This is a genomic window from Streptomyces sp. CC208A (assembly GCF_030010625.1).
In the GTDB taxonomy this organism is placed as follows: Bacteria; Actinomycetota; Actinomycetes; order Streptomycetales; family Streptomycetaceae; genus Streptomyces.
Map to the genome: position 1 here is coordinate 1 of NZ_JASCXN010000046.1, position 45,779 is coordinate 45,779.

Genomic DNA, 45,779 nt, shown 5'->3' on the forward strand with positions numbered 1-45,779 from the left:
ACCAGTCCTGTGGAGGGCGCCGACAAGCTAGAGTTACACACCGCTACACTTCAATGACTTATTGTTGCCAGTCGCGGGACTTGCCGTACATGCTTACTCTTGATGCCGCCGCAGCCGAGATCAGTAGCCTGGAGCAGCGCCAGCGTGATGCTCTTGAGGCATGCGTGATCGCCGCCATGGCGCTTTGTGCGGCCGAGGGTGAGGTACGGGATCGCACGCGGCTGGTGATGGAGTGCTACGGCCGGTACATGCGAGCCTGGGGCGAGTGGGAGCCGGCGGTTCCGTTCGGCGTGTTCCTCGAAAGCCTGAGAACGGATCCCGTGGGCGATCTACTTCCGGAGCCGGCGGGCCGGTCGCCGTACTGGAGCCTGCGGCTACTGGAGGGCGACGGAAGTGCCACGCCGGCCCTGACCCGTCTGGCCATGGAGGCTTCCGATCATGCGCTCAATGTGCCGGGGTTGAGCTCAGACGTACGGCATCTACACAGCGTGCTGCGCGCGCTGGGGAAACTGCCCGCGGGAGCGCGGCTGTCCCGTATCACCGCGGAGGCAGTGCAGCACGCGGTCTTCCGTGCGCTACAGCAGGCTGGGTTCGCCGCCTACACCGAGGGACGCGAGGTGTTGGTAACGCAGCCGGTGTTGCAGCGCCGTGCTCTGTCCCGCCACGTGCATCTCACGGAACTCGGCGCCTATACGGTGATCCCTCCTGTGCGCCAGTTCGCTGGATGGTGGGCGCCATGCCCGGTGTGCAACTGGACGATGCGGGCAACGCCAAAGGGCCGTCGCAGAGCGGAACTTGCCTGCGAGGACGAGCGGCACCGGCAGCGTGGTGCGCGGTTTTCGATGGTGCAGGAGGACGGCGAGTGGCGCCTGAAGCCCCTGGGGGAGCTCCGGCAGACTCCTGAGCTGAAACCGGTGGAGGGATGGGTCGCACTGTCGTACGGGCTGTGGCAGTGGATCACGGTCCCGGGCCTCTTGGAGATCGAGGTGAAGGCACTCGCCGAGGAGGCGGGGGCACAGGCGCGGCTGTGGCCGTACGGAGACAGCTATGACGTGCACATCACAAAGAACGGCCGTACGTGGCGGGTGGATGTGAAGACGTGGGCTGATCCGCAGGGCATTGCGCAGCAGCTGCGTGAGGACCCTGATGGGTGCGACAAGTTGGTCCTGGTGATTCCGGAGCACCTTCGTGGGTACATCGGCGTCCTTAACCGGGTTTTGAGGCGCCTTGGCGCACGCGTGATCACGGACGTGGACCTGATCGCGGAGGTACAGACGGCGTGAGTCGAACTGTTGCGGCTGCCCTGGCGCTGGCCGAGCACTACTTCCCGGCGAAGGACTCCGAGGGTCGGCCGGTGGTGCGTTTGGAGGACGCTCATGTGCTGCTGTCCGGCCAGCACGCACAAGTGTGGCCGGAGTGGGAGTCTTTGTCCTATCCGGAGCAGCAGCGCATCGGCCGGCTTCTGGCTTTGAAGTCGCGTTCGGAAGCCGATCTGTCCTCACTGCAGCGGCGGGTGCGCAAGTGTTTCGATCAGCAGTGGGACGACGAGGTTTTCCACCGCTACACGCCGGGAGCCCGGGAGGGCTGGCGCATGGTGGAAGTGTACCCGCGGCACGGCCAGTCCCCCCTTGAGTCGGCTGATCGTCTGCTGTGGTGCGGCGGGGACCGGGAGGTTCAGATCCGTGTGGCCAGCGGGAGTGGTTGGGTGGCTCCCAGCGTGCGGGGGCACGTTCAGCTGGCCTTCGAGGCCGGTGAAGTGCGCTATCGACCGCCGGCGGTCACAACGGTGGATGCCAGCGGCCCGATCCGCGTCGACCCGAATGTGCTGGGCTGGCTCACCGGAGCGACCGACGCCGCAATGGAGGGCGACCCCTTTCGTCAAAGGCAGGTCGGTCTTCTGCTGGCGGGGGCTATGGGCGAGGGACGCGTCCCGCAGTCCGTGGTGTTGATGGATCCCGGGCTGATGCGGCATTTGAGCGCGCCAACGGGGGTAGGGAAGAACGTCTTCGCCCGGGCCCAGGCAACCCAGCTCGCCCGCGACGGGTACACCGTCGCGCTCCTCGTCAGCGACAACGCCGATGTCTTTGCTGAGGTCGAGACGCTGCGCCGGGAGCTGACCGCTCTTAAGATCAATGCCGTGGCCACGCCACTGATCGCGCCGAACAGCCGCCACGAATTCACCCTCCAGACCGCCCACAAGGCTGTCGACGTGGACACGCCGCTGTCGCAGATGCCGGACGATCTCATGCAGCGGATGGCGGAGGTCGGGTACGGGTGCGCGGTGAAGGCACAGTTGGAGGGGCCCGACACCTTCGGCGACGGCCAAGAACCCTGCACCAGTCTGCGCAGCGTCGACCCGGACGAGCACCAGGGGCCGACGCTATGCCGGTTCGTCAATTCGTGCGACAAGTTCTCGCACGTCCGGGCCGTCTGCTCCGCCCAGATCATTGTGACGACCCACGCCTGCTTCCAGCGTGGCATGGTGAAGATTCCGCTGTTGGTCGACGGGGAACTGCGCCGTCAGATGAGCGTGCGCGAGCTGGTGCTCCGCCGGTCACACCTGGTCATCATCGACGAGGTCGACGCATACCAGTCCCGCGCCTTCGACGAGTCGCACAGCCTGCCCCTGGCATCGGCGAGCGAGCCGAACACCGCCATGCGGCGCATCTGGGACAACCTGTACCGGGCACCGGCCAAGCTTCGGCTCGATACGCGGGGACTGCTCCACCGGGCGCTGTTTCTCTCCGAGCACCTGCTGGACCTGGCCGCCACCGGCGAAGTGTGCACGGAGACCTCGCAGGCACGCGCCTTGGCCTCCGGTCTGGACCCGCGGCGCATGCGCCAGGTTCTGCGGGATCGGCGCCGCTGGTACCAGCCCCACTACTGGGACCGCGAACTGCTGGAGAACCTCATCGGCGTCGACGCCGAGGACGGTGCCACCCCGGAGCAGATGGATCAGCTCCAGGCGCTGCTCCCTCCGGTCGCCGCCCGGCCCGAGGATCGCGTACGACCCGATGTTCTGCCCAAGCGCCTGAGGCCGATCCCGGACGTGCTGGAACAGATGCTGAGCATCGACGAAGGCGGCAGGTGGGAACTCGACGACACCAAGGAGCAGCTGCGCGAGGTCGTAGAGGCGGCCGTCAGGGAACTCGCCAAGGCACGTGCACGCAAGATCCGGGCAGGCCGACGCCCGCCGCCCGGCGTCGAAGAGGAACCGGAGCTGCCGGAGCGTGGGGACGGCAGCGGCCAGCAGGAGGAACTGCCTACACCGGTCGTCGCCGCCGGCGTCCTTCACGGCATGATGATGAAGGCGTGGCTAAGTGCCCTGAACCACACCGTATTCGACCTCGCGGACCACGCGACTCAGCTGGCCGGGCACGGCATCCACGCAGCCTCCGCGCTGGCCGACACCGTCGGGCACCGAGACTCCGGAAACGTCGTGCCCTTCGGACCACTGGGCCAGCAAATCAGCGGCTTCCGATTCGAGGGGCTGGACGATCCCACGGCGAAGCCTCAGCTTCTGATGGAGGTCCTGCGCGGTGACCCGCACACGGAAACCGCCTATCTGGGCGACACCGTGTCACTGACCCTGGCTGGCCACCGCCGGGTGATCCTGGGTATGTCGGCCACCGGCTACCTTCCCCGTGCGGCGCGCACGCACCTGCTGGCCGAGCCGCAGTGGGCAATGCCCGATGGTCAGCGCGGCGGGCTGACCATCGTGCGCAGTACCCCGATCGTCGACAACACGCCGCTGGCGGTCGGCAGTACGCCCTTCCGCGAACGCGACGAGCGCGTCGCGGCGCTGGCCCGCGGGTACGCCGCCACCCTCGTACAGGACCTCGACCGTCTTCTGGCCGACGCTGCGACAGCGCATCGTGCCCGCGCGTTGATCGCGGTCAACTCCTACCGGCAGGCGCGGCTGTTCGCCTCCGCCCTGTACGAGGCTGCACTCGTGTTGGGCCGGAAACTGAAGATCTTCGTGGCTACACCCGATAGGGAAGACCCCGGCCTTCCCCCGGTCCCTGATGCTGTCACCCTGGTCACCCGTGACCAGTTCTCCCAGCTCGCTGACCGCGGCGGGGACGTCCTCATCTCGCCGCTGCCGCGCACCGAGCGCGGACTGAACATCCTGACCACCGCTCCCTCAGGCAAACGGGAGTCCGCGATCACTCTCATCGGGCTCGCCATTCGTCCGGTCATGCCGGTGGACGAGCCGGCCGCTCTGGCAGCGAGTACCGCCTCCTTCGCTTGGCGCTCCCGACCCGCCGAGGGCACGCCCGCAGCCCGCCTCGCCTGGACCCGCACGGCGGCACGAAAGCGGATGTGGAGCATCCTGGCCGCGCCGAAGCGCTTCACCGCCCTGCCTGAAGACCTGCGCTGCGAACTGATCGCCACTGTGCTCGGACAGTGCATCCAAATCGCGGGCCGAGGCCGGCGTGGGCAGACCCACGTCGAACTCCACTTCATCGACGGGGCCTTCCACGACACCACCTGGGGCAGCGACCTGCCCACTCTCGTACGCGAGCTGTACGAGAGCTACACGGCCAAGGAACTGGCCGGCACCGGCCGAACCTACGGACACACAGCCGAAGAGTTCCTCGACTACGCCCAAGCCCCCCACCTCCGCGCCGGTCTGCGGGCCGGGTACCCCGCGCACTTCGGAGCAGCCGCATGAACTCGACTCCCCCTGGCGGTGAGACCCGCAAGCGCGCTGGCCTCCTCCAATACCGCACCGACCCGAAGGTGCTGGGCACCGTCCTCGCCTACCGCCCCGGCAACGAAGCCCGGGACCTGTGGTACGAACTGTGCCACGCCTACCGAGAGCGGTTCGGCGACAAGAAGAAGGACGTACAGCCCCCGTACCGCTCGCTGGAGGCCATCTTGCGGGCCGTCCTCGGCGACTGGGCCCACTGGGACGTCACCGATGCAGGAGCACAGCTGATCACCGGCAGCGAGATCTCTGATGAGGACCGCCTGGATGTCTTCGACTACTGGGGAGAAGCGATCCTTCCCGAGGGCAAAGGCCGAGACACTGTGCGGCGTCTGGCCGACCTCATCGCCCAGACCTCGCCGATCGCATACCCAGACCTACCCAGGCCGATTGCCGGACGCCGCACCATGAGCTGGTGGCCGGGGGAACTGACTCGATGGCGCCTGGCACAGGACCTCGCTCGCATCGACTGGAAGCTCGGAACCGAGAAGCCGATCCGATTCACGCTGTGCACCGATGGGAGCCTCGCCGCGATCGGCCATGAACTGCCCAGCGTCCCCGACCGCCAGAGACGCATCCGGCATTTGCTGCCACGTATCCGGGTCGGCACGGCGGCCACCGGGCACTCTGCCCGTCACGCAGTCACTGTCACCGCCGTCACTACTCTGCTCGCAAACCGCTGGTACGAGGTGTCCACCGTTCTCCTCACCAACCCTGATCAACCCCTCGCCGTGGCCGCACGCACCGACGGACCACCCTGGAATCGCCGCCTCAACGTTCCCGCCGTCGCCGCCAGCCGCCGACTGGCGGCCCTTCCCCGGCTGAGCAAACGCCTTCCCCCCTTCCCCGAGTCCCTGGACGACTCAGCCATCGCGGCCGACACCCCGTTGGGCACAGTGCGAGCCGTCGCTCCTAAGAGCATCACGACTCCCGGCCTCGGGCGCGGCTCCGGGATGGAACTGTTCCGCCTGATCGAGGAGCACATCGACACGCACCTCGAACGCTACAAGGACCGCACACCCCTCTACATCGAAGTGCCCGACCTCTCCGTCCCCACCGCCAAGACGGGTGTACGGGTCAGCGGCCCGATCCTGCCCCAGGATGTGCCGGCTTCCATGGACGCCGCCCAGATCGACACCCTGCTCGTGGTGGTGCTGTGGCACACGGATGAAGTCCGCTCTCGTCTGCAGTCAGAGATCGCCCGGCAATGGGAGCTCGGTGAGAACTTCGTGGCCCCCGACAATCACGTCGTCCCCAACGTTGTTCAGAACCGGATTCACCTCCTGTTCCTTCAAGACAAGGACGGAGCCCTCGCCCACGGGCCCGCCTCGACAGAACACCGTCGGCGACAGCTCGACGAGCTTCTTGCTCCCCATCGCACCGAGGGCATGACCATCACGACGTTGTGCGAAACCAACTGGGACCCCGAGCATAAGTACGCCACCACGGAGGAGAAGGAGAAGGCCGAAGCGGAAGACGGCAAATGGTTGTCCAAGGCCGCGTTGGCCCGCCTGGATGGCTCTTCCCAGTACATCAAGCAGGCCCCGCCTCCCGTTCCCCTGTACAAGAAAAACGGGGAGCCCTGTTCCCCCAAGTACATCGAGCGGGAAACAAAGGCACGCGACGGTGCGATCGCCAGCTCAACCGAGAACGCGCTGCGTGACATGTTCCGCGGCCTCGGCCTCGCCGATCACCGCCTCGGTGCCGCGTTCGGCGCGCTCCCACTGCATCCCTGGTGGCACATCGGCATCCACGTACGCCGCCACGCTCAGCGCCGCCAGTACGGTCAACGAAACGCCAAACCAGCACCGTTGACGATCACTCTCACCGCCATCCGCCCAGTCGGCGGCCCCACCGACCCGTGGACGATCTGGGCCTACTCACCCGCTACGTCCCGGTGGCAGCACTACCGGACGACACGCCTCGCCGTCCATGCCACCGAACTCGGCCTCGACGTGTCCACATTCCCAACCGTGGGCGACGAAAGCCACCAGGCATCCGCCGCCGCGCAGATCACCGAAGCTGCCCTCATGGCCGCTCGCACGCAACTCCCCTTCCCCGGGCCCTCGGTCATTTACGTTAACGGCGACACCACCGAGTACATCTGGGCCGGCCTCCGAGACGAAAACATCGGCCAGCCCCCACCCCTGGACCTCCCCCGGCCCGCTTCGTGGCTTCCCGGGTACGGTCTACCCCGAGCCCAACGCCCCCTTGCCGTTGTCCGCACCATCACCGACCTGGACCGCATCGGCCGCCCCACCGGCGCCTACGTCTACGACAAAAACGGACGATGGCGCCGCACCCAGACCACCAACAGCCCCTTCCAGCTCGCCTCCGACGACGGTGCCACCTACCTACCCGACTTCCTCCTGGTCACCGTGCCACGCACCTACGCCGCTGGCCCCAGCGGAAGATTCGCAGCCGACCACTCACGGTTCGACAACCAGGCCATCAAGCGCCAGGGCAAGAACGCTTACGCCCACACCGCTGTGCGCCTGACCGTGCTCCCCCTGGACGAAGACGCAGACACCGACCTCATCGGCAAGATCGGCACGGTAATGATCAACCAGGGCATCAGCTGGGACGGCCGACAAACCGAGGCCACGCCCCTTCGGCTGGCGCGACAGATCGACACGGACCATCCCCACTACCGACGCAGCACAAACGACGAACAGCTCGGTGCAGACCAGGCAGCTACCATGAACGCTGACGAAACCGAGGCCGAATAGAGTGTCCCTCCGGTCACGACAGGTCGCAGGGGGAGTTTTGGGCCCGGCCGCACACGCAGGTCTCGCGTCAGTCCTCGCGTGCGCCTACGCCTTGTCCTCCGTGGCCCTTGAGCGGCTGCCGGTCGGCCAGGTCACCATCAATTACCGCGCTCAGGCCGGGGATGAGGTGCTGTTCGTCAAGCAGTACCAGGACGGCGCGAACCTGGCGGCCGAGCAGGAGGCAGTAGACCAGACTGCCCTGGCCGGCGAGCACCAGGTGCCGGTCTCGAAGGTGCGGCGCTCGACGGACGGGCGCCGCCTCGTCCAGCAGGACCGGGTCGCGGTGTCCGTGTGGGAGTGGGTGTCCGGCACGGTCGTCGACGACGGGCTGAGCCCCGCCCAGCAGCGTGCCGCCGGCGCGGCGCTGGGTCGCATCCATATGGCGTTCGCCGATCACCCGGCCGGGGAGCGGCCGTCGTCGAAACTCGACAAGTGGATGCATCCGGACATCGACAAGCTGGAAGCCGCCACCGTCAAGCTGCTGGGCATCGCCGGTGAGCGCGCTCGGCGCGAAGCCTTCGGCGAAGGGGCGCTTCGGACCCTGGCCGAGCGTCGCGCGGTCTTGTACCACTTCCCCGAACTTCCGGCTGGCCTTCCATGAGGTTTCGGCCTCGGCACGCACCTGACATAGCAACTCGGCTGCGCGTTCGACAGCCAAGCGGTGGCCGAATCCTTACCTGACCAGCGAGAACCTGGTGATCACATTCGAAGGGCGAAGACCTCCAGGAAGCCCACTCCCCCTCTTGCTGTCAGTCCTGCCCTCTAAGATTCATCCAGCGGGGGCAGCCCGACGCTCCTGCGAACGGCGGCAGGACGGCGATACGCGCAAATGCGTGCAAACGGATACAGGCGGGGAGTCGCATGCTGGAAGGCCGGTGGACGACGGTCACCGAGTCCGAGCACGAGCACGAGCGCCGTGGCCTGGAAGCGATCCGTCGGCGTCTGCCGGACGAGGAGCCGTGGCGCGCCTGGTCGAACTTCACGTTCACGGCGGCCAGCGGTCACGTACGCGAGATCGATCTTCTGGTGACGGCACCGGCCGGGGTATTCCTGATCGAGCTGAAGGACTGGCATGGCTCGGTGCGCGGCGGCGGCAACGACTGGGTGCAGACCACGCCCGGCGGGACCATGCGCCGGCACGGTAATCCGCTGCATCTGGCGAACCGCAAGGCCAAGGAGCTGTCGGGGCTGATCAACGGCGGTTCCCGCGGTCCCGGGGCCCGCCCGAGGATCTGGGTGGGTGAGGCGGTCTGCTTCACCGATGACAGGCTGCGGGTGACGCTTCCGGCCGCCGACATGAACGGCGTGTTCACGGTAAAGCAGCTGGTGGAGATGCTGGCCGAGCCGCCGTCCGACGCCCGGCACCGGATCACGGCCGAGACCTCCCGCCAGGTCGACGCCGCGCTGAAGAGACTGGGCATCGCACCGATCCGCCGGCAGTACGAGGTCGGCGGCTATCTCCTCGACGCCAAAGCCTTCGACTCCGGGCCCACCTGGGCCGACTACCTGGGCCGTCACTCCCAGCTGCACGATCTGGCGTGGGTGCGGGTCTTCCTCAGCGAGCGGGGCGCCTCTGACGACGAGCGCCGCTCGGTGGAGCGGGCCGCCGCCCGTGAGGCCATGGTGCTCAGCCGGTTCCGGCACCCGGGCGCGGTGCAGCTGAAGACGTATCTGCCGTCCGGACATCCGGCCGGCCCGGCGATCCTCTTCGACTACCACCCCGAGACGCTGCGCCTGGACGACTACCTGGTCGAGCACGGGCAGCTGCTGGATCTGGAGGGCCGCCTCGCCCTGGTCCGCCAGCTCGCCGAGACGGTGCGTTCCGCGCACTCCCGCCGGGTCCACCACCGCACGCTGTCGGCGCACGCCGTGCACGTCGTGCCGCGCGATCGCGGGCCGCGCGGGCGGGAGCTCGGCGAGGAGCAGCGCTGGCTGCGGCCGTGGCTGCAGATCGCGGACTGGCAGATCGCCAGCGGCCACAGCACCAGCAACGGCCGGCCGCTGACCCTGGCACCCACCAATCTGTCCCGTTCTCACGTATCGGAGCAGGCCGACCCCTATCTCGCTCCTGAGCTGCGCCTCCCGAAGGCCGATCCGGTGCGCCTGGATGTCTACGGGCTGGGCGTGCTCACGTATCTGCTGGTGACGGGGCAGGCCCCGGGGGCGAGCCAGAACGAGGTCCTGGCGCACCTGGAGGCCGGTGGGAGTCTGCGCCCCAGCGCTCTGGTCGACGGGCTCCACCCGGACATCGACGATCTGGTGGAGGCATCCACCGCGTACGAGCCGGGCCGACGGCTGTCCACGGTCGACGACTTCCTAGAGATGCTGGAGTACGTCGAGGAGGCGTTCGCCGACGAACCTCCGGCGGATGAGGCAAAGACCGCAGGCGGGAACGGGAGCGGGGCCGGGGACAGCGGTCCGGCATCCGGCGGCGACCAGCAGGAGCCGGAGAAGGATCCGCTGGAGGCGGTGGCCGGGGACGTGCTGGCCGGCCGCTGGGAGGTCGTGCGCCGGCTCGGTACGGGCTCGACGTCGCGCGCGTTCCTGGTGCGGGACCTGGAGGGCGAGCCGCGGCGGAGCGGGGCCCTGCCGGTGGCGGTGCTGAAGGTCGCGCTGAGCGAGGCCAAGCACACGATCCTGGACCAGGAGGCCGCGGTCCTGGGCCGCATCCACCGGGATTCCAGCATCATCTCGCTGTACGAGCCGGAGCCGCTCACGCTGGCCGGCCGCCGGGTCCTGGTTCTGGAGTACGTGGGCGACAGCCGGGAGCCGAAGGACCAGGACGCGGGTGCCGGAGGTGCCGGCAAGGGGCCGCGCCGCCGTGAGGACACCGTCGCGCGTCAGCTGCGGGACAACGGCCGCCTCGGCATGGACCAGCTGGAGGCGTACGGGAAGTACCTGTTCGGTGCGGTGGAGCACCTTGAGGCCGAGGGGATCTGGCACCGGGACCTCAAGCCGGACAACATCGCGATCCGGATCCGCCCCAATGGCACCCGGCAGCTGGTGCTGATCGACTTCTCGCTCGCCGGGTATCCGGCCAAGGAGATCGAGGCGGGCACTGAGGGGTACCTCGACCCCTTCGTGGGGATCGTCACGCGCGGCTCGTACGACGGGCACGCCGAGCGGTACGCGCTGGCGGTGACGCTCCACGAGATGGCGTCGAACGAGCTGCCCCGCTGGGGCGACGGCTCGGCCACCGCCCGGCAGACCGACCCGAAGAAGTGGCCGCACCCGCAGCTCGCCGCCGACGCCTTCGAGCCGGCTGTCCACGACGGCCTGGTGGCCTTCTTCCGCAAGGCGCTGGCCCGGGACGTGAAGGACCGTTTCCCGGACCTCAAGCCGATGGAGCGGGCCTGGCAGCGCATCTTCCTCGACGCACAACGGACGACGGCACCGAGCAGCGGCCACGCTGAGAAGTCCGGGCACGGCGTGGACAACGCTGGGGCCCCGTCCGGCGCGGCAGCCAGGCCATCTGCAGTTGAGGCAGCGGGGCCGCGGATCGGGCGGGAGGACGACGACGCCCTGGCCGAGCAGGTCCGCGACCAGCAGGCCGAGCGCGCCGACCGCAGCACACCGCTGTCGGTCGCCGGCCTGACGCTCTCGGCACAGTCGCAGCTGTTCGCGATGGGGCTGAACACCGTCGGCGACGTCTTGGACTACTCGGCGCGAAAGTTCCTCACCGCGCCGGGCATGGGCTCGCGTACCCGGGAGGAGATCCAGCGCCGGCAGAAGGAGTGGAACGCCCGCCTGGGCAAGACGGCTCCCGCACCACTGAGCCCGGAGGCCCGTAAGGCGGCCGGCCAGGAGCTCACAGAGCTGGAGCGGACCGTCGCCGACTCGGTCGCTTCCGTCGGCGGGGACGTGCGCGATCCGCTGGTGCTCGGCCGACTGAGCCTGGACGCGCTCGCCTCCCGTCTGGTGCCCAAACCGTCCGGCGGCAGCGCCCGGTCCAACGCCACCGAGCGGGAGGCGGTCCGCCTGCTGCTGCGCCTGCCCAACGAAGAGGGCGTGCTGCCGGACGGTCTGCCCTGGGTCCGGCAGCGCGACGTCGCCGAGGCACTGGGGATGACCGCAGGCCGTATCCCGCAGATCGTGAAGAAGGCCCGCGAGCGTTGGTTCAACGACCCGGCCCTGGGACTGCTGCGCGAGCAGGTGGTGGAGCTGCTCGCCGAGCGCGGCCGGGTGGTCCCTGCCGTCGAGCTCGCCGACGCGCTGATCGCCCGGCGGGGCACCCAGCTCGCGGAGCGGCGCGACAGGCGCGCTCTCGCTCTGTCGATCCTGCGGGCGGTGGTGGAGCGGGAGAGTTACGACAACGAGTCCCCGCAGCTCTTCCGCTACTTCCACGCCCGGATGCCGCAGGGCGCCGACCCGGTCCTCGGGCTGTTCGCCCTGGACGTCCGGGAGGGCGTCGACGGCCCGGACACCCCGACGCTCCCCGCCCTGCAGGCATACGCCCTGAACCTGGGAGCGCGGGCCGACAAGCTGGCGGCGCTGGAGTCGCTGCCGACCGCGAGCACGGTCCTCACCGATCTGGACGCGGTGCGCCGCCCGCCCGGCAGCCTGGGCTGGGACGAGCGGCGCACCGCCGAGATCGCGGTCGCCGCCTCCACGCTGGCCGCGCTCACCCCGCGTCTGGAGATCTACCCGCGCGACCTGAGCCTGGTACGCGCGCTGCGCATCACCCAGGCCGGTGTGGTCGCCGTGCAGCCTGGCGTCGAGGAGGACCGGCAGCCGGGCCTGACGGTGGACGCCCTGCACAAGCGGGTCACCACCCGCTTCCCCGAGCTGGGCACCGACCCGCTGGCCCCGCGCGAGCTGCCCACCGGCAGCGCCCTGGTGCGCGACCTGAAGCAGGCCGGCTTCGAGCTGAAGCTGGCCACCCGCTACGACGGGGTGCTCCGGCTGGTCCCGGACCGCCCGGCCGGGGACGCCACCACCGGGCTGACCTCGGCCAGCTGGGGCGCCTCGGCGGCACGACGGTCCGCCCCGACCCGGTACGACGAGGACACCGCGGTCGCCGCCGCCGTCAAGGCCGAACAGCGACTCGCGCACTCGGCGCGGCAGGACGGCTTCCGAGTGCTGACCGTACCGCAGCGCCGGGCCGAGAAGGCGGTACAGCTGCTGACCGAGGCTCCGTACGGGGCACGGCCGCTGTCGCTGACCGGACTGTTCGTCGCCGAGCTACGAGGTGTGGTGGGCGAGGCGGCCCGACCGACCTGGGAGACTGTGCTGAAGGCAGACGCCGCCGAGACCGGCAGCCGTCCTCACCAGCAGCTGCGTATCCGCACCGACAAGGCGTGGGGACGCATCGAGCCGAAACTGCGGGAACGGCTGGCGGCTCGGCGGGACGACGGCCCGCTACTGCTCACCGACACAGCGGTCCTTGCCCGGTACGACGCGTTCGACCTGCTCGGGCGGCTCGCGGAGGAGGCACGGCAGGGCGGCAGCCCGCTGTGGCTGCTCGTCGCGCAGTCCGACCCTGCACGGGCACCGCGGCTGGCCGGACAGAGCGTGCCGTACCAGGCGGGGTTCGACGAGTGGATCGTCGTGCCGGACGCGTGGGTGGCGCGCAGGCATCTGGTGCCAGACGCCTGAGTCCGCTCTCATTCGTATTTGCTACGTCTCACTTCACACAGGAGCTGTCCGTGATCGACCGCAAGAGCCTCCTCGCCGACCTGCAGAAGCAGGTCAAGGCGGCGGAGACCGACCTTGAGCAGCAGGTAAAGGCTGTCCCCGAGGTCGGGGCGCGGCTGCGGAGCGAGTACGACCAGGCCCGGAAGCTGGGGCGTACGGCGGCGACGTGGAACGCGTGGCTCGGCGAGCGGGTCACGCAGGTCGCGGTGGCCTGGGTGCTCGGCACAGTCTTCGTGCGGTTCAGCGAGGACAACGGGCTGATCCCCGAGCCGTACATCACCGCGCCCGATGTGGCCGGGCGGGAGGTCACGCAGGCCCGGTACGAGGAGTACCTGGAGAAGAGCGCTGACCCGACCTACCGGGGATGGTTGGAGGCCGCCTTCGCCGAGCTGGGCGCCGGGCAGGCCGGGCGACTCCTGTTCGACCCCGAGCACAACCCTCTGTTCCAGATCCCGCTCTCGCATGACGGGGCGGGCGCGCTGTTGGCATTCTGGCGGGAGCAGCGGGTCGAAGAGGGTAATAGTGGCGGTGACGCGGTGCACGTGCTCGTGCACGACTTCAGCGACCCGCTGAGCGAGGACGGTACGGATGGCTGGGACACCCGGTTCCTCGGGGACCTGTACCAGGACCTCAGTGAGGCGGCCAGGAAGACGTACGCGCTGCTGCAGACCCCGGAGTTCGTGGAGGAGTTCATCCTCGACCGGACGATGACGCCGGCGGTCCGCGAATTCGGCTTCGCCGAGCTGAAGATGATCGACCCGACCTGCGGGTCCGGGCACTTCGTGCTTGGCGCTTTCCGGCGGCTGGTGCGGATGTGGGCGGAACAGCGGCCCGAAGTGGGCCCGTATGAGCGGGTGCGGGCTGCACTGGAGTCGGTTCACGGGGTGGACCTCAACCCATTCGCGGTCGCGGTGGCTCGCTTCCGGCTCCTGGTCGCGGCCATGGCCGCGAGCGGCATCCGAACCTTCGCTGGGACGCAGGCGTACAAGTGGCCGCTCCAGCTCGCGGTCGGCGACTCCCTCATCAAGGACCGGCAGCTGGAACTGCAGCTGGGCCTGGGGCTCGGAGACGAGGAGTCGGCGGTCGGCGACCCGCTAGCCGAGTTCTCGTACGCGACGGAGGACGTGCACGAGTATGGCCGGATCCTGGAGCCGGGGCGGTACCACGTGGTCGTCGGCAACCCGCCGTACATCACCGTCAAGGACAAGAAGCTGAACCAGCTGTACCGGGAACTTTATGACACGTGTGTGCGCAAGTACGCACTGTCCGTTCCTTTCGCCCAGCGATTCTTCGAGCTCGCCGTACGCGGTGATAGCGAGGGTCGCGGCTATGGCATGGTCGGGCAGATTACCGCCAACTCCTTCATGAAACGTGAATTTGGCTCGACCCTGATCGAAGATTTCTTTGCGCACAAGGTTGAGCTCACCGAAGTCATCGACACCTCGGGTGCATATATTCCCGGACACGGGACTCCAACAGTCATTCTCGTTGGCACGCGCCGCGAGGGCTCCAGTCGTTCGCCCGCTATCCGCACAGTGCGAAGCGTCCAGGGAGAACCTTCCGCACCGGAAGTTCCCGAGAATGGGCATGTCTGGCAGGCGATCACAAACCAGATCGACTGTCCCGGCTCATCGAGCCAGTGGGTTTCCGTCGACGACCTCGACCGCAACCGCTACTTCTCAAGCCAACCCTGGGTACTCGCCGACGGCGGGCTGGAGATGTTGGAGCAGATCACCAATTCAGCCCAGTCCACGCTAGCTTCCCGTACTAAGCGAATCGGGTTCTACGGCGTCATGGGCGCCGACGAAGCCATGTCTGCCCCACTCGGATTCTATGTTCGAAGCCGCGCCGAAGACGCGTTCGTGCGCCCCCTCGTCATCGGCGATGCCGTGCGCGACTTCGAGTTTCGCAGCGGAGACCACGCCTTCCACCCCTACAGCGAGCAGCGAAATCTCGCATTTCTGACAGAAATGCCTGAACTTGCGCGCAGCATCTGGGCATTTCGAAGCGAACTTGGAGGACGGGCCACTTTTTCCGGTGGCACCTATTTCTCGGATGGACGCCCTTGGTGGGAGTGGCACCAGATCCCCAAGGACACGGATGCACACCGCTGGGCCATCAGCTTCGCTTTCGTAGCGACGCACAATCATTTTGTGCTGGATCGGGGCGGAAGGGTGTTCAACCGTTCCGCGCCAGTAATCAAGCTACGCGAGGGGGCGACCGAGGAGGAGCATGTGCGGCTCCTTGGGCTGCTCAATAGCTCTACCGCCGGGTTCTGGCTCCGCCAGGTGAGCTATCCCAAAGGTGGTGACCCGGTGGGTGACGAGGGAGCCCGCGTCTCCGTACATCCCTGGTCGGACCGCTATGAGTTCACCGGCACCAAGCTCCAGGAATTCCCCCTACCCTCCGACTATCCCACTGCCCTCGCAACCGAGCTCGACTCCCTCGCTCAGCAGCTTTCTGCGACAACCCCCGCCGCCCTCGCCGCCGAGGCCGTCCCTACCGCCGCCGTTCTCCGCGGGGCTGAGGCCCAATACACCTCCCTCCGCGCCCGCATGGTCGCGCTCCAGGAGGAGCTGGACTGGCAGGTCTACTCGCTCTACAACCTGCACTCCGAGGACCTCCGCGTACCCGATTCCTCCGCCGTGCCGGAACTCGCCCTCGGCGAGAGGGCCTTCGAGATCGTGCTCGCGCGGCGGGTGGAGGCCGGGGAGGCCAGTGGCGAGTGGTTCAAGCGGCACGGGTCGACGCCGATCACCGAGATCCCTGCACACTGGCCCGCCGACTACCGGGCGATCGTGCAGAACCGGATCCACGTGATCGAGTCGAACCGGGCCATCGGCATGGTCGAGCGCCCCGAGTTCAAGCGGCGCTGGGCCAGCGAGGGCTGGGACGCCATGCGGCAGAAGGCGCTGAAGTCCTGGCTGCTCGACCGGATCGAGGACCGCTCGTACTGGTTCGACGAGCAGGGCAATCCGACCGTTACCACCCTCGCCCGGCTCACCGAAAGCCTGTCCACCGACGAGGACTTCACCGCCGTCGCCGAGCTGTACGCGCCCCGGCAGGACCTCACCAAGACGGTCCGCGAACTCCTCTCCGACGAGCACGTCCCCTTCGTCTCCGCTCTCCGCTACAAGCCCTCCGGGCTGAAGAAGCGCGCGGACTGGGAGCACGTCTGGGAGCTGCAGCGGGAGGAGGACGCCGCGCCGGACGAGCCCGCCAAGCGGAAGATCCGCGAGCGGACGCCGGTGCCGCCGAAGTACACCTCCGCCGACTTCCTGAAGCCGAGTTACTGGCGCGCCCGGGGCAAGCTCGATGTGCCCAAGGAGCGGTTCGTGTCGTACGGCACGGTCAACGTGCAGTCGCCCGAACTGTACGGGTGGGCCGGCTGGGACCATCTGGAGCAGGCTCTGGCCCTTGCCTCGTACGTGCAGCAGGCCGGGCTCGGCGAGGAGGAGATGGTGCCGTATCTGGCGGGTCTGCTGGAGCTGCAGCCCTGGCTGGATCAGTGGTACGGCGAGTACGACCTGGAGTTCGGGGCCTCGCCGGCCGCCGAGATCCTGGCGTTCCGGCAGCAGAAGCAGGGCGAGCTCGGGCTGACCGACGACGCCCTGCGCGTCTGGCGCCCCGCAGCCGCCACGCGCGGGCGCGGCGCTGCGAAGAAGGCCGCTGCGCCCAAGAAGAAGACGGCCGCCGCGCAGTCCCCGGCCGACGACGTCCCGGCGGAGTCCGGCACCCCTACCGAGTCCGTCTGAGCAGGGCGAGGAGCAGACACACATCATGGCGTTCATGAGCAGGAACACCCCTCGCCCCGAGGACCGTCCGCTGCTGCGCGAGCTGATCGACATCCCGGAGTCGGTGTCTACCTCCGACTTCGTGCTGAAGCTGAGCGAGGCGGTCACCCCCGAGGGCGCCGAGGCGGCGCTGAGGGAGTACGTGGTCACCGACCGGCTGGTCGGCAACTTCGGCGAGGCGCTGGATCTGATCAAGTCGGCGTTGGAGAGCCACTCCTCGAAGGCGGCCTACCTGCACGGCTCGTTCGGTTCCGGTAAGTCGCACTTCATGGCGGTGCTGTACGCGCTGCTGTCGGGCAACCCGGCGGCGCGGGCGCGCGCCGAGCTCGACCCGGTGCGGGCCCAGCACTCCTGGCTGGACGCTGGCGACCGCAGGTTCCTGCTGGTGCCGTACCACATGCTGGGGGCCAAGTCGCTGGAGCAGCGGGTGCTCGGCCGGTACGTGGAGCATGTGCGCAAGCTGCACCCGGGGTGCCCGCTGCCGCAGGTGTATCTGACCGAGGGGCTCTTCGAGGACTTCGACCAACTGCGCCGGCGCAATGGCGACGAGTGGGTGATAGCGCAGCTCGCGGACGCGGGGGACGGGCTGGAGGACGAGTGGGGCGAGTCCTTCACCTGGACCAGTGAGCTGCTCGATACGGCGGTGAGCGCGCCTGAGGAGCACGAGAACACCAAGCAGCTCGACCTGGACAACCCCTCCACGCCGCGTGAGCTGCGGGCCCGTCTCGTACAGGATCTGACCCAGACGCTGTTCCCGTCGTTCGCGCGGGGCGCTTCCGAGGACGCCGACGGGTTCGTGTCGCTGGACAGGGGGCTCGGCATCATCGCCGCGCATGCCAAGGCGCTGGGCTACGACGGGCTCGTCCTGTTCATGGACGAGCTGATCCTGTGGCTGGCCTCGCGGATCCACGACCAGAAGTTCGTCTCCCGTGAGGCCGACAAGATCACGAACTTCGTGGAGGGTGGCGACGAGCGGCGTGCTATCCCGGTGGTGTCGTTCATCGCCCGTCAGCGCGATCTGCGGGAGCTGGTCGGCGAGGAGATGTCGGGGGCCGCGGAGGCCGCCGTGCAGGACAGCCTGAAGCTCAGCGGCGGACGCTTCGACAAGATCGTCTTGGAGGACCGTAACCTGCCGCAGATCGCCCGGGCCCGTGTGCTCCGGCCGGTCGACGACGCAGCCGAGGCGAAGGTGGAGGCCGCGTTCGCCGAGGCCAAGAAGCTGGGGCCGGACATCTGGGACACCCTGCTCGGGCACGACAAGTCCACCACCGGGGCGGACGAGGATGCTTTCCGCAAGACGTATCCGTTCCCGCCGGCGTTCATGGACACGCTGGTGCACATCTCCTCGGCGCTGCAGCGCTCCCGTACCGGTCTGAAGTTGATGAGCCAGCTGCTCGTCGACCACCGGGACGACTGGCGGCTCGGTCAGCTGGTGCCGCTGGGTGATCTGTATCCGGCGATTGCGGGTGGCGGTGACAAGGCGTTCAGCGGCGAGACGCATGTGCATTTCGAGGCCGCCGACAAGCTGTACCGCGACAAGCTCCGCCCGTACCTGCTCAAGACCAATCAGGTCACCGAGGACCAGGTCGAGGCGTACCGGCGTGATCCGGCGAGTCTGGGCGATCCGCAACTGGCTGCTCGCTGCCGTGACTTCACCGGTGACAGTCGGCTGCTGCAGACCTTGCTGCTGTCCGCGCTCGCGCCCAGTGTGCCCGCGCTCGCCGATCTCACCCTGGCTCGGCTGCACGCGCTCAACCACGGCTCCATCACGACCCGCATCGCGGGCACCGAGGTCGGCCGTCTGGAGCAGAAGGCCAAGGAATGGGCGGCGACCTTCCCCGAGATCAAGGTTGTCGGTACCGGTCCGGGCGCGGTGGTGCGGCTGGAGCTGACCGGTGTCGACCTGGACGCCGTGCTCGCCAACGCGCAGGTGCACAACAACCAGGCCAGTCGGCGGGCGAAGATGCGCGCCCTGCTCAAGGAGGCGCTCGGCGTCAGTGACGGGCCCGGTGGCTTCGATCCGTACGACGTGCTCGATCTGGTGTGGAAGGGTACCGAGCGGCAGGTCGAGGTGGTCTTCGGCAATGTCGCCGAGGCCGACTCGCTGCCCGAGTCGACGCTGCGGCCCAGCCAGGACGACGCCTGGCGGCTCGTCGTCGACTTCCCTTACGATGAGGGCGAGTTCGGGCCGATGGACGACGTGCAGCGGCTGCGCGCGCTGCGTGAGAGGCCGGGCGGTGAGTGCCGAACCCTGGCCTGGCTGCCGACGCATCTGACCGATGCGGTGCGTGGTGACTTCGAGCGGCTCGTGGTCATCGACAAGGCGCTCGCCGACGAGGCCCGCTTCGACTCCGACTTCGCGCGCAGTCTCAATGCCGACGACAAGGCACGTGCCAAGGGCATGCTGAAGTCGCAGCTCGGCATCCTCACCGAGCGGGTCCATCAGGCGCTGCGGCAGGCGTACGGGCTGGCGCAGAAGCAGGAGGGGGTCGTCGACCTCAGCTTCGACACCCATCTGGTCGCCCAGCAGGAGGTGGCCGGTCTGGGGCTGCCGCTGGGTGCGCAGCTGGATACCGCGGCCCGCGAGCTGGCCGGGAAGCTGCTCGCCCACCAGTTCCCCGCCCATCCCGACCTGGACCCCGAGGGCACCGGGAAGTCCGTCAAGGCCGCCGAGATCAGGACCGTGTTCGGGTACGTCCGCAAGGCCGCCGAGCACCGCGACGGGCAGGTCGAGGTCGAGGCCAAGGACCGCAAGGTCATGGCGCGGATCGCGGGCGGTCTCGGGCTCGGTGTGATGCGGGAGGCGTACTACCGGCAGGCGAGCCTGTGGGCCGACCACTTCAACAGCCAGGCGCGGCGCGATGGTGTCGCCGAGCCGACGCTGGTCAGGCTCTCCGACTGGAGCGACCTTCCCGAGCCGCGCGGACTGCCCGAGCCGCTGCAACGGCTGCTCGCCGCGGCCTACGCCGAGATGACCGACCGGGTGTGGGTGCGCGGCGGGGTGCCCGTCGAGCCCGCGCCCGCGCCGCACGAGCTGAAGCCGGACTTCGCGCTGCGCGAGCAGCAGCTGCCCGGCGAGAGCGACTGGGGCCAGGCGCGTCAGAGGTTCGAGACGGTGTTCGGCGGCGTGGCGCCGCAGCTGCGGCGTGGGCGGATCGTCAACCAGTTCGCGGGGCTGATTCGGCAGGCTGCCGGCGGGCTCGCCCAGGACGCCGGGCGGCTGGTCACGGAGCTGGAGAAGCACCGCGACTTTCTGCGGCTGACCGACGACTCGCCCCGGCTCGTCCTGGCCCGGCAGGCTCAGGAGCTGGTCAGGCAGGTCACGGAGGCGGGCCTCGACGCGAGGGGCGTGGTGGACCGGCTCGCCCGCTTCGACCTCGGCGACTTCACCGCGCACCGGTACGGGATGTCGCTGAAGAGCGCCGGGGTGGTGGCCACCGCGCTGCAGAGCACCAGTTGGGACCATCTGGGCCTGGCGTCCACCGCCGGTGTGGAGGGCGAGGCCGTCCTGGCGCGGATGTGGGAGGCGGCGGCCGGTGACCCGGGTGACTATCCCGACCTGCCGGGGGTGCTGAGCGCCTGCGGCAGGGAGGTGGTGGCGCTGCTGAGGTCCCGGCAGGCCCCGCCCGCACAGCCCGAGGCGCCTGCCGGCACGGCGGCGCCGAGCTCCGAGAGTGTGGACCTGGGCGGTGGCTCCGCACATCCGCAGGTGCTGCCGGAGCCGCCGCAGCAGCCGGGCCCGCGGACCGGCTCGCGCTCCGTCGCCCGTTCCGGCGGCGGGCGGACCACCGCTGCCCGGGCCGCCGCCGAACTCCAGGCGGAGATCGCGGCGCTGGCGGCCGCGAGCCCGGACGCCGTGGTCGAGGTCGTGTGGAAGGTCGTCGACTGATGTCCGACACGGTGACCAGCACGCCCCAGGCCGCGGGGCCCGCCCGGCTGTCCGCCGGGACGGTCCGTCAGTACCTGGCCGCCCGCAGCCGGCTCGGGGACGGCGCGGTCCGCGTCCTGCTGCTGCGGGCCGCCCCCGAGTGGGAGGCGCCCGCTGTGCAGCGCGCAGCGGGCGGCCTGCAGGCGCGGGTGGCCGTCGCGCCGTCCGTGTTGGCCGTGCACGAGCTGATCCTGGGCCATCTAGATACGGCCACCCCGCCCGACCCCGGGGTCCTGGTCGTCCTGACCGACTGTGAGGACACCGATCTCGACCCCGGACTGCTCGCCCGGGTCTACGGCGGCCGTATCCGGTCGGTCGACAACTGGGAGGTCGTGCGGGAGGCGTTCGACGCGCGCGGGGTCGACGCGCGGCTGCGCGGCGAGAGCTGGGCGGCCGAGGCGCTCATGGACGCGGCGGCCACCCGAGGCTGGCCCTCGCTCGGCAGAGGGCTGCTCTCCCGCGACGAGGCCCTCACCCGGCTGGCCCGGCGGCGGCTGCGCCTGAGCCGCCGGGACACGGACGCGCTGGGCGCACCGGCCACGCACGATGACGGCGACCGCATCGACGCGGTCGCCCTGTTCCGCTGGACCCTCATCCCCGGCGGCCCCGACCTGCTGCGCGACCTGCGCGGACCGGAACGCGCCGGCCTTGCCGCCTTCCTCGGCGAACCCGAGCAGGCCGGCTCCACCGGCCGGATCATCACCGCCCTGGTGGACGCCGAGCACGGGGGCGACGCGGCGGCGTACGCGGTGGTCTGCGCCGCCCTGTGGGGGCATGCGGAGGCCGACCACGACCTGTACCGGGCGCGCGGACGCGCCGAGCGGTGGCTGGGCGAGAAGCCGCCCGCCCAGGGCGACGACCTCGACCGGCTCCTGGCCGCCTTCGCACGCAGCGGCGAGGAGTATGTGCGTGGCCTGCTCGACCGGGGCGAGCACCGGCTCGCCGACCCGGTCCTGAGCCGGGCCGCGCAGCTCGTCACCCAGTTCGGTGCGCAGAGTGCCGCCGCGGCCAGCCCGCTGCTCGCGGGCGGCCTCGACGCGCGGTTCACCGCCGCCGGCCACGCTCTCGCCGAAGGCGACACGCAGAAGATCGCCGACGTCGTCACCGCGCTGGCCGAGCACGCCCTGGCCTCTGTTGACACCACCCCGGCCCGCATCGAGCGGGTGCGGATGGCGGCACGGCTGCGGCGCTGGCTCACCGGCCGCCCCACATCCGAGATCCCCTCCGTGGCCGAGGGCAGCGCCCGCCAGATCCACGAACTGGGCTGGGTGGACCGGGCCCTGGAACACCTGGAGGCTGGCGGTGACACGGACAGCGTGCTCGCCGACGCGTACAGCCGGATCGGCGAACAGGTACGCAGCGAGCGCCGGGCCCTGGACCACGCGTTCTCCGAGCGGCTCGCGGTGTGGACGGCGGACGGCACCGCGCCTGGTGCCATGCTCACCGTGGAGAGCTTCCTGGACCGGGTGGTCGCTCCTGTGGTGGCCTCGCCCGGTCACCGAGTCCTGCTGCTGCTCGTGGACGGGATGAGCGCGGCGATAGCGGCCGAGCTCGGCGAGGAGCTGCGCGCCCACTGGTCGGAGTACGATCCCCTGCCGGAGCCCGCCGGGGCACCGGCCCGGCGGGCGGTGGCTGCGGCGCTGCCCACCCTCACCACCGTCTCGCGCACCTCGCTGTTCGCTGGCACCCTGATGAAGGGCGACCAGAGTGACGAGAAGCGGCTCTTCCCCCAGCATCCCTGCTGGAAGGGGGCCCCGGCGGCGATCTTCCACAAGGACGACCTGCGCGGCCCCGACACAGGCTCGCCGTTCTCCACCGCCCTCACCGAAGCTCTCGCCGACGAGCGCACCCACGTCGCGGTCGTCCTCAACACCGTCGACGACCGGCTCGGCAAGGAGCAGAAGCTCGGCGACGGCGCATGGCGGATCAAGGAGATCGGCGGCCTGGAGCCGCTTCTGCGGGCCGCCCGGGCGGGCGGCATGACCGTACTGCTCACCTCCGACCACGGGCATGTGATCGAACGGCGCGGCAGCAAGGCCGACGCGCCCGCCGGCAGCGTCGCCTCGGCCCGTCACCGGCTGCCCGGCGGTCCCCTCGCCCCGGCCGAGATCGAACTGTCCGGCCCCCGGGTGGTCTGGCCTGAGCCCGGTGCGCGGATCGTCGCGCTGCGGGACCACGACGCCCGGTACACGGCGATGAAGGCCGGTTACCACGGCGGGGTCACCCTCGCCGAGTTCACCATCCCGCTGCTCGCCCTGCTGCCGTTCGGCGCCGAGCCGCCCACGGGCTGGCGGGAGCTGGGGGAGCCGGCACCCGCGTGGTGGGACGAGCGCGCCGAAGGCATGGACCTTCCGGTGCCGGGTGCCGCAGGAGCCGGCAGTGTGGCCGAGGCCGCCGGCGTACGGCCGCGCCGCAAGCAGGCGAAGAAGACCCCTGCCGTGGCCGAGCCGACCATGGCTCTCTTCGGGGAGGAGCAGGCGACCCCGGCCGCACCACAGGACTCCGCCGCCGCCTCCAGCGACCCGGCCACCGCCCTGGTGGAACGCCTCATGGCCACCGAGCTGTACCAGGCGCAGCTCGGGCTGCTGGCCCGCAAGCCACAGGGCAAGACGGTACCGAAGGCCCTGGTCGCCCTGGTCGAGACGGGCACCCTGACGATGACCGCGCTCGCCGAACGCGCGGGCCAGCCGGCCACCCGCGCACCGGGCTTCGCCGCGACGCTGGCCCAGCTCCTCAACTACGACGGCGCCCAGGTCCTGGAGATCCTTCCCGACAACCGCACGCTGCGCCTGCACCGGGCCCAGCTGATCGACCAGTTCGGGCTGTGAGGCAGGGCACCGCCCTGGCCGCCCGGCCCGCATGCCGGCGGCCGGGCGGACGACCGGATGGGAGACTGTCCGGGTGAACGCGTTCGGATCTTCAACACCCGGTACCGGCTCCCCGGTCGGCGCCGTCCGGCGGCGCGCCGTAGTGGACGCGCTGCGCCGCGGCGCCGTCCCAGAAAGCGGCCTGGACCTGCTCGCCACCGGCCTCGACCGCTTCGAGCGGGCCGTCGACGAGGAACTGGACACCGTTGCCGCCGGCGGCTCGGTGTTCAAGGCGGTGCGCGGCGAGTACGGCTCCGGTAAGACCTTCTTCACCCGCTGGCTCGGCGAGCGCGCCAAACGCCGCACCTTTGCCGTGGCCGAGGTACAGGTGTCGGAGACCGAGACCCCACTGCACAAGCTGGAAACCGTCTACCGGCGCCTCACCGAACGCCTCACCACCGCGAGCTTCCCGCCCAGCGCGCTGCGGCCGGTCGCCGACGCCTGGTTCTACGCCCTGGAAGAGGACGCCCTCGCCGACGGCACGGACGAGAGCGAACTGTCCCAGGCGGTGGACCGGCTGCTCACCGCCCGCCTGGCCGAGGTGTCCCGGCACGCCCCCGCCTTCGCCACCGCCCTGCGCGGCTACAAGCAGTCCCTGGACGCCGGTGACGAGGCCACCGCCGCCGCGGTGATGGCCTGGCTCGGCGGCCAGCCGCACGTCGCCGCAGCCGCCCGGCGCAGCGCGGGCGTCCGCGGCGACCTCGACCACTTCGGCGCGTTCGGCTTCCTGCAGGGCCTGCTCACCGTCCTCAGGGACGCCGGACACGCCGGCCTCGTCCTCGTCCTGGACGAGGTGGAAACGCTGCAGCGGGTCCGCTCCGATGCCCGCGACAAGGCCCTCAACGCGCTGCGGCAGCTCATCGACGAGGTTCACTCCGGGCGCTTCCCCGGCCTGTACCTAATCATCACCGGCACCCCCGCCTTCTACGACGGGCAGCAGGGCGTACAGCGGCTCGCACCGCTCGCCCAGCGCCTGGCCACCGACTTCACCACCGACCCCCGCTTCGACAACCCCCGGGCCGTCCAGATCCGGCTGCCCGGCTTCACCGAACAGTCCCTGACCAGCCTGGGCGCCACCATCCGCGACCTGTACGCCGAAGGCTCCCCGGCCCCCGACCGGATCAAACAGCTCGCCGACGACGCCTACCTCACCGACCTGGCCCGGGCCGTGGGTGGAGCGCTCGGTGGAAAAGTCGGTGTGGCCCCGCGCCTGTACCTGAAGAAACTGGTCGGTGATGTCCTGGACCGGATCGACCAGTTCGACGACTTCGACCCGCGCACGCACTACAAGCTGACCGTGGCCAGCACTGAGCTCACCGCCACCGAGCGGAACTTCGCCGCGCCCGCGCCAGCCGCCTCGGCCGACGACCTCGATATCGACCTCTGAAGGCCCTGCTTTCCAGTCCCCAACCGAAACCCTGGCCTCCCAAATGGCCCCGAACTAACTCCGACCTCTGACGACCAGTGCAGGAGGCACCCGCGTGCAGGACCAGCCGCACGGCACCGACCCCGTCGAACGCCTCGACCCGGTGGTCCTGCACCACATCGTCAACACCCTCGGCTGGCCCGATCTACGCCCCCTGCAGAAGGCGGCCGTGCACCCGCTGATGGACGGCGAGGACGCGATCCTGCTCGCGCCGACCGCCGGCGGGAAGACGGAGGCCGCCACCTTCCCGATGCTGTCCGCAATGCGGGAGAAACACTGGACCGGCACCTCCGTTCTCTACCTGGCCCCGCTCAAGGCACTCCTGAACAACCTGGTGCACCGGGTCGACAGCTACGCCCAGTGGCTGGGCCGCCGCGCCGCGCTCTGGCACGGGGACACCCCTGAGTCTGTACGCCGCCGCATCCGCACCGAGTCCCCCGACTTCCTGCTGACGACGCCCGAGTCCCTCGAAGCAATGCTCATAAGCGTCAAAACCGACCACACGCACATGCTGGGTCGCGTACGCGCCGTCGTCGTCGACGAGGTGCACGCCTTCGCCGGGGACGACCGCGGCTGGCACCTGCTCGCCGTACTCGAACGCCTGGAGCGACTGGCCGGCCGACGGATCCAGCGCATCGGCCTCTCCGCCACCGTCGGCAACCCCGACACCCTGCTCACCTGGCTCCAGGGCGCCAGCCCCGCCGACCGCCCCGGCCGGGTCGTCGCCCCCGGAGTGACCCTGCCGGTCGGCGGGACTGCCCCAGCCGACGCCGAAAATCTCCCGCGCCCCGCCGGAGAGGTGGAACTCGACTACGTCGGGTCCCTCACCAACGCTGCCAAAGTGATCTCCGCCCTGCACAAGGGAGAAAAGCGGCTCGTCTTCTGTGACTCCCGCAAGCAGGTCGAAGAACTCGGTGCGGCGCTTCGAGGGCGCGACGTCACCGTGTTCCTCTCTCATGCCTCCCTCTCCACCGAGGAACGGGCCCGCTCCGAGCAGGCATTCGCCGAAGCACGCGACTGTGTCATCGTCTCCACCTCGACCCTCGAACTCGGCATCGACGTCGGCGACCTTGACCGCGTCATCCAGATCGACTCGCCCAGCACGGTGGCCTCGTTCCTGCAGCGCATCGGCCGTACCGGACGCCGCACCGGCACCTCCCGCAACTGCCTGTTTCTCGCCACTCGGCCCGACACCCTCCTCCAAGCCGCCGGCCTGCTCACCCTGTGGACCCGCGGCTGGGTCGAACCCGTCACCCCGCCCCCCTCACCCCGCCATCTCGTCGCCCAGCAGCTCCTCGCTGTCACCCTGCAGGAACACCGCCTCGGCGACCGCCTGTGGCCCGAACAATGGAACGGTCTGGCTCCTTTCGACCGCTCCGCCGCCCCCCTCCTGTCCCACCTCGTCGAAGGCGGCTTCCTCGATAGCGACGGCGGCATGCTGTTCATCGGCACCGAAGCCGAGAAATACTTCGGCCGCCGCCACTTCATGGAACTGACCGCTTCCTTCACTGCACCCCCCGAGTTCACCGTGCTGGCCGGACGCACCGAGATCGGCACCACCGACCCCACCGTCCTCACCGAGGAACGCCCAGGCCCACGCCGCCTGCTCCTGGCCGGCCGCAGCTGGCAGGTCACCTTCATCGACTGGGCCCGACGCCGCGCCTTCGTCGAACCCGTCGAAGACGGAGGCATCGCCAAATGGCAGGGAAGCGAAGCCCGCGGCCTCTCCTACGCCCTCACCCGAGCCATGCGTGATGTTCTCCTCGGTACAGACCCTGACGTCCGCCTCACCCGCCGCGCCACCGCCGCCCTCGCCGAACTCCGCACCGATCGCGCACCCCACGAAGTGCACCCTGCAGGCACCCTCCTCGTCCGCGACGCAGACGCCACCCGCTGGTGGACCTGGGCTGGCTACCGCGCCAACGCCACTCTCACGGCTTCCCTCGGAAACATTGCCGATCCCGTTCAGCGCCCCACAGACACCCACGTCCGCCTGCGTCAGGACCTCAGTCCGGGTGACTGGAAGGTCGCCCGCGCCGAATTGGCCGAGTCTCTCACCCTGCCCACAGTTGATCCGCGCGCCGTCCGCGGCCTCAAGTTCTCCGCTGCACTCCCATCCCGACTCGCCTCCGCCACGCTCGCTGAACGTCTAGCCGACTTCGACGGCGCGCTTGCCACCGCCCGTGAGCCCGTACGCATGATTGCGCCGGTGTAGGGTTTCGAGCTGCGCTGGTGCGGACTCCGCCGTGGTCGGAACGCATCGAAAGAAGTCGGCTCATCTTGGAGGACAGGTGCCAGCGGTTCAGCGGATCACCTCCCGCAATGCCCGGTTCCAGCAGTGGGAGGCCCTGCTCACCAACCGGAAGAAGCGGAGCCAGCTCCGCGAGTTCCTGGTCCAGGGGGTTCGGCCGATCTCGCTGGCCGTGGAGTACGGCTGGCCGATCAACGCGCTGCTCTACGATGACCGGCGGAAGCTGTCGGGCTGGGCTCAGGAGCTGTTGCGGACGACCCGGGCCGAGCGGATCGCGATGGCGCCGGGGCTGCTGGCGGAGCTGGGCGAGAAGACCGAGGGGGCACCCGAGGTGATCGCGGTTGTCGGCATGCCGGCGGACGACCTGGGCCGGATCGAGGTCGGGCCGGACTTCCTCGGTGTCCTCTTCGACCGGCCGACCACGCCGGGCAACATCGGGAGCATCATCCGGTCGGCGGACGCCTTCGGCGCGCACGGGATGATCGTTTCGGGTCACGCCGCCGACGTCTACGACCCGAAGGCCGTGCGGGCGACCACGGGCAGCCTGTTCTCGCTGCCGTCGGTCCGGGTGCCGGGGCCGAACGAGGTGATGGCCTGGGTGGAGCAGCAGCGTGCCGCCGGTCACCCGCTGGTTCTGGTGGGCACGGACGAGAAGGGCGACGCCGACGTCTTCGACTTCGACCTGACCCAGCCGGTGCTGCTGCTGGTGGGCAACGAGACGACCGGGCTGTCCAGCACCTGGCGGGAGCTGTGCGACTTCACGGTAAGCATTCCGATGACGGGGGCCGCCAGCTCGCTGAACGCGGCGAACGCCGCGACCGCGGTCCTGTACGAGGCTTCCCGGCAGCGGATCGCGGCCGGGAAGCGTTCTCGTTGATCTCGTGTCAGGTCCAGGTGTCGCCCTCGGCGGCGCGGCGGTAGACCTCCAGGTACTTCGCGGCGATCACGTGGTGGCCCCAGCGCTCGATGGCGGCGGCGCGGAGGTACTCCGGGGCCGGGAGGCCGGCCAGGATCTTGGCGGCCTCCTGCGCGGTGGGCGTCTGCTCGACCGGTAGGGCGATGCCGACGTGCGGGGCGATCTCGCCCAAGCATCCGTTATCGGTGGCGATGGCCGGGGTGCCGCTGACGGCCGCCTCCGCGACGACGGTGGCCCCGGGCTCGATCCACTCGCCTCCGAAGGGGCCGCCGAAGGGCTGGGAGAGGACGAGCAGAGCACGGGCGGCGGCGAGCAGGCCGGTGCGGTGGCTGCCTCCGACCTCTCCGATGTACTCGGCGGTGTCGGGGTAGTCGGTGAGGATGCCGTGCAGGTAGTCCGGCTCCCAGGCCGGCCCGGCGAGTTTCAGCGGGAAGCCGGCGGCCTGGGCGAAGGCGGCGGCGTCCCGCGCGCCCTTGTGAACGGAGACCCGGCCGAGGAACAGCAGGAAGTCGTCCTTCTGCTCGCGGTAGGTGTAGCGGTCGGGGTTGACCGGTAGCCGGATGATCGGTGCGTCCGTGGACCCGGCGGCGCGGCGCTGGGCGTGGGAGAGGTAGACGCCGTTCCCTCGGTGCTCGGGCACGCCGTTGAGGTGGTGGGTGCGTACGGCGGGCCAGTCGGGCTCGGCGGGCAGGAGCTGGCCGTTGGTGTGGTCGTGCACCACGTCCGGGCCGAACGCGCTCAGCGCGGCCCGGGTGGTGTCGGTGGTGGTGGCGTCGGAGACGGTCAGGCCCGGCCGGACGCTGCTGCCGGGGGCACCGACGAGGAGGATCTCGCACCCGACGGCGAGGAGTCCGTCGATGAGGGTGGCGACCACCCACTGGATGCCGCCGTAGCCCTGCGGCGGGACGGTGATCCACTGGGTGGTGTCCCGCCCGTACCGGTGGGGCGGGTTGAGCATGGCGATCTTCACGGGCGCCTCCGGGCCTGGTCGAGCAGCTCGCGGCCGATGCCGGTCAGCACCGCAGCGGTATAGAGCACGGCGAGCACGACGGGTCGCGCGCCGACGCCGCTGGAGCGGTTGCGTCTCCACTCCTTGTGCAGGCCGCTGCGGGCGGTGCGGCGGCGGACTTCGCTGCGGCCCTGCCAGTAGGCCCGGCGCAGGAGGTAGCCGGGGCGGAGCCGGTGGGCGGGTATCAGGTGGCGGACCTGCGTGTCATGGAGGACCGCGGTGGCCGCGCCGAGGGCGGCGAGTCGGCGCACGAGCGTGGTGTCCTCGGCGGAGGCCAGGTTGGTGCCGACGCGGCCCAGACGGCTGTCGAAGTCGATGCCGAGCAGGCGGGCATGGTCGCGGTCGAGGGCGAAGCACCCGCCCCAGATGCTGGCGGGCAGGTCCGGGTGGTGAGAGCCGAGGTAGTGCAGCTGCCCGGCGGTGAGCCACCACGGGGTGCGGCGGCCCTGGAGGTCGGCGGTGATCCGGGTACCGGCCACATGCGCCCCGTCGGTCAGGGCAGTGCGCAGGTCCTCGACGGCGGCGGCGGTGGGGACTACGTCGTCGTCCACGAAAACGACGTGCCGGGTGGGGGCCTCCTTCAAGGCGAGGTTGCGGCTGTAGGACAAGCCGATGGTGGCCCCGTTGAAGAAGACGGTGCGTCGCCGGTCGGCAGACTCGGCGAGCCGCCGCTGGGTGGCGGCGTCCGCAGCGGTGTCCACGACGACCACGAGGTGGTCGTCCGGGCCGAGGACGCCGGAGAGCCGGTCAAGGGCGGACAGGAGCAGGCCCGGCCGGTTGCTGCACAACGCCACTGTGAGAGGGACGCTCACCGGACCGCCTCCGTACGGCGCCGGGCCGAGGCGCGGTCGGTGAGCCGGGTGGCCAGGTCGGCGAGATCGCGGGCGTGCAGGCTGCGGTCGGCGGCGGGGTGGCGGCGAACCTCCAGGCGTTCGGCCCGCGCCTTCTCGTACGCGACGAGCAGAGCCGGATCGACGCCGGGCGGGGCATTCCAGCCGGTGGGCGGGGTGACGAGCGCGGAGTGGGCGCCGAGGCGCTGGGCGGGCGCGGCGTCGTGGTCGGGCCGGTCGCCGACCATCAGAGTGGTGGCCGGGTTCCAGCCGAGCTGCTCGATGGCCCAGCCGAGAAGGCCGGGGTCCGGTTTGGCGATGCCCACGGTGGTGTCGAGGGCGATGAGTGCCAGGTGCTCGGTAGCGCCGCTGGCGCGCAGGACCTCCTCGCACTCGGGGGGCTGGTTGGCGACCACGCACACCGGATGGTGCTCGGCGAGGGAGGCGAGCGCGGCGTGGGCGCCGGGGACCAGCTGCGCGAGGTCGGCCCAGCGGCGGCGGACGCTGGTCCAGGCGTGCGCGCCGGCCGGGCTGTAGAGGCCGAGGTTGGCGGTGGCGCTGGCCCGCTGGAGGTAGAAGCGGTTCATCTCGGCGGTGAACCGCTCGATGGTCAGGGTGGGGTCGGCTTCGCCGGCCAGCTCCAGCACGGCTTGGAGCCAGGCGAGTTCGAACGGCTCGTCGTAGTAGAGGACGCCGCCGACGTCGGTGGCGATAGTCTCGACGGCGGGGGCGGTGGTCTTGGCGGGCTTGGTCACGGGGTGTCCGTCCGGGAGGTGGCGGTGGCGTACCACTCGGGGTGGGTGTCGGGGGCGGTTTCGAGGGCGAGGGTGGATTGGGGCCGGACGGGGCCGTGGGCCTTGGCCCAGGCGGCGGTGGCGGCGAGGCCGTCGGCCAGCGGGGTATCCTTCCAGCCGCCGAGCAGCATCCGGGCGAGTTCGCTACTGGTGTAGGCGGCGTGGACCTCCTCGCGGGTGTCCAGGTGGCGGATCGGGTGATCGGGCACGCCCATCGCCTCGCGCACCGCGTGGGCCATCTCCAGCACGGTGCAGGGCTGCTGGCTGCCGACGTTGATCACCCGGTTCCAGTGCCGTGGGGTCTCGGCGGCGTCGAGGAAGCACCCGACGATGTCGTGGACGTAGGTGAAGGCGCGCTGCTGGCTGCCGTCGCCGTATACGGTGATCGGCTCGCCGCGCATGATCTGGTTGAGGAAGATCGCCACCGCGTTGCGCAGGGGGTCGCCGAGGTTCTGCCGCTCGCCGTAGACGTTGTGCATCCGCAGCGCGGTGAACGGCAGGCCCTGCATCTGCGCGGTGATGGCGAGTTCGCGTTCGATGGTGAGCTTGGCGTTGCCGTAGCTGTCGACGGGCTGCGGGTGGTCGTCCTCGCACATGGGGACGCGGCCGGTGCCGTAGACGGCGACGGAGGAGGCGTAGGAGAAGTACCGGACGCGGGTGCGGAGGGCGGCGTTGATCAGGTGGATGCTGCCGAGGACGTTGACCTCGTAGTTGTGGGCCTTGACGGCGTGGCTGATGCCCTCGGCGGCGAACGCGGCCAGGTGGAAGACGCTGTGGAAGGCGTGCGAGGCGAACAGGTCATCCACCACGGTGCGGTCGGCGATCGAGCCGGTGACGAGCCTTGCGCCGGCGGGGATGTTCTCCTGCTTGCCGCCGTCGAGGTTGTCCAGGACGACGACCTCGTGTCCGGCGGTCAGGAGGCGGTCGGCGAGGTGGGAGCCGATGAATCCGGCTCCGCCGGTCACCAGGTGAAGGGCCATGCTGTGCTCCGATCGGGTGGGTGGGTCAGGAGTTGGTGAGGAGGGCGCGCACCCGGGCGATGTCCGCGGTGGCGAGCGCGATGGCGTTGGGGATCCGGGGGGCGAGGTGGTCGCGGAGCTTGTCGGCGTTGAGGCGGGCGAGGTGCTCGGCTGCGGTCGGGTCGGCGGTGAAGGCTGCGATGTCGCGGTGGACGTCGTCGGCCGGGGCGGCGGGGCCGTAGGTGTCGGCGAGGACGCCGTGGAACTTCGGGCTGTGGCCGAGGGCGACGGCCGGGGTGCCGCTGGACAGGGCGGCGATCGAGGCGTGCAGGCGTTCGGAGATCGCCAGCTCCGCGCCGCCGAGGACGGCCTTGTAGTCGCTGGCCCCGGTGCCGTCGGCGTCCAGGACGTGCACCGGCACACCGGGGAGGCGGTGGGCGATCTGCCGGGCAAGGAGGCGGTCGTCGTTGTGCTCGCGGGAGTCGTGGCAGTGCGGGACCAGGACCAGCGGACGCCTGCGAACGCGCCACAAGGTGGCGGCGAGACGGGTGATCGCGTCCAGGTGCTGGGTGTCGGTGATCGGGCTGTAGCGGGTCACGCCCCGGCTCGGCGCCAGGCACACGTACTCCTGGGCGGCGTCGAGGCCGGCGGCGGCGAGCAGTTGCGCGGCGCGCTCGGGGCCGGATGGTTCGAGGAGGAAGGCGGGGTCGGCGGAGAGCACCACCGTCTCCTCGGGTAAGGCCAGGTGTCCGGTGAGGTAGGACAGGGTGGTGCTCTCGCGGACGGTCAGCAGGTCGAGCCTCTGGGCGGTGGCGGTGAAGGCGGCCTGTTCGGCGGGGTCGGTGAACGGGCCGACGGACTGGCCGATCATCGCGGTGGGGATGCCGAGCTTCTGGGCCCGGTCGAGCACGGCGAGGTAGGGGGTGGAGACGCCGTAGTCGGCGGTGTGCAGGTCGCCGCCGGTGGCGAGGACCAGGTCCGCGTGCTTAAGGAGGCGGGCGGCGCGTTCGCGGCGGTGCGGCTCGGTTTCGACCGGCCGCAGGGTGGCCCAGGAGCGGGAGATGACGAACGGGTCCGCGGTGCAGTCGGCGCCGCTGCCGGCGAGCGCTTCGGTGTCCAGGGCCGGGGTCTGAGTGAGGACGGTGACCGTGGTGTCCGGCGTGGTGGTCAGCGCGGTGGCCAGGGAGCGGGCGAGGGCCTCGACTCCTCGGCTCTCGCAGCTGGTGATGCCGGTGAGCAGGATGTTGGGCACAGGGGTCCTCCCGGGCTAGTTGGTGAAGGCGAGGAGCTGGCCGAGGACGCGCCGGTAGTTGAACCCTCGGCGGAGTTCGTCCTGGATACGTCCGAGCCTCTGTCGGTTGGCGGGGCCGTCGCGCAGGAGCCGGGCGAGGTCGTCGGCGGGGTCCTCGCCGAGGATGAACGGGGTGATCTCCTCGCCGTAGAGGCCGGTGGTGTAGGCGAGTTCGGGCGGCAGGGCGGGCATCGTGCTGGCCGCGACGGTCTCGAACATGCGGGGGGTGAGCAGGCGCTGGTGGGCGAGCAGGGGCCGGGCCAGTACCGGGGTGATCTCGGCCTTCGCCATCTGGGCGAGGACCTGGCCGAACGGGACGGGGCCAGTGACCTTCACGCCGCGCTCTGCCAGCCAGCCGGGTCGATTGGTGGTCGCGGTGAGGTGGTCGGGGTGGGGATCGCCGTCCCACCAGCGGCCAGCGACCCGCAGGCGGGTGAGCGACGGCCTCGCCGACCGGGCGGCCTCGATGAGCTGGGCGAGGGCGTCCCAGCGCCACCAGTTCGCGCCGACGTACTGGAGGTCGTAGGTCGCGGCTGGTGCCCGCTCCGGGCGGTGCACGGGCTTGGGCATCCCGAAGTAGGGGAAGAACTGCGCGCCGTCCGGAAGCTTGCCGAGGCGCGGCTGGAGAATGAGGTCGCTCAGGTCCCGGTAGAGCTGCTGCCACTGCTGGTGGCCGTATCCTCCGGCGGAGTCGTCAGCTCCGAGGACGGTGTGCTCGCCCCAGTGGGCGTCCGGGTCGAGGACGATCCGGCGGTCCCGGGGGAAGCGCTCGCACAGCTCCCGCCGCTGCTCGTCCAGGAACTGGCGGCCTTCGAAGACCAGGACCAGGTGGGTGCCCCAGCCGAGATCGTCGACGACCGGCAGCAGGCCGGGGACCTGGTCGTCCAGGCGGCACAGCGGACCGGCGAGGGCGACTTCGCAGTCCAGCGCGGGGGCGGCGCGCACGTATTCGCCGACCATATGCGCCGATCCGGCCTGCCAATGGAAGTCACCGGCGAACAGCAGCCTCACCGCGCGCCCCCGGCAGCGCGCAGGCGGCGGTAGGCACGGCGGCGACGCGCGATGGTCGGGGCGAGCCGCAGCAGCCACCAGGCGGCGGCGGCCGTCTCCACCCACCCGCCGACCACGGTGGTGTTCCCGCCGACCGAGCGGCCGGCCAGGTCCTGGCGCAGCCACCGCCCGGACAGGGAGAGGATCGCGGGCCACCTCCACGTGATGTCCGTGAGCAGGAAGTAGTAGCGGTTGCGGCGCATCTGCACCCGCCGGTAGGTGCTCGCGCCGGTTCCGCCACCGCCGTAGTGCTGGATGCCCAGGTCCAGGTTGAGGGCGACCCGCCAGCCCGCCCAGCGGACCCGGCGGCACAGGTCGGTCTCCTCGTAGTAGGTGTGGAAGACCCGGTCGAACAGGCCGAGGGTCCGCAGGACCTCGGCGCGGACGAAGAGGGCCGCGCCCTGGACGTAGGCGTGCTCTAGGGTGGCGGGGGCTCGGCCGTGCGCGGGGCCGGCCGGGGAGGGCCGGTTGGGGCGGTCGCCCACGAAGCCGTCGGCCTCGCCCAGTTTCAGCGCAAGCCGCGACCAGTCGTTGTGCTCGTCCAGGGAGACGGCCCCGCCGTCGGCGTCGGTGTAGGTGTAGGTGTACTGCATGGGGCCGCAGATGCCGTACGTTGGCCACTTCTCCATGAAGGCGGTCAGCTGCTGGATGAGGTCGGCCGGGGTGCGGGTGTCGGGGTTGACGAGGAACACGTAGTCGGCGCCGGCGGTCAGGGCGGCGCGCATGCCGACGTTGTTGGCGCGGGCGAAGCCCAGGTTGGCGTCGTTTTCGATGATCCGCACGGCGGGGAAGTCGTCGCGGACCATCGCGGTGCTGCCGTCGGTGGAGGCGTTGTCGACGTACCAGACGGTGAGGTCGAGGTCGGGGGTGTGGCTGGCGAGGAGGGTGGAGAGGCAGGCGGGCAGCCAGCGGGCCTCGTTGGTGCCGACCGTGATGGTGGCGACCTTCGGGCGGCGGGCGGGTGCGGTGCTGGTCACGGTACCTCCGTGTCGGCGGGGACGAACTCGATGACGAGGCTGCGGCGGGGCCGCTCGGTGGAGTTGGGGCGCGAGGCGTGCACGGCCCGGACGTCGTGCACGGCCACGTCGCCGGCCCGCGCGCCGACCGGCAGGACAGGCCCGGCGTCGCGGACCTGGTCTACGTCGGCGTCATCGGCCAGCAGGTGGCTGCCGGGTACGAACTCCAGGCAGCCGTTGGAGGCGTCGGAGCCGTCCAGGAACAAGCTGAGGTTGATCGCGCGGCCGGGCTCGGCGTCGGTGCGGTCGCGGTGCCAGGGGACAGCGGCGGCCACGTGCGGCATCTTGACGATCATGGCGATGACCCGGGCCCGCGCCGGGCCGCCGAGGAGGGTCTCGGCGAGGTGGTGCAGCGGGCCGGTGGCGAACAACCCGGCTGCGAGCGGGGCGCCCGGCTGCTGCTCAAGGTTGTGGACGCGGTAGAGCACCGGCGTGCTCTCGCCCTCGCGGGTGAAGTGCCAGAAGTCCTCGCCGCGGTGGCCGCTCTCGAACGCGGCCACCAGGGCATCGGCCTCGGCACGCAGCCGCTCCAGCAGCTGATCGGTGACCACGGCCGGGACGACCGTGTACCCGTCCGCCCGGAGCCGGCCGAGGGCGTCGGCGGTCGGCCCGGTCACCGGGTGGCCCCGGCGGTGAGCTGCTCGGTGAACCAGGCGACGGTGGCGGCCAGGCCGTCCTCGATCGCCGTCCGCGGCGCCCACCCGAACACCTCGCGGGCCACGGTGGTGTCGGGCTTGCGGCGGACCGGGTCGTCCTCGGGCAGGGCAGTGAACTCGACCTCCGCAGCGGAGCCGGTGAGGTCGAGGACCAGTTGAGCGAGGGCCAACACCGTGCGCTCGTCCTCGGTGCCCAGGTTGACCGGGCCCGGGCGGTCGCTCGCGGCGACGGCAAGCAGCCCGGCCACGGTGTCGTCCACGTAGCACAGCGAGCGGCTCTGGTGGCCGTCCCCGGTGACCCGCAGCGGCTGCCCGGCTAGCGCCCGGGTGACAAAGGCGGGCACCGCGCGGCCGTCGTCGGTGCGCATCCGCGGGCCGAAGGTGTTGAAGATCCGCACGATCGCGGTGTTGGTGCCGAACTCGCGGCGGTACGCGGCGGTGGCGGCCTCCGCGAAACGTTTGGCCTCGTCATAGACGCTGCGCGGGCCGATCGGGTTGACGTTGCCCCAGTACGCCTCGGTCTGCGGGTGCTGGTGCGGGTCTCCGTACACCTCGGAGGTCGAGGCCAGGACGAACCGGGCTCCGCGCTCCTTGGCGAGCTCCAGCACGTTCAGCGTGCCGATGGAGCCGACCGACAGTGTCGGGATGGGGTGGCGCAGGTAGTCCGCCGGGGAGGCCGGCGACGCGAGGTGGAACACCACGTCCACCTCGCCCGCGACGGCGAGCTTGTCGTTGACGTCCTGCTCGACCAGCTCGAAGTGCTCGGCGCCGAGCAGGTGCGCGATGTTGTCGCGGCTGCCGGTCAGGAAGTTGTCCACGCAGACCACGGCGGAGCCGTCGCGGATCAGCGCGTCACACAGGTGGGAGCCGATGAATCCGGCTCCGCCGGTCACGACAGCAGTCCTTCGGGCCATGGGGCTCCTCCAGCAATCGGGCACGCCCGACTCGCCCGGCAGCACGAGGACACTGCAGGTGGGATCGACGTGCGCGGTGAACGGGTGCGGGCGCGGCAGGCTTGTCGCGCCCCGGTGATCGGTGCGAGTGGTCCGTCCGTCGTGGACGTCTTCTCGCTGCACGGCCGGGTCGGCGTCAGGTCTCTGAGGTGGTCCCCGGCCTCCCCCCGCGACGCCCGGCCGCACATGCGCCAGCCGGTCACCCTTCGGGGGAGCACCAGCTAACCCCCGCTCAACTAGGTCTGAACAGAGCAGGTTTGTCGTCTTCCTGTCGTCTTCTGGGCTCAGCCGCCTCGGATGTACCATCAGCGCACGGTGGTGGACTGGCTACAGTCCGGTGAATGCATCGGGGGTTGGGGCATGAGCCGATCGACCGGCTTACGGGCACCGGTACGGCTGGTTCACCCGCTGAGCGTGGTGCGGGAGGAACGAGGCTGGACCTACCAGGACGTTGTCGACATCGTTGCCAAGCCCACCCGCCGGTCGGCTGACCGGCGCAAGGCATGGAAGTGGGAGCACTGGGGCGTCGAGCCGGACGGCGAGAGCCAGGCCGCTCTCGCTGTTGAACTCGGCGTTCCGATGGACGAGGTGCACCGGCTCGGCTGGCCCGGCTGGCTGCCGGACGGCGGCCCAGTCCGCACTGGTTTTCCGTGGACCCGGGCGGGGACGCTCCAGGCGTTGGACGACACCCTGGAGCATGCGATGTTCGACCGCCGCGGATTCATGAAGCTCGGCGGCGGGGCTCTGGTCACGTTGGCCGGCCAGTGGCTCACCCAGCACCCCGAGCCAGTGGCCGCAGCCCTCGCCGGAGGCCGCATCGACGCGCAGCTCGTCGCGGACCTGGAGGACGGCCTGCCCCGGCTACGCCGATTGGAGGCCCGTCTGGGCGGACCGCGCGCCCGCCACCTCTTGGACGCCGAGCTCGACACGGTCACCGGCATCCTCAAAGAGGCGTCCTACACCGACGAGGTCGGTCAGCGGCTGCTCCGCCTCGGCGCCGAACTGGGCCGCCTCGCCGGATGGTCCTCCTTCGACGCGGGACTGCACGCCGCCGCCCAGCGGTATTGGGCCAGCGGCCTGCGCGCTGCCCACACCGCCGACGACCGCGCGCTCGGCGCCAACATTCTCAAGTCGCTCAGCCTCCAGTGCTACGACCACGGCCTGTTCGCAGACTCCCACGCGCTCGCGGCAGCCGCCGTCGACGGCGCGGGCGAGGTCACCCCCCGCACCCTGGCCATGCTGCTGCTGCGGCAGGCCCGCGCAGCGGCGGCCTGCGGCGACCGCACCGAATGCGACCGACTGCTGTCCACAGCCGAGACCCAGATGGCCCGCACCAACACCGGCGACGACGACCCCTCCTGGACCGGCTACTTCGACACGGCCGAGTTCCACGCCCAGACCGCCGCCTGCCACGCCGACCTCGGCCGCCCCCGGCTCGCCCAGCGCCACTACACCACCGCGCTCGACCTCATGCCGGCCACCAAGCGCCGCGACCTGGCCACCTACACCGTCCAGAACGCCCGGACCCACAACGCCCTTGGCAACGCCGACCACGCCGTCCACCTCCTGGAAACGGCTATCCCGATGATCACCGCCGCCCCCTCCCAACGGAACGCGGCCCGCGCCGCAGCAGCCCGCGCCGAACTCCCGCTCACAGCCAAGGACCCGAAAGTCCAGTGCCTCGACCAGATGCTCGCCAAACTGGCCGCATGACCACACACCCCACCCCGCGCGTCGCCCTCGTCTCCGGCGGAAACCGCGGCCTCGGCCTCGCCATCGCCACCCGCCTCGCCGAACAGGGCATGCAGGTCGTCCTCGGCGTGCGCGACCGCCTCGCCGGCCGGGACGCAGAGGAAGCCCTCGGCAGCAAGGGGCTGCTCGTCCACTCCCACGAGCTGGACGTCACCGACCCAGCCAGCGTCGCCCGATGCGTCGCCGACGTCGCCGCCCAGCTCGGACGCCTGGACGTGCTGATCAACAACGCCGCCGTCGCCATCGACCGCGGCCAGGCAGCCTCCGCGCCCGACTTCGAGCGCGTCCGGGCCACGCTGGACACCAACCTTCTCGGCGCCTGGCGGCTCGCCGCCACTGCCTCACAGGAGATGAAAAAAACCGGCTACGGTCGCATCGTCAATATCACCAGCCACCTCGGCTCACAGAGCAACATGGGCACCGGCAACGTGAGCTACCGGATCTCCAAGGCTGGCCTTAACGCCCTCACTCAGATCCTCGCCGCCGAACTCGGCGGTACCGGCATTCTCGTCAACGCCGTCTCCCCCGGGCGCATGGCGACCCGCATGGCCTATGGCGAAACCGACCGCACTCCCGAGGACGCCGCTGACACGCCCGTCTGGCTCGCCACTCTTCCCGACAACGGCCCCACAGGGGGCCTCTTCTACGACCGCGAGCCCCTGGGCTGGTGACCTGCCGCGTCCGCACTCGGGTTTGCCCCACCAGGCCTCTTCGCTGGTACAGGTAGGCGGGATCCAGCTGGCCGACGCCGGGAGGGGCCGGCCAGAGGGCGAGGTGGTATCGAGCGGGGACACCGCTCGCCTACGGCTGCGCTTACGAGCCATCCGTCTGCCGTACTGCCGGAGAAACCCGCCCCCAGGGGCCAGGACCATATGCAGTTGGGCACGTTCACGAGCGCGTCTCCCTCCTCTCTTCGAGGAGGGAGACGGTCCGGCTCAGCCGCCGACCTGGACGAGGCAGAAGGCGAAGATGCCGGGGATGGCTCTGTCCAGTGACCGTACAGCCCTCGGCCACCGCCAGCGACCGCTCACCGCCCGATGATTAGATCTCGTCGGCCGGGTGCCAGATGTACGGGAGGGTGCGGTCCTCCTCGTACAGGTCGCGCCACACGGCCGTGAGGCTCTTGATGCGCTGCTGGGACTGCCGGATGAGTTCCTGGATGCGGGCGACTGCTTCCCTGGGTTCGGGGGGCAGGATCGCTCGGGTGAGAAGCTGCATCTCGTCACGGGCTTCGTCGATCACGGCAGCGTGGGGGACCTTGACGACGAGGGTGTAGGCCGCGACGACGTTCACGCCCCACTGACCGTCGGCTTCCTTGACGGCCCAGATCACTGACTGCGCCGAGGGCGAGAGCGTGAGCTGGCAGTTCGGGCCCATCATCCTGCTGAGTACGGGCAGGTCGATGCGATCCTCGCCCGCCAGGGCCGCCGCGTCCTGGGCTGTCGGGACGGAGAGCCTCCCAGTGATGGCGCGTGCGATACGCCGGGTCTCCGCTGCCGATGGCGGCGCGTCGTCCTGCTTGCCCGAAGGTGCCTCGGCCGCACTGCCGACGCCGACGTTCGCGTCGGTGCGTTCGCCGTCCTCGTCGTCCTTGGTCCCCCAGGAGAGGACGACCAGCTTCCAGTCGGGCAGCGACGCCGGAGACAGTACATGACTGACGACATCGATCGCGTCCCAGTTGAGGGCCGGGACCGTCATGCGGACGGCGTAGCCGTCCAGGTTCTCCGTGACCTCGTTGGATGCGTCCCAGATGCGGCCGATGTCGGGGTCTTTGCAGACGTCGCCGATCAGTTCCATGAGCTCGGCGCTGTCCTCACGGCCGGCCAGCGCGAACTTGAGCAGGCTGACGTAGGTGGCGGCATGCCGGTCCCAGTCGTGGTACTGGGACCGGGCCTCTCGGCTCAGCAGGGACCAGCGCATGAAGTTGGCGCCCGGCTCCAGCACCCAGGGCCACCACTCGGCGGTGGCGGCGTTGTGCGCGACGACGTTCCAGTTCGCGTCGCAGAGGAAGGTGGGGCTGGGCATCTGCTTGTCGATCAGCAGCCGCAGGCCGCTGCGGACCCGGGTGTCGACGGCCCCGGCCGCGGCCGTGGGGCCCAGGCCGTTGTACAGCAGGAGCGCGATGAACTCGTCGCGGTCGAGGTGCAGAAGGTCGGCGAGGGCCTCGCACTGCTTGCGGTCGAGGCGGTGTCTGCCGGCGCCCCGCTCGAGGTCGCGGTACCACCGTTCGGAGCGGTCGATCGCGTTCGCGCACTCGCCCTGGGTCACACGGCGGCCCCTGCGTTCGCCGGCCGCCCGGCGCCAGCAGCGCAGCTGACCGGCGAACCCCATGATCTGTCCCGCATGCGGAAGCTCACCTCGCTCCGGGGGCCGCTGGCCGGGCGTCGTGGCCCCAACCTCAGCGTCGTTGCCTGAAGCCACAACTTCCCTCTCGCTGTCCCCGTGGTCTGCGGGGAAGGGCACGGTGGCGCCCATCCTCTTCTCCTCGATCGTCTGTATCCCTCCCGGCGGAGGGCCTGCATCCCCGAGTCGAGGCAACAAAAAAGAGGGCTGCCGCGCTCTGCACGGCGGCCCTCCCCTTGACCTCCATTCCAGGGTACGAGATAAATTGTCGATCTTGGATTCCCTCCCCGAAGTAAGCGTGACGGGCGCCACACCTTCCCGCGCGCGCACGGGAGGCGGACGCGCGGCGATACCGCAGCGTTCGGGAACGAATCGGACAGAAAACCGGCAAATTCTTGCCGGTTTCGGAACCGGCAAATTCTTGCCGGTTTTTTCTTTCAGGTCGTCGGCCGAGCTCAAGCGCCCGCCCGCCACCGAAGGCCACCGCTCCACATCCCGGCCCATTCCGCTTTCCCTGCTGGGCAGTTAAGCGACAGGAGCCCGCTTCGACTTGTGCACCGCCGCAGGATTCTACGCGCGTAAAACCGACTTGAGACACCGTTGACGGCGTTTCCCAGTCGGGTTTAAATCCTGGTCACCAGCAGGTCAGCGACGTGATCGCGTCGCACGGGGCAGGGGGAAGATCATTAATCCCTACATCGTGCCGGAAGCGGCTCGGAGAGCCAATAGCGCGTCGGCCACGAAATCGACACCGGTGTCCGCCTCGATGGCGACACGGGTTGTAACGGGAATCAGAGCTATGTATGGACTTGCCGACCGGGCCTGCGTATGTTCGTCGTCCCCTCGGGTGATCACGCCCGAATCACGACGAGCAAGGAGAGCGTAGGCACCCGACGGGCCTGCAGGCCCCCGGAAAAAGCGGCGACGTCCGAGAGCGGCAACTCTCGGACGCCGGACGCCTCAGCAGATCACCCGTCCGGGCCCAGGGCCCGCGATGGAGATCACATTCACCCGCACCGTGCCTTCTCACGGGACCAACCGGTGCGGCTTCACTGAAGAGGAGAGTGTCTTATGAGCGCCGCTGTGCGCAAGTGGCCGGGGGATTCGGCCCGCGCGACAGGTGCGATTCACCGCCTGTCGACAGGGGGTGCTGTCTGATGGCGCGGATCCGGACGATCAAGCCCGAGGCGTTCGAGTCGGAGGATCTCGCCTCGGTCGATGTCACCGCGATGGTGACCTTCTTCGGCCTGCTGACCCAAGCCGACGATTCCGGCCGCTTCCGCGACCACCCCGCGATCATCGCGGGGCGTCTGTGGGCCCTGCGTGCCGATCACACGCCGGCCAACGTCGCCGTCGACCTGGAGCAGCTGGCGGGTGCCGGCCTGATCTGCCGGTACACCGGCTGTGACGGGAACTCCTACCTGCACGTGGTGACGTGGGAGAAGCACCAGAAGATCGACCGTCCCTCCGCCTCCCGTCGCCCGCGCTGCCCGGTCCACCAGAGCCACCAGAAGTGCGGCGGCTGTTCTCAGGACTCCTGCCCGGCGGTCGAGCAGACCCGCACCGCACGGCCTGCGGCCCCGGCCCAGCCGGTTTCGACGCGCTCTCGTGGAGCCCTCGAAACACCGGGATCGTCCGCCGTGGGAGAGCCGGGCACGGCGTCGAAGGCCGTGGTGGGCAGTGGGGCCGTGCGGGTGAGCAGCGAGGGGCCCCTCGCCGGGGCCTCCTCCGAGGCGTCCGGCAAATCCGCAGGTCAGGCGGCATTCGCCGGAGATTCGATGCATCCTCGCGAGGGCTCGGCGTCTGGATCTAGGATCTTGGATCCTGGATCTTCCCCTAAGGGGGGCACGGCCCCCGCCTCGCACACGGCTGCGCCGGGCACGTCGACGAAGGCGCTGGTGGCCGAGTACGTGCGTGACTGCGCCCACCGCCCGCCGAAGGACGTCGTGGCGCTGGTCGGCCGGCAGGTGAAGGGCCTTCTGGAGGAGGGCTTCGACCCGGAGGTGATCCGCCCGGCCCTGGGGCAGCTGCGGATCAAGGGCCTGCACGCGACGGTGCTGCCGAGCCTGGTGAACGAGGCGCTGAACGCATCGCGGTCACCATCCGCCGTCGGCGCCTCCGGCGCGGGGCCCTGGGCCACCTCCTCCGGCTACGTGCCCTACCTCGACCCCGCTGCCGAGCCGAGCGGATTCGGAGGCCGACTGTGACCCGCTACCAGCTCACCGACCCCCAGCCCGCCGTACCGGAGAGGCTGCGGGCCCGTCTGGAGGCGAAGCTCGCCGAGCGCGGGATCAACCCGGCCGCCACGCTCCCGGACACCCCGGAGCCGATCCCGGCCCTGGAGGCCGCGCAGCAGCGCATCCCGGTCGACTACCGAGAGGCGCTGGTGGAGCACCCCGATGTCGCCGCCTGGGTGCGGAAAGTCGCCGAGGGTGCGGTCGCCCCGAACGCCGGCGGGCTCAACCCGCAGTACGGCACGCTCGGCCGGCGGCGGATCGCGCACGGACCGTCTCTGCTGCTGTGGGGGAACCTCGGGACCGGCAAGACCCGCCAGGCGTACGCAGCGATCCGGGCGCTGACCGCCTCCGGGTGCGGGGTGGCCTGGCATGCCACGACCGCCGCCGACCTGTTCGGCGACACCCGCCCGCAGGCCGGCGTGGACCTGGAGCACCAGATCCGGCGGATCGTCCGGGTGCCGCTGCTGCTCCTGGACGACCTAGGAGCGGCGAAGACCTCGGCCTGGACTGAGGAGATCCTCTTCCGGCTGGTGAACTGGCGCTGCCAGAACCGGCTCCCGACGATCTTCACCACCAACCTGCCGCCGGTCCGCGAGCTCGCCGACTCCCCCCGCCAGCCGATCCTGCGCGATCTGGTCGGCGACCGGGTACTGAGCCGCCTGTCCGGCATGTGCACCCCGGTGGTCCGCTTCACCGGCCCCGACCGCCGCTTCCAGCGCTGACGCGCGGCCCCTCCTCTCCTCGGCCCGCCGCCGCAGCCGGGCCCTTGCCTCCACCCCGCCGTGCCCTTCCGCCGCCCCGTCGGCGCGGAAGAGGCCCGGGGCGTACCCGAAAGACACCCTGATGCGCTACATCACGACCACCACCGGCCCTCAGTCGGACGTCCGCTCGATCTCGGACCACAGCTGGCACGCTCGCGCCGCCTGCTACGGCATCAAGCCCAAGGAGGCCGACCGACTGTTCTTCCACGACCCGCGCCACACTCGCGACCGGCAGCAGGCCCGGCAGGTGTGCGCCGCCTGCCCCGTGCGGCTCGACTGCCTCAACTGGGCACTGGAGAACAAGGAAAAGGTAGGGATGTGGGGCGGTTTGACCCCCAAAGAGCGGGCCCAGTGGCGCACCAAGCTCGACGACCGCCTCGACTACGGCCGGGTTCGCGAGGCGGTCAACGGGCGGGACGTCCACCTCAGCTGCCTCGAGCGCAAGGCCATCATCAGCTACGCCTGCGCCAGGGGCTGGAGAGCCAGCCGTCTCGCCCACGTCCTCGGGGTGAGCGTCGACTGGGCCCGTGACGTGATGAACGAAGAGGCCGAGGCGATCGACGACCGCATCCAGCACACCGTGCACTCCGCCCCCGCACCCATCCCGACCGCCACCGCCCTCAAGGCCGACGAGAACGCCGAGGAGCCGCCGACGAGCGACAACCAAGACGCCGGCAGCCCGGACGCCACACGCACCGACGAGGGCCTCGCCCCGGTCGACCGCCACGCACCCGCACCCGTCCTGTTCGACGAGCTCCGAAAGGCAGCATGACCCACCCTCACGATCCGACTGACCGCCGCCCGTCCGAGGGGGCTGCCGAGCGATACGTCCTCGCCGCCGCCGGCGCCGTCATCGTGGCGCTGACCATCGCGTCCTTCTGGCTGTCCTACGCCCACCTGGCCGAAGTCGCCGGCCGGCACGGGCTGGGCGGCTCCCTCACCCGGCAGTGGGCCTGGCCGGGGACCGTAGATGCCTTCATCGTCACCGGTGAACTGCTGATGCTCCGCGCCGGGCTGAAACGCGTGACGGACGGCTGGGCGATCGGTCTGACGGTCGCAGGGTCGGTGGGCTCGATCGCACTGAACGTCGCAGGCGTCCACGGCAGCACCGACGCCCCGGTCCCGCTGCTCGACTACATCGTCGCCGCCGTCCCCCCGACCGCCGCCCTGCTGGCCTTCGGTGTCCTGATGCGCCAGATCCACCAGCTCGTCGCACCCCGCCACCGGCCCAACGAAACGCCCGCGCCGGCAGAGACCCCCGGGATGGGAACGGTGGCCGACGGGAACCAGGGCCGCCTCCGGCAGAGCCCGGCGGGGACCGTGGAAGTGGGGACCGTGGAAGTGGGGACCGCCGGTCCCGTAGGGACGGACGGCTTCATCTCAGCGTCCCCGGTCCCCGTGGCAAGCCCCGGGAAAGTGAGCGCCGACGGGGACGGTCCCCAGAGGACCATGGTCCCGGTCCCGGAGCACGACGACGAAGCACCTGGTCCCAGCGGCCAGCAGGGGACCGGGGAAGGTGCGGTCCCGGCAGATGGCGACCCCCGCCCCGACGCGCAAGAGGGCATCAAGGCCACCAAGGAGGACCATCACCCCGGTCACCAGAAGAGCGTCCTGAAGCCCCTGGTTGAAGGCGACCGCCCCCAGCACGAGCACGCCGCACCCGGGGGCGGTCTTGAGCAGCCGCTCCCCCACCCGGCCCCGGAAGACCGTCTCGGCACCGGCGGGGACCGGGAACCCGAAGGGGACCGTCTCGGCACCGGCGGGGACCGGGAACCCGAAGGGGACCGTCCCGACAACGACGGGGACCAGGAACCCGAAGGGGACCGTCCCGAC

The 45,779-nt window shown here is 70.4% G+C and carries 26 protein-coding genes and 1 pseudogene; 17 read left to right on the forward strand and 10 right to left on the reverse strand.

The window, feature by feature from the left end; all coding sequences use genetic code 11:
• Positions 1-89: 89 nt before the first annotated feature.
• From QK442_RS32720 to QK442_RS32770, 11 genes are all read left to right on the forward strand, one after another.
• Complete coding sequence (locus QK442_RS32720; protein WP_282697747.1) at positions 90-1,283, forward strand: hypothetical protein; 1,194 nt, start codon at positions 90-92, stop codon at positions 1,281-1,283.
• On the forward strand, positions 1,280-4,675 hold the full coding sequence (locus QK442_RS32725; protein ID WP_282697748.1) for a hypothetical protein: 3,396 nt from the start codon (positions 1,280-1,282) through the stop codon (positions 4,673-4,675). The genes QK442_RS32720 and QK442_RS32725 overlap by 4 nt, the downstream gene beginning before the upstream one ends.
• Positions 4,672-7,440, forward strand: coding sequence for an RNaseH domain-containing protein (locus QK442_RS32730; RefSeq protein ID WP_282697749.1), 2,769 nt, complete (start codon positions 4,672-4,674; stop codon positions 7,438-7,440). Before QK442_RS32725 ends, QK442_RS32730 begins: the two co-directional genes overlap by 4 nt.
• A 100-nt stretch (positions 7,441-7,540) precedes the next feature.
• Positions 7,541-8,080 carry a phosphotransferase gene (locus QK442_RS32735; protein WP_282697750.1) on the forward strand — a complete coding sequence of 180 codons (540 nt, stop codon included), beginning with the start codon at positions 7,541-7,543 and terminating at the stop codon, positions 8,078-8,080.
• Positions 8,081-8,340: 260 nt separating this feature from the next.
• Positions 8,341-13,074 (forward strand): BREX system serine/threonine kinase PglW, encoded by a 4,734-nt coding sequence (gene pglW / locus QK442_RS32740; RefSeq protein WP_282697751.1) that lies wholly within the window; start codon positions 8,341-8,343, stop codon positions 13,072-13,074.
• 50 nt (positions 13,075-13,124) lie between these two features.
• A complete protein-coding gene (gene pglX / locus QK442_RS32745; RefSeq protein WP_282697752.1) occupies positions 13,125-16,868 on the forward strand; it encodes a BREX-2 system adenine-specific DNA-methyltransferase PglX in 3,744 nt (1,247 codons plus the stop codon).
• A 25-nt stretch (positions 16,869-16,893) separates the two neighbouring features.
• Positions 16,894-20,796, forward strand: coding sequence for a phage resistance protein (locus QK442_RS32750; protein ID WP_282697753.1), 3,903 nt, complete (start codon positions 16,894-16,896; stop codon positions 20,794-20,796).
• A complete protein-coding gene (gene pglZ, locus QK442_RS32755) occupies positions 20,796-23,663 on the forward strand; it encodes a BREX-2 system phosphatase PglZ (RefSeq protein WP_282697754.1) in 2,868 nt (955 codons plus the stop codon). The genes QK442_RS32750 and pglZ overlap by 1 nt, the downstream gene beginning before the upstream one ends.
• 31 nt (positions 23,664-23,694) lie before the next feature.
• The gene (gene brxD / locus QK442_RS32760) at positions 23,695-25,089 is read left to right on the forward strand and encodes a BREX system ATP-binding protein BrxD (RefSeq protein ID WP_282697755.1); all 1,395 of its coding nucleotides are present in this window, start codon (positions 23,695-23,697) and stop codon (positions 25,087-25,089) included.
• A gap of 94 nt (positions 25,090-25,183) precedes the next feature.
• Positions 25,184-27,343 carry a DEAD/DEAH box helicase gene (locus tag QK442_RS32765; RefSeq protein ID WP_282697756.1) on the forward strand — a complete coding sequence of 720 codons (2,160 nt, stop codon included), beginning with the start codon at positions 25,184-25,186 and terminating at the stop codon, positions 27,341-27,343.
• Between the two features lie 76 nt (positions 27,344-27,419).
• Positions 27,420-28,256, forward strand: coding sequence for a TrmH family RNA methyltransferase (locus QK442_RS32770; RefSeq protein WP_282697757.1), 837 nt, complete (start codon positions 27,420-27,422; stop codon positions 28,254-28,256).
• A 7-nt stretch (positions 28,257-28,263) separates the two neighbouring features.
• Here the strand turns inward: QK442_RS32770 and QK442_RS32775 are convergent, their stop codons facing one another.
• From QK442_RS32775 to QK442_RS32815, 9 genes are read right to left on the reverse strand one after another with little or no spacing between them, the layout of a single operon-like run.
• Positions 28,264-29,265, reverse strand: a complete 1,002-nt coding sequence (locus QK442_RS32775) for a glycosyltransferase family 4 protein (RefSeq protein WP_282697758.1) — start codon at positions 29,263-29,265, stop codon at positions 28,264-28,266.
• On the reverse strand, positions 29,262-30,116 hold the full coding sequence (locus tag QK442_RS32780; protein ID WP_282697759.1) for a glycosyltransferase: 855 nt from the start codon (positions 30,114-30,116) through the stop codon (positions 29,262-29,264). The genes QK442_RS32775 and QK442_RS32780 overlap by 4 nt, the downstream gene beginning before the upstream one ends.
• Complete coding sequence (locus QK442_RS32785; RefSeq protein ID WP_282697760.1) at positions 30,113-30,889, reverse strand: HAD family hydrolase; 777 nt, start codon at positions 30,887-30,889, stop codon at positions 30,113-30,115. Before QK442_RS32785 ends, QK442_RS32780 begins: the two co-directional genes overlap by 4 nt.
• Positions 30,886-31,908, reverse strand: coding sequence for an NAD-dependent epimerase/dehydratase family protein (locus QK442_RS32790; protein ID WP_282697761.1), 1,023 nt, complete (start codon positions 31,906-31,908; stop codon positions 30,886-30,888). The genes QK442_RS32785 and QK442_RS32790 overlap by 4 nt, the downstream gene beginning before the upstream one ends.
• A 25-nt stretch (positions 31,909-31,933) precedes the next feature.
• Positions 31,934-33,139, reverse strand: coding sequence for a polysaccharide pyruvyl transferase family protein (locus QK442_RS32795; RefSeq protein ID WP_282697762.1), 1,206 nt, complete (start codon positions 33,137-33,139; stop codon positions 31,934-31,936).
• A gap of 15 nt (positions 33,140-33,154) precedes the next feature.
• Complete coding sequence (locus tag QK442_RS32800) at positions 33,155-34,138, reverse strand: hypothetical protein (protein ID WP_282697763.1); 984 nt, start codon at positions 34,136-34,138, stop codon at positions 33,155-33,157.
• A gap of 47 nt (positions 34,139-34,185) precedes the next feature.
• Positions 34,186-35,205 (reverse strand): glycosyltransferase family 2 protein, encoded by a 1,020-nt coding sequence (locus tag QK442_RS32805; RefSeq protein WP_282697764.1) that lies wholly within the window; start codon positions 35,203-35,205, stop codon positions 34,186-34,188.
• Positions 35,202-35,861, reverse strand: coding sequence for a phytanoyl-CoA dioxygenase family protein (locus QK442_RS32810; RefSeq protein WP_282697765.1), 660 nt, complete (start codon positions 35,859-35,861; stop codon positions 35,202-35,204). The genes QK442_RS32805 and QK442_RS32810 overlap by 4 nt, the downstream gene beginning before the upstream one ends.
• Complete coding sequence (locus tag QK442_RS32815; protein ID WP_282697766.1) at positions 35,858-36,814, reverse strand: SDR family oxidoreductase; 957 nt, start codon at positions 36,812-36,814, stop codon at positions 35,858-35,860. Before QK442_RS32815 ends, QK442_RS32810 begins: the two co-directional genes overlap by 4 nt.
• A 399-nt stretch (positions 36,815-37,213) precedes the next feature.
• Between QK442_RS32815 and QK442_RS32820 the strand changes: the two genes are divergently transcribed.
• Positions 37,214-38,566: a hypothetical protein gene (locus QK442_RS32820; RefSeq protein WP_282697767.1), complete on the forward strand. Its 1,353-nt coding sequence runs from the start codon at positions 37,214-37,216 to the stop codon at positions 38,564-38,566.
• Complete coding sequence (locus QK442_RS32825) at positions 38,563-39,276, forward strand: SDR family NAD(P)-dependent oxidoreductase (protein ID WP_282697768.1); 714 nt, start codon at positions 38,563-38,565, stop codon at positions 39,274-39,276. Before QK442_RS32820 ends, QK442_RS32825 begins: the two co-directional genes overlap by 4 nt.
• Positions 39,277-39,646: 370 nt before the next feature.
• Here the strand turns inward: QK442_RS32825 and QK442_RS32830 are convergent, their stop codons facing one another.
• Entirely contained in the window at positions 39,647-40,936 is a 1,290-nt protein-coding gene (locus tag QK442_RS32830; RefSeq protein ID WP_282697769.1) for an XRE family transcriptional regulator, read from the reverse strand.
• Between the two features lie 1,169 nt (positions 40,937-42,105).
• On the opposite strand from QK442_RS32830, the gene QK442_RS32835 reads away from it, so the two are divergent.
• The 4 genes and pseudogenes from QK442_RS32835 to QK442_RS32850 form a co-directional block, all read left to right on the forward strand.
• Positions 42,106-43,155, forward strand: a complete 1,050-nt coding sequence (locus QK442_RS32835) for a hypothetical protein (RefSeq protein WP_282697770.1) — start codon at positions 42,106-42,108, stop codon at positions 43,153-43,155.
• Positions 43,152-43,907, forward strand: a complete 756-nt coding sequence (locus tag QK442_RS32840; RefSeq protein ID WP_282697771.1) for an ATP-binding protein — start codon at positions 43,152-43,154, stop codon at positions 43,905-43,907. The genes QK442_RS32835 and QK442_RS32840 overlap by 4 nt, the downstream gene beginning before the upstream one ends.
• Positions 43,908-44,028: 121 nt before the next feature.
• Positions 44,029-44,718 (forward strand): WhiB family transcriptional regulator, encoded by a 690-nt coding sequence (locus tag QK442_RS32845; RefSeq protein WP_282697772.1) that lies wholly within the window; start codon positions 44,029-44,031, stop codon positions 44,716-44,718.
• Positions 44,715-45,182, forward strand: a pseudogene (locus QK442_RS32850) (DUF2637 domain-containing protein); the annotation flags it as partial. The gene QK442_RS32845 and the pseudogene QK442_RS32850, both read left to right, overlap by 4 nt.
• Positions 45,183-45,779: the final 597 nt, after the last annotated feature.

Coding starts and splice junctions, on each gene's coding strand:
- QK442_RS32720 (WP_282697747.1), top strand. CDS start 90: ATGCTTACTCTTGATGCCGCCGCAGCCGAGATCAGTAGCCTGGAGCAG.
- QK442_RS32730 (WP_282697749.1), top strand. CDS start 4,672: ATGAACTCGACTCCCCCTGGCGGTGAGACCCGCAAGCGCGCTGGCCTC.
- pglW (WP_282697751.1), top strand. CDS start 8,341: ATGCTGGAAGGCCGGTGGACGACGGTCACCGAGTCCGAGCACGAGCAC.
- QK442_RS32750 (WP_282697753.1), top strand. CDS start 16,894: ATGGCGTTCATGAGCAGGAACACCCCTCGCCCCGAGGACCGTCCGCTG.
- pglZ (WP_282697754.1), top strand. CDS start 20,796: ATGTCCGACACGGTGACCAGCACGCCCCAGGCCGCGGGGCCCGCCCGG.
- brxD (WP_282697755.1), top strand. CDS start 23,695: ATGCCGGCGGCCGGGCGGACGACCGGATGGGAGACTGTCCGGGTGAAC.
- QK442_RS32790 (WP_282697761.1), bottom strand. CDS start 31,908: ATGGCCCTTCACCTGGTGACCGGCGGAGCCGGATTCATCGGCTCCCAC.
- QK442_RS32800 (WP_282697763.1), bottom strand. CDS start 34,138: ATGGTCGGCGAATACGTGCGCGCCGCCCCCGCGCTGGACTGCGAAGTC.
- QK442_RS32815 (WP_282697766.1), bottom strand. CDS start 36,814: ATGGCCCGAAGGACTGCTGTCGTGACCGGCGGAGCCGGATTCATCGGC.
- QK442_RS32820 (WP_282697767.1), top strand. CDS start 37,214: ATGAGCCGATCGACCGGCTTACGGGCACCGGTACGGCTGGTTCACCCG.
- QK442_RS32825 (WP_282697768.1), top strand. CDS start 38,563: ATGACCACACACCCCACCCCGCGCGTCGCCCTCGTCTCCGGCGGAAAC.
- QK442_RS32830 (WP_282697769.1), bottom strand. CDS start 40,936: ATGGGGTTCGCCGGTCAGCTGCGCTGCTGGCGCCGGGCGGCCGGCGAA.
- QK442_RS32835 (WP_282697770.1), top strand. CDS start 42,106: ATGGCGCGGATCCGGACGATCAAGCCCGAGGCGTTCGAGTCGGAGGAT.
- QK442_RS32845 (WP_282697772.1), top strand. CDS start 44,029: ATGCGCTACATCACGACCACCACCGGCCCTCAGTCGGACGTCCGCTCG.